This window comes from Sphaerotilus natans (assembly GCF_900156335.1).
Lineage (GTDB): Bacteria > Pseudomonadota > Gammaproteobacteria > Burkholderiales > Burkholderiaceae_C > Sphaerotilus > Sphaerotilus natans.
In genome coordinates this window covers 1-53846 of sequence record NZ_FTMZ01000024.1, presented here as the reverse complement: position 1 = coordinate 53846, position 53846 = coordinate 1, and the positions used below count along the sequence as shown (strand labels likewise).

The 53846-nt window shown below is 70.1% G+C and carries 58 protein-coding genes and 1 pseudogene (1 of these 59 running past the window's edge); 33 read left to right on the top strand and 26 right to left on the bottom strand.

Annotation, left to right across the window (positions count from 1 at the left end; genetic code table 11):
* Positions 1-46: the 5' end (the start) of a response regulator transcription factor gene (locus BW996_RS17940; protein WP_037482835.1), read on the bottom strand. Its footprint begins 767 nt before the window's first position; 46 of the gene's 813 nt are visible here — the first part of the coding sequence; it begins with the start codon at positions 44-46; its stop codon lies beyond the left edge, outside the window.
* A gap of 972 nt (positions 47-1018) precedes the next feature.
* Here BW996_RS17940 and BW996_RS17935 point away from each other — a divergent pair.
* From BW996_RS17935 to BW996_RS17915, 5 genes are all read left to right on the top strand, one after another.
* Positions 1019-3826, top strand: coding sequence for an SdrD B-like domain-containing protein (locus tag BW996_RS17935; protein ID WP_162177983.1), 2808 nt, complete (start codon positions 1019-1021; stop codon positions 3824-3826).
* Positions 3823-7131, top strand: coding sequence for a hypothetical protein (locus tag BW996_RS21815; protein ID WP_051632013.1), 3309 nt, complete (start codon positions 3823-3825; stop codon positions 7129-7131). Before BW996_RS17935 ends, BW996_RS21815 begins: the two co-directional genes overlap by 4 nt.
* A gap of 8 nt (positions 7132-7139) precedes the next feature.
* Entirely contained in the window at positions 7140-8201 is a 1062-nt protein-coding gene (locus tag BW996_RS17925) for an OmpA family protein (RefSeq protein WP_037482839.1), read from the top strand.
* A gap of 106 nt (positions 8202-8307) precedes the next feature.
* Positions 8308-8979, top strand: coding sequence for an NAD(P)H-dependent oxidoreductase (locus tag BW996_RS17920; RefSeq protein ID WP_051632014.1), 672 nt, complete (start codon positions 8308-8310; stop codon positions 8977-8979).
* Positions 8980-8981: 2 nt separating this feature from the next.
* A complete protein-coding gene (locus BW996_RS17915) occupies positions 8982-9209 on the top strand; it encodes a hypothetical protein (RefSeq protein WP_051632015.1) in 228 nt (75 codons plus the stop codon).
* Positions 9210-9217: 8 nt separating this feature from the next.
* Here BW996_RS17915 and BW996_RS17910 read toward each other — a convergent pair whose 3' ends face one another.
* From BW996_RS17910 to BW996_RS17830, 17 genes are all read right to left on the bottom strand, one after another.
* The gene (locus BW996_RS17910; protein ID WP_037482841.1) at positions 9218-9523 is read right to left on the bottom strand and encodes a 2Fe-2S iron-sulfur cluster-binding protein; all 306 of its coding nucleotides are present in this window, start codon (positions 9521-9523) and stop codon (positions 9218-9220) included.
* A gap of 39 nt (positions 9524-9562) precedes the next feature.
* Positions 9563-10411, bottom strand: coding sequence for an SIR2 family NAD-dependent protein deacylase (locus BW996_RS17905; RefSeq protein WP_037482843.1), 849 nt, complete (start codon positions 10409-10411; stop codon positions 9563-9565).
* 33 nt (positions 10412-10444) lie between these two features.
* Positions 10445-11593, bottom strand: a complete 1149-nt coding sequence (locus BW996_RS17900; protein WP_037482894.1) for a DegT/DnrJ/EryC1/StrS family aminotransferase — start codon at positions 11591-11593, stop codon at positions 10445-10447.
* A 41-nt stretch (positions 11594-11634) separates the two neighbouring features.
* On the bottom strand, positions 11635-11916 hold the full coding sequence (locus BW996_RS17895; protein WP_037482845.1) for a hypothetical protein: 282 nt from the start codon (positions 11914-11916) through the stop codon (positions 11635-11637).
* 30 nt (positions 11917-11946) lie between these two features.
* Positions 11947-12159 carry a putative nitrogen fixation protein NifT gene (gene nifT, locus BW996_RS17890; protein ID WP_037482848.1) on the bottom strand — a complete coding sequence of 71 codons (213 nt, stop codon included), beginning with the start codon at positions 12157-12159 and terminating at the stop codon, positions 11947-11949.
* A 42-nt stretch (positions 12160-12201) separates the two neighbouring features.
* Complete coding sequence (locus BW996_RS17885; RefSeq protein ID WP_081838159.1) at positions 12202-13395, bottom strand: cysteine desulfurase family protein; 1194 nt, start codon at positions 13393-13395, stop codon at positions 12202-12204.
* Positions 13392-13784, bottom strand: a complete 393-nt coding sequence (locus BW996_RS17880; RefSeq protein ID WP_037482851.1) for a DUF3024 domain-containing protein — start codon at positions 13782-13784, stop codon at positions 13392-13394. The genes BW996_RS17885 and BW996_RS17880 overlap by 4 nt, the downstream gene beginning before the upstream one ends.
* Complete coding sequence (locus tag BW996_RS17875) at positions 13781-14080, bottom strand: nitrogen fixation protein NifZ (RefSeq protein WP_310732044.1); 300 nt, start codon at positions 14078-14080, stop codon at positions 13781-13783. The genes BW996_RS17880 and BW996_RS17875 overlap by 4 nt, the downstream gene beginning before the upstream one ends.
* Before the next feature lie 45 nt (positions 14081-14125).
* Positions 14126-14461: a nitrogen fixation protein NifZ gene (locus BW996_RS17870; protein ID WP_037482854.1), complete on the bottom strand. Its 336-nt coding sequence runs from the start codon at positions 14459-14461 to the stop codon at positions 14126-14128.
* Entirely contained in the window at positions 14442-15284 is an 843-nt protein-coding gene (locus tag BW996_RS17865; protein ID WP_037482856.1) for a 4Fe4S-binding leucine-rich repeat protein, read from the bottom strand. Before BW996_RS17865 ends, BW996_RS17870 begins: the two co-directional genes overlap by 20 nt.
* A complete protein-coding gene (locus tag BW996_RS17860; RefSeq protein ID WP_241461991.1) occupies positions 15281-15796 on the bottom strand; it encodes a hypothetical protein in 516 nt (171 codons plus the stop codon). The genes BW996_RS17865 and BW996_RS17860 overlap by 4 nt, the downstream gene beginning before the upstream one ends.
* A gap of 22 nt (positions 15797-15818) precedes the next feature.
* Complete coding sequence (locus tag BW996_RS17855) at positions 15819-16211, bottom strand: HesB/IscA family protein (protein ID WP_037482859.1); 393 nt, start codon at positions 16209-16211, stop codon at positions 15819-15821.
* 16 nt (positions 16212-16227) lie between these two features.
* Positions 16228-16422 carry a 4Fe-4S dicluster domain-containing protein gene (locus BW996_RS17850; protein ID WP_037482861.1) on the bottom strand — a complete coding sequence of 65 codons (195 nt, stop codon included), beginning with the start codon at positions 16420-16422 and terminating at the stop codon, positions 16228-16230.
* Between the two features lie 60 nt (positions 16423-16482).
* Complete coding sequence (nifB, locus tag BW996_RS17845) at positions 16483-18069, bottom strand: nitrogenase cofactor biosynthesis protein NifB (protein WP_037482864.1); 1587 nt, start codon at positions 18067-18069, stop codon at positions 16483-16485.
* Between the two features lie 288 nt (positions 18070-18357).
* Entirely contained in the window at positions 18358-20274 is a 1917-nt protein-coding gene (locus BW996_RS17840) for a methyl-accepting chemotaxis protein (RefSeq protein ID WP_241461992.1), read from the bottom strand.
* A gap of 127 nt (positions 20275-20401) precedes the next feature.
* Positions 20402-20635 carry an FmdB family zinc ribbon protein gene (locus BW996_RS17835; RefSeq protein ID WP_037482866.1) on the bottom strand — a complete coding sequence of 78 codons (234 nt, stop codon included), beginning with the start codon at positions 20633-20635 and terminating at the stop codon, positions 20402-20404.
* Between the two features lie 49 nt (positions 20636-20684).
* Complete coding sequence (locus BW996_RS17830; RefSeq protein ID WP_037482868.1) at positions 20685-21281, bottom strand: hypothetical protein; 597 nt, start codon at positions 21279-21281, stop codon at positions 20685-20687.
* 449 nt (positions 21282-21730) lie between these two features.
* Here BW996_RS17830 and nifH point away from each other — a divergent pair, with 449 nt between their 5' ends.
* From nifH to BW996_RS17800, 6 genes are all read left to right on the top strand, one after another.
* Complete coding sequence (gene nifH, locus BW996_RS17825) at positions 21731-22612, top strand: nitrogenase iron protein (RefSeq protein ID WP_037482871.1); 882 nt, start codon at positions 21731-21733, stop codon at positions 22610-22612.
* An 89-nt stretch (positions 22613-22701) separates the two neighbouring features.
* Positions 22702-24165 carry a nitrogenase molybdenum-iron protein alpha chain gene (gene nifD / locus BW996_RS17820; RefSeq protein WP_037482873.1) on the top strand — a complete coding sequence of 488 codons (1464 nt, stop codon included), beginning with the start codon at positions 22702-22704 and terminating at the stop codon, positions 24163-24165.
* A 60-nt stretch (positions 24166-24225) separates the two neighbouring features.
* Positions 24226-25782, top strand: a complete 1557-nt coding sequence (gene nifK, locus BW996_RS17815) for a nitrogenase molybdenum-iron protein subunit beta (protein WP_037482874.1) — start codon at positions 24226-24228, stop codon at positions 25780-25782.
* Positions 25783-25798: 16 nt separating this feature from the next.
* On the top strand, positions 25799-26119 hold the full coding sequence (locus tag BW996_RS17810) for a hypothetical protein (RefSeq protein ID WP_037482875.1): 321 nt from the start codon (positions 25799-25801) through the stop codon (positions 26117-26119).
* A gap of 22 nt (positions 26120-26141) precedes the next feature.
* A complete protein-coding gene (locus BW996_RS17805; RefSeq protein ID WP_037482879.1) occupies positions 26142-26633 on the top strand; it encodes a hypothetical protein in 492 nt (163 codons plus the stop codon).
* A gap of 161 nt (positions 26634-26794) precedes the next feature.
* Complete coding sequence (locus BW996_RS17800) at positions 26795-28336, top strand: methyl-accepting chemotaxis protein (RefSeq protein ID WP_076459034.1); 1542 nt, start codon at positions 26795-26797, stop codon at positions 28334-28336.
* On the opposite strand, the gene BW996_RS17795 is transcribed toward BW996_RS17800, so the two are convergent.
* Both BW996_RS17795 and BW996_RS17790 read right to left on the bottom strand, forming a co-directional pair.
* Positions 28326-29987: an L-lactate permease gene (locus BW996_RS17795; protein ID WP_037484041.1), complete on the bottom strand. Its 1662-nt coding sequence runs from the start codon at positions 29985-29987 to the stop codon at positions 28326-28328. The genes BW996_RS17800 and BW996_RS17795 overlap by 11 nt on opposite strands.
* Before the next feature lie 203 nt (positions 29988-30190).
* Positions 30191-31081, bottom strand: coding sequence for a LysR substrate-binding domain-containing protein (locus BW996_RS17790; RefSeq protein ID WP_037484039.1), 891 nt, complete (start codon positions 31079-31081; stop codon positions 30191-30193).
* Positions 31082-31203: 122 nt separating this feature from the next.
* Here BW996_RS17790 and nifE point away from each other — a divergent pair, with 122 nt between their 5' ends.
* From nifE to BW996_RS17760, 6 genes and pseudogenes are all read left to right on the top strand, one after another.
* Positions 31204-32625, top strand: a complete 1422-nt coding sequence (gene nifE, locus BW996_RS17785) for a nitrogenase iron-molybdenum cofactor biosynthesis protein NifE (RefSeq protein ID WP_037484037.1) — start codon at positions 31204-31206, stop codon at positions 32623-32625.
* A 28-nt stretch (positions 32626-32653) separates the two neighbouring features.
* Positions 32654-33382: a hypothetical protein gene (locus BW996_RS17780; protein ID WP_037484034.1), complete on the top strand. Its 729-nt coding sequence runs from the start codon at positions 32654-32656 to the stop codon at positions 33380-33382.
* A 45-nt stretch (positions 33383-33427) separates the two neighbouring features.
* Positions 33428-35011, top strand: coding sequence for a PD-(D/E)XK nuclease domain-containing ATP-binding protein (locus BW996_RS17775; protein WP_037484031.1), 1584 nt, complete (start codon positions 33428-33430; stop codon positions 35009-35011).
* 92 nt (positions 35012-35103) lie between these two features.
* A pseudogene (gene msrA, locus BW996_RS21945) lies at positions 35104-35613 on the top strand (peptide-methionine (S)-S-oxide reductase MsrA); the annotation flags it as partial.
* Positions 35614-35649: 36 nt separating this feature from the next.
* The gene (gene msrB, locus BW996_RS21940) at positions 35650-36093 is read left to right on the top strand and encodes a peptide-methionine (R)-S-oxide reductase MsrB (RefSeq protein ID WP_245801926.1); all 444 of its coding nucleotides are present in this window, start codon (positions 35650-35652) and stop codon (positions 36091-36093) included.
* Positions 36086-37054 (top strand): phosphotransferase enzyme family protein, encoded by a 969-nt coding sequence (locus BW996_RS17760; protein ID WP_076459033.1) that lies wholly within the window; start codon positions 36086-36088, stop codon positions 37052-37054. Before msrB ends, BW996_RS17760 begins: the two co-directional genes overlap by 8 nt.
* Here the strand turns inward: BW996_RS17760 and BW996_RS17755 are convergent.
* The 3 genes from BW996_RS17755 to BW996_RS17745 form a co-directional block, all read right to left on the bottom strand.
* Positions 37023-37433 carry a DUF4870 family protein gene (locus BW996_RS17755; RefSeq protein WP_037486216.1) on the bottom strand — a complete coding sequence of 137 codons (411 nt, stop codon included), beginning with the start codon at positions 37431-37433 and terminating at the stop codon, positions 37023-37025. The genes BW996_RS17760 and BW996_RS17755 overlap by 32 nt on opposite strands.
* A gap of 66 nt (positions 37434-37499) precedes the next feature.
* Positions 37500-38018 carry a glutathione peroxidase gene (locus BW996_RS17750; RefSeq protein ID WP_051632336.1) on the bottom strand — a complete coding sequence of 173 codons (519 nt, stop codon included), beginning with the start codon at positions 38016-38018 and terminating at the stop codon, positions 37500-37502.
* A 92-nt stretch (positions 38019-38110) separates the two neighbouring features.
* Positions 38111-38770, bottom strand: a complete 660-nt coding sequence (locus BW996_RS17745) for a pyridoxamine 5'-phosphate oxidase family protein (protein ID WP_037486217.1) — start codon at positions 38768-38770, stop codon at positions 38111-38113.
* Between the two features lie 117 nt (positions 38771-38887).
* Between BW996_RS17745 and pdxR the strand changes: the two genes are divergently transcribed.
* The 10 genes from pdxR to modC all read left to right on the top strand — a co-directional run bounded on the left by pdxR (position 38888) and on the right by modC (position 46540).
* On the top strand, positions 38888-40435 hold the full coding sequence (gene pdxR / locus BW996_RS17740) for a MocR-like pyridoxine biosynthesis transcription factor PdxR (RefSeq protein WP_076459032.1): 1548 nt from the start codon (positions 38888-38890) through the stop codon (positions 40433-40435).
* 109 nt (positions 40436-40544) lie between these two features.
* Positions 40545-41999 (top strand): nitrogenase iron-molybdenum cofactor biosynthesis protein NifN, encoded by a 1455-nt coding sequence (gene nifN / locus BW996_RS17735; protein WP_037484762.1) that lies wholly within the window; start codon positions 40545-40547, stop codon positions 41997-41999.
* A gap of 65 nt (positions 42000-42064) precedes the next feature.
* The gene (gene nifX / locus BW996_RS17730; RefSeq protein ID WP_037484760.1) at positions 42065-42481 is read left to right on the top strand and encodes a nitrogen fixation protein NifX; all 417 of its coding nucleotides are present in this window, start codon (positions 42065-42067) and stop codon (positions 42479-42481) included.
* Positions 42478-42996: a NifX-associated nitrogen fixation protein gene (locus BW996_RS17725; protein WP_081838262.1), complete on the top strand. Its 519-nt coding sequence runs from the start codon at positions 42478-42480 to the stop codon at positions 42994-42996. Before nifX ends, BW996_RS17725 begins: the two co-directional genes overlap by 4 nt.
* On the top strand, positions 42989-43204 hold the full coding sequence (locus BW996_RS17720; RefSeq protein WP_037484758.1) for a CCE_0567 family metalloprotein: 216 nt from the start codon (positions 42989-42991) through the stop codon (positions 43202-43204). The genes BW996_RS17725 and BW996_RS17720 overlap by 8 nt, the downstream gene beginning before the upstream one ends.
* A complete protein-coding gene (gene fdxB / locus BW996_RS17715; RefSeq protein ID WP_037484757.1) occupies positions 43201-43506 on the top strand; it encodes a ferredoxin III, nif-specific in 306 nt (101 codons plus the stop codon). The genes BW996_RS17720 and fdxB overlap by 4 nt, the downstream gene beginning before the upstream one ends.
* A 3-nt stretch (positions 43507-43509) precedes the next feature.
* Positions 43510-43911 (top strand): nitrogen fixation protein NifQ, encoded by a 402-nt coding sequence (locus BW996_RS17710; protein ID WP_037484755.1) that lies wholly within the window; start codon positions 43510-43512, stop codon positions 43909-43911.
* Between the two features lie 88 nt (positions 43912-43999).
* On the top strand, positions 44000-44770 hold the full coding sequence (gene modA / locus BW996_RS17705) for a molybdate ABC transporter substrate-binding protein (RefSeq protein WP_081838261.1): 771 nt from the start codon (positions 44000-44002) through the stop codon (positions 44768-44770).
* An 8-nt stretch (positions 44771-44778) separates the two neighbouring features.
* On the top strand, positions 44779-45456 hold the full coding sequence (gene modB, locus BW996_RS17700) for a molybdate ABC transporter permease subunit (protein ID WP_037484753.1): 678 nt from the start codon (positions 44779-44781) through the stop codon (positions 45454-45456).
* Between the two features lies 1 nt (position 45457).
* Positions 45458-46540 carry a molybdenum ABC transporter ATP-binding protein gene (gene modC, locus BW996_RS17695; RefSeq protein ID WP_037484751.1) on the top strand — a complete coding sequence of 361 codons (1083 nt, stop codon included), beginning with the start codon at positions 45458-45460 and terminating at the stop codon, positions 46538-46540.
* Positions 46541-46568: 28 nt separating this feature from the next.
* On the opposite strand, the gene BW996_RS17690 is transcribed toward modC, so the two are convergent.
* Positions 46569-47414: a TOBE domain-containing protein gene (locus tag BW996_RS17690; RefSeq protein WP_051632206.1), complete on the bottom strand. Its 846-nt coding sequence runs from the start codon at positions 47412-47414 to the stop codon at positions 46569-46571.
* A 290-nt stretch (positions 47415-47704) separates the two neighbouring features.
* On the opposite strand from BW996_RS17690, the gene BW996_RS17685 reads away from it, so the two are divergent.
* The 6 genes from BW996_RS17685 to fdx all read left to right on the top strand — a co-directional run bounded on the left by BW996_RS17685 (position 47705) and on the right by fdx (position 52767).
* Entirely contained in the window at positions 47705-48925 is a 1221-nt protein-coding gene (locus BW996_RS17685) for an IscS subfamily cysteine desulfurase (protein WP_037484749.1), read from the top strand.
* 70 nt (positions 48926-48995) lie between these two features.
* Entirely contained in the window at positions 48996-49427 is a 432-nt protein-coding gene (gene iscU, locus BW996_RS17680) for a Fe-S cluster assembly scaffold IscU (protein ID WP_037484748.1), read from the top strand.
* Positions 49428-49555: 128 nt separating this feature from the next.
* Positions 49556-49906 carry an iron-sulfur cluster insertion protein ErpA gene (erpA, locus tag BW996_RS17675; protein ID WP_037484746.1) on the top strand — a complete coding sequence of 117 codons (351 nt, stop codon included), beginning with the start codon at positions 49556-49558 and terminating at the stop codon, positions 49904-49906.
* A 13-nt stretch (positions 49907-49919) separates the two neighbouring features.
* Positions 49920-50243 carry a HesB/IscA family protein gene (locus tag BW996_RS17670; RefSeq protein ID WP_037484744.1) on the top strand — a complete coding sequence of 108 codons (324 nt, stop codon included), beginning with the start codon at positions 49920-49922 and terminating at the stop codon, positions 50241-50243.
* 91 nt (positions 50244-50334) lie between these two features.
* Positions 50335-52236 carry a Fe-S protein assembly chaperone HscA gene (hscA, locus tag BW996_RS17665; protein ID WP_037484742.1) on the top strand — a complete coding sequence of 634 codons (1902 nt, stop codon included), beginning with the start codon at positions 50335-50337 and terminating at the stop codon, positions 52234-52236.
* 174 nt (positions 52237-52410) lie between these two features.
* A complete protein-coding gene (gene fdx / locus BW996_RS17660; protein ID WP_037484739.1) occupies positions 52411-52767 on the top strand; it encodes an ISC system 2Fe-2S type ferredoxin in 357 nt (118 codons plus the stop codon).
* A gap of 41 nt (positions 52768-52808) precedes the next feature.
* Here the strand turns inward: fdx and BW996_RS21105 are convergent, their stop codons facing one another.
* Positions 52809-53600, bottom strand: a complete 792-nt coding sequence (locus BW996_RS21105) for a DUF2971 domain-containing protein (RefSeq protein ID WP_083701067.1) — start codon at positions 53598-53600, stop codon at positions 52809-52811.
* Positions 53601-53642: 42 nt separating this feature from the next.
* Positions 53643-53846, bottom strand: a 204-nt coding sequence (locus BW996_RS17645; RefSeq protein WP_375136226.1) for a transposase, incomplete at its 5' end; no start/stop codon positions are given.

The window sequence follows — 53846 nt, the reverse complement described above, 5'->3', positions numbered from 1 at the left end:
GGGGCGCGATGTCTCGGGCGTGAGAGAGGCTGTCGTGTTCTGACATGGCGCTCCGATTGTGCAACAGGCCTTCCCCCGCAATATGTGGGCGCCCGACACGCACAAATGCACACTGTTTCGTGATGTGTGATCTGAGCTTCCTTTTGTCAAAGGAACTGTCCGTTCTGGCAAAGCCGCCCGATCCGTGCTGGCGGGATAACACGTCCATCACAAGCAAAGCCAGGGAGGTTCCCATGACACAGCCGGTACAGGCTCCGCGATGGACGACGACACCACCACGCCATTTGCCGGTCGTGCGGGTTCGGCGCCGTGAGCCTGATGCCAGGGGCGCGCAGCGTGACCGTCTGCCGGCGGCAGGCGGGAGCTGGTGCCAGGTGCTCGGGCTGTCTGGCCAGGCCGACGGACCCCAGCTGCTGCGCGTCGGCCAGCAGGTGGCACAGGTGCTGCAGCGTCAGCTGAATGTGGCCGCAGCCCGAGATCGCCGCGCAGCGCCCCTGCGCATGATCGGCCGGCGCTCGGGGCAGGGGCCGTGTCTGGACAGGGATGTGCGTTGGGGGGGGGCTTGGCATGCCGCGGGCGCATTGGCGCCCGCGGCCGTCGGCCCGTCATGCCTGTGGGTGGTGGGGTGCCTGCAGGCGGGTTCCCGGCCGCTCCTGAGTCTGTGCTGGCGCCGGCTGAGCCGGGTGACACGCACGCTCGGCTGATACCGCTTCGTTTCCAGCGCAGCACGGGGCCGTCTCGACGGAGCCCCACAGGAGCTCTCGTCTCTTTCTCGTCTCTTGTACGACCTTTGTCGGATCTTTTATCCGCTTATCCGCTTTTATCCGATCATATGAAAAGCCTCTTTCCTCGACCTGATCGAAGGTGGTCGGCCGGTCTGCTGGTGCTGGGCGCCGTCCTCGGCCCGAGCGCGGGGCATGCGGCCGCGGCACCCTTCCAGTTGCTGTCCAGTTCGGCGATCTGCGAAGCGGGTCACGGCTCCACGTGGCCCGGTGCCGGCATTCCGGGGCAGTCCGGCGTGGCCTGCAGGAAATGGCGATACAGCAACGTCTCTCCGCCCACGCATCCGCACCTGAAATACGACATCCTGATCTATCCCGAGGTCGAGAGCGGCACATCGGTCGCGAACTTGCGCGCCAATGCCCAGGGCAACTTCTCGAACAAGATGGTGGGCGAGATCACGACACCTTCCCAGGGCCTGGGCTCCGTCATTTTCCGGGTCGATTTCGTCGAGCCGGGCACCACGACCCTGAAGGTCTTCCCGACCGCGGTGTCCATGCGCAACTACGATACCGATGGCGGGCTCGGCAGTTTCCCGGAAATTCCGTCGACGGCAGGCGGGGGGCTGTACGAGCAGTTCTCGTTCATCGGCGCGGAGCCTGTCCTGCCGCAGGACATCGGTGCCGCCCTGACGAGCACCGGCAGTGGCGCGACGTTCATGCCGAAGACCTGCGGCGTCTCGGGCTATTCGGATGTGGGCTGTTCCGGTGAGGTGGCGCCCGGGGCGGACGGGCTTCGCTACAACGTGGCCGGGCAGTATGCGTTCTTCCCGTACTTCAACGGTGACCGGGCCGAGGCGCAGGTCCTGGCCCGCTATGCGCACGATGCCTCTGTCCTGAGATTCTCGTTCGGAGTCTTCGCGCATTCGCAGTCGAACGGCTGGGAATCCAGTCGCATCTACGGCATCGGGCTGGAGATTCCCGACGGCTGGGTCGACATGATTCCGGAGTTTTCCGGCCTGCCGACGCAGGTGAAGCCGAAAAAGACCTATGTCGGCCTGAAGCTCACCTGCCACAACCGCAATGGCACCAGCGATGCGCAGGGCGCCACCTGCCTCGAGCCCAGCGTCTCGGCGGGCAAGGTCAGCGCCTTCCGCTGCGCCTCGACGCTGCCGACGACGCTGGCGGCGCAGGGCGAGATCCAGTGCACCTTCGACTACACCGCCCCTGACGCGAAGGGACAGACCGACAAGGTCGAGTTCACTGGCAAGACCCGCGCCACGCGGGAGAGCCGGACGGACAACAACACGGTCATCGCCTCCGTGCCGATGGGCGAGGAGGATGCTGCGGCCGTGGGCGCCCTGAGTGGCCGGGTCTGGATCGATCTCGATCATGACCTGCAGCAGGGCAGCGGCGAGCCGAACCTGCCGGGCGTGAAGGTCGAGGTGCTCGACGGCAGCGGCGCGGTGGCCGGTGCTGCGACGACCGACGCCAATGGCGACTATGTCGTGAATGCCCTGCCGGTGGGCAGCTACACGGTGCGCTTCAGCGATGCGGTGAGCGGTGCCTACTATGGCCGCCCGGTGTCGCGCGATCCGGCCGGTGGCAACGATCCGAGCGCGGCCGCTTCCACGGGACAGGTGGCGGCGCGCGTGCTCAGTGGCGTGAGCGTGACGGCTGGAGTCACCCGGATCAACCAGAGCCTGCCGCTGGACCCCTCGGGGCTGGTCTATGACAGCGTCAGCCGCAGCGTGCTGGGCGGGGTCGGCGTCGAGCTGCTCGATGCGAGCGGTCAGGCGGTGGCCGGCTCCTGCCTGGTCGGCGGCTCCAACCGGGTCACCACCGCCGCCAGCGGCGCGCTGGCGGGCTACTACAGCTTCCTGCTGAACAACCCGGTGCCCTCGGGCTGCCCGGGCGCGGGCGTCTATCAGCTGCGCATCACCCCGAGCACGGGCTACACCGCCAGCACGAGCCTCCCAGCGCAGACCACCACGCTGACGCCGCCGACCGGTTGCGCCACGGGCTCGACCTCGGCGCAGTGCCTGGTGCAGGCCCAGTCCACCGCGCCCACTGGCAGCGCGCCGACGACGCATTACCTCTCGATCCGCCTGGACCCGCTGCAGGGCCCGGACGTCCTCAACAACCACATTCCGCTCGATCCGTCGGGCACGTCGGGCCTGCTGATCGTGAAGACGGGCGACCGCACGCAGGCGGAGCTGGGCGACTCGGTGCGCTACACCATCACGGTGCGCCGCACCGACACGGCGGGCGCGACGCTGCCGGCCGTCGAGATCATCGACACGCTGCCGGCGGGCTTTCGCTACATCGCCGGCACCGCGATGGTGGGGGGCGTGACGATCGCCGATCCGAGCGGCGTGCCGGGGCCGGTGCTGCGCTTCCAGGTGGGGGCGCTGGCGGCGGGCGAGTCGCGCACGCTGAGCTACCGGGTGCGCCTGGGCGTGGGCGCGCAGCAGGGCACGGGCATCAACCGGGCGCAGGCCTGCGGCAGCGGCAGCACCGCGCTGTGCTCCAACGTCAGCCAGTTCCGGGTGCGGGTCACCGGGGGCGTGTTCAGCACCGAGGCCTGCGTGGTCGGGCGCATCTTCGTCGATTGCAACGGCGACCATGTGCAGGGCCCGGAGGAGCTGGGCATTCCGGGCGTGCGGCTGGTGATGAGCGACGCCACCACCCTCATCAGCGACGTGGAGGGCAAGTACAGCGCCTGCGGCCTGACGCCGCACACCACCGTGATGACGGTCGACGGCACGACGCTGCCGCGCGGCAGCCGGCTGATGAGCAGCTCCAACCGCAACGCGGGGGATGCCTCCAGCCTGTTCCTGGACCTGAAGAACGGCGAGCTGCACCGTGCCGACTTCATCGAGGGCAGCTGCTCCAACACCGTGCTGGAGCAGGTCAAGGCCCGCCGCGCACGCGGAGACATCCCGTCGGCGGAGACCGAGCGCCCGGGCGGTCGGGTGCTGAAGTTCGACGCCCGACACCCGTCGATGCCGGCGCAGGCCACCGACAGCGCCGACCAGCGCGGCACGACCGACGCACCGACCCCCCGTTCCGAAATCCAGGCGACCCCTGCAGGAGCCGCGCGATGAGCCGCCGTCCTTTCTTCTCTGGCCGTCCGCGGCGCGCGGTGCGTTGGCTGGCCGCGGGCCTGGCACTGGGCGGCGCCGCTGCCCAGGCCCAGGTCGATGTCGATCCGGTGACGCCGCTGGGCGAGGCCCCGCAGCGCTACCGGCCGCTGTTCACCCCGCCGGCGCCGGCGGGCGCGCCCCGCATCGTGCTCGATGGCGCGTATGCGGCCAATGCGCAGGTCGGGCGTCTGGCCGTCGAGGTGCACGGCGACGGCGCGCCGGCCGATGGCGTCACGCCGGTCGAGATCGTCGTGCGGGTGTTCGACCGCGACAACCGGCCGCTGGAGGCGCCGGTGCTGCTGACCATCGAAGTGCGGGGCGGTGCGCGGGTGCGGCTGCCGGGCGCGCGCACCGACGAGGGCGGCGCCGACCGCCGGGACGCCGACCGCGCCGTGCCGGGCACGCAGCTGCGCGTCACCGGTGGCCAGGCGCGCTTCAGCCTGATCGCGCCCAGCCAGCCCGAGGACGTGGCGCTGCGCCTGAGCGCCGGCGAGGTCGAGGTGGCCGGCACCATCGGCTTCGAGCCGGACGTGCGCGAGATGGTGGCCGCCGGCCTGATCGAGGGCGTCATCGGCCGCACCTCGCGGCGCTATGAGGGCGCGATCTCGCCGGCGCGCACCGACGACGGCTTCGAGACCGAGCTGCGCAGCTGGAGCCGGGGCTTCGACCACGGGCGTGGCCAGGTGGCGGCGCGCACCGCGCTGTTCCTCAAGGGCAAGATCCGCGGCGACCGCCTGCTCACGCTGGCCTACGACTCCGACAAGGACACCAGCGCGCGGCTGCTCAAGGACGTTCTCCCTGAGGCCTATTACCCCGTCTACGGCGACGCCAGCGTGCGCACCCACGGCGCGCCGAGCAGCTCGCGGCTGTACGTGCGCGTTGATGAGGGGCGCCATTTCGCGATGTACGGCGACTTCTCCACCGGCGAGGGCACCAGCGCGGCGGCCGGCGGCGGGGTCACCGCTGGCACGCGGCTGCGCCAGCTCGGCAGCTACCAGCGCACGATGACGGGCGCCAAGCTGCACCGCGAGAGCGCCGACGGCTTCCTCAACGTCTTCGCCAGCCGCGACACGCTGCGCCATGTCACCGAGGAGATCGCCGCCAACGGCACCAGCGGCCCCTTCGCCACCCGCAGCACGCAGGTGCTGGAGAACAGCGAGCAGGTGCAGCTGGTGGTGCGCGACCGCAACAATCTCAACACCGTGCTGTCGGTGACGACGCTGGTGCGGCTGGTGGACTACAGCTTCGAGCCCTTCAGCGGGCGCATCCTGCTCACGCGCCCGATGGCCAGCCAGGACGCCAACGGCAACCCGGTGCACCTGCGCATCAGCTACGAGCTGGACCAGGCCGGCGAGGCCTTCTGGCTGGTCGGTGCCGATGGCCAGATCAATCTGGACGGCCGCGCCAGCGTCGGCGGTGCCCTCGTCGAGGACCGCAACCCGCAGGCGCCGTTCCGGCTGGCCAGCGCCCACGCCGGCGTGAAGCTGACCGAGCACACCGAGCTGATCGCCGAGGTGGCGCAGACCGATGCGTCCCTGGCCTCGGTCGGCAGCACGCTCTCGGGCACGCCGGTGCTGCCCGAGAGCGGCACGGCGCGCGGCCGCGCGGCCCGCGTGGTGATCGATCACCACGACGACCGGCTGGGCGTGCAGCTGCGCGCCTCGCGCACCGGCGCGTCCTTCGCCAACACCGCCGCCGGCGCGCAGCCGGGCAGCGAGCAGCTCGGGGCCAGCGCGGCCTGGAAGGCCGATGACGACTGGACGCTCAAGGCCGAGCTCTCGCGCACCCTGGACACCGGCAACGGCGCCAGCGTGCGCGGCGCCAGCCTCGGGGCCGACCATCGGCTGGCGCGCACCCTCACCGTGGGTGGCGGCCTGCGGCGCATCGAGGAGCGCGGGCGGCTCAGCGGCACGCTCTCGAGCCTGTCGGCCAACCCGACGGCCGGCAGCTACTACGCCAGCGACAGCAGCACGCTGCTGAACGCCAACAGCGCCCTGGCCTCCACGGGAGCCGCGCCGGGCAGCGTCGATGACCTCGACACGACCACGGCGTTCGCCGACCTGCGCTGGCAGGCCAGCGAGCGCTGGACCCTCAAGGCCCTGGCCGAGGCCTCGGTCGATGGCGAGGACCGCCACCGCGTCGAGCTGGGGGCGAGCTACCAGCTGGCCGAGCGCGCGCGGCTGTACGCCCGGGCCGAGCACCAGGCGGGGCTGTCGTCGCGGTATGCGCTCGACAGCGGCAGCAGCCGCGGGCAGGCGATCGCGCTGGGCATCGACGGGCGCTACATGGAGGGCGGCGACGCCTTCAGCGAATACCGCCTGCGCGACGCCAGCGACGGGCGCGCCTCGCAGCTGGCCACCGGCCTGCGCAACATCTGGCAGCTGAAGGAAGGCCTGGCGATGACGACCGGGCTGGAGCGGCTGCGCATCCTCGACGGCACCGGCCAGAACGCCACCGCCGCCACCGTGGGCGCCGACTGGACGGCCAGCGAGTGGTGGAAGCTCTCGGGCCGGCTGGAGTGGCGCCGGCTGGAGTCGGTGGCCAGCAGCACGAGCAGCAGCACGACGGCGAGCACGCTGACGGCGCAGGACAGCTGGCTGTCGACGCTGACGGCGGTGCGCCGGCTCGACCGCGACTGGACGGCGCTGGCGCGCAACTACTACCTGGCGACGGACAACCACGGCGCGCGCGCCAACGGCTGGCAGGACCGCTTCCAGGTCGGTCTGGCCTGGCGGCCGGCGGACCACAACCGCATCGACGTGCTGGCCAAGTACGAATACAAGGTCGAGGACAACATCAACGCCACCGACGAGTGGCGCCGGGTGCACGTCGGGGCGGTGCAGGCCAATGTGCATCCCGAGCGGGCCTGGTGGGCGTCGGGGCGGCTGGCGGGCAAGACGGTGGTCGAGCGCTTCCCCTCGACCGAGGGCGGGGTGCAGGACAGCTACCGCGCCTGGCTGGTGGGCGGGCGGCTCATCCGCGACCTGACCGAGCGCTGGGACCTGGGCCTGCAGATGAGCCTGATGCGCGGCCACGCGGCCGGGCAGACGGGCGCGTCCTGGCAGCGCTCGGTGGGCGTGGAGGTGGGCTACCTGGTGCAGTCCAACCTGTGGCTGTCGGCCGGGTACAACGCCAGCGGCTTCACCGACCGCGACCTCTCCAGCGACTACACCGCGCGCGGCGCCTACCTGCGGCTGCGCTTCAAGTTCGACGCTGACCTGTTTGCCGGGGCTGACCCGGTCGTCAACCGCGCGCTGCCGCGCTGACCCCCATCATGAAGAACCTCCGCGTATCCCTCTCCCTGCTGGCGGCGGCGTCGCTGCTGGTGCTCGCGCCCGTGGCGGCGCGCGCCGATGCGGTCACCGACGGCCAGCTCGCCGCCGACCACGCCGCCTACCGCGCGCAGCAGCAGGCCATCGCCGAGCTGAACGCCAGCGGCCGCCACCCGCTGCGCAGCCATGCGATGGCCAAGGCGCAGTGCTGGCTCGACGTGAGCTTCCACGAGTACACCCGCAACGACCGCTCGGCCTTCCCGGCCGAGGCGCTGCGCGAGTCGCGGCGCATCACCGCCTACCTGGCCGAGGGCGGCGTGCCCGGCGCCGAGGCCGACCCGTCGCGGCAGACGCCACTGGTCAACGGCGCGGCGCGGCTGCGCGAGGACCTGTGGACGCAGGCCGGCGCGCTGCTGGCGCAGCCGGGCCGCGCCTGCGCCGAGGCGCTCGTGGCCTGCGCCGAGGTCGAGCTGGTGCATGCCGGCAACGAGCACATGCAGCTCGGCTGGCGCCACGCCAAGCCCTACATCCAGATCGCCGAGGACCAGATGGGTGCCGCGGCCCGCGCAGCCGAGGTGTGTCCGGGGGCGGTCGCGCCCGCAGCGGCGCCGGCAGCGGCGGTGGCTGACGCGCCGATCGGCGCTGCGCCCGAGCCTGCAGCGGCTCCCGCGCCGGTCCTGACCGAGCGCATCTCGATCGACGGCAGCCTGCTGTTCGGCTTCAACGGCCGCACCCTGGGCGACATGCCCGCCGCGGCGCGCGGCTATCTGGACCGCATCGTCCAGCGGCTTGAGCGCGACTATGCCCGCATCGACCAGATCACGCTGACCGGTCACACCGATCGGCTGGGGCGTGAGGCCTACAACGAGCGCCTGTCGCTGGAGCGTGCCGAGGCGGTGCAGCGCGCCCTGAGCGAGCGCGGGCTGAAGGCATCGATGGAGCGTGTCGGCCTGGGCAGCAAGGCGCCGCTGGTGCAGTGCGCGCAGAAGTCGGCCGCCGAGCTGCGGACCTGCCTGGCGCCCAATCGCCGCGTCGAGCTGGAGGTCCGCGGCGTGCCGCGCTGAACGGCTTGCTGGCGCTATCACATCTGCCAAGACCGCAGCGGCGACGCTGTCGTCACGGAACGGCCTAGACTGGGAACCGATTCATTGACATGACAAGGATTTCCCGATGAGCACGACCGTGACCGCTCCGACCCCGTCCTCCGACGCCCTGATCGAGCGCATGAACTGGCGCTACGCCGCCAAGAAGATGGACCCGGCGCAGCCGGTGCCCGAGGACAAGGTGGCGCGCATCGTCGAGGCCGCGCGCCTGGCGCCGACCTCCAGCGGCCTGCAGCCCTTCGAGCTGATCGTGGTGACGAACCCCGAGGTGCGTGCGCGCATCCGCGAGATCGCCTGGAACCAGGCGCAGATCACCGACGGCTCGCACCTGCTGGTCTTCGCCGCCTGGGACACCTACACCGCCGAGCGCATCAACACGATGTTCGATCTGACCAACCAGGTGCGCGGCTTCACCAACGAAGGCTGGGAGAACTACCGCCAGATGCTGCTGTCGAGCTACCCACAGCGCGATGCGGAGGTCAACTTCCAGCACGCCGCGCGCCAGGCCTACATCGCGATGTCGGCCGCGCTGCTGGCCGCGGCCTTCGAGGGCGTGGATGCCACGCCGATGGAGGGCTTCGACCCGGCCCAGCTCGACGAGATCCTGGGCCTGCGCGCGCGCGGCCTGCGCAGCGCCGTCATCGTGCCGCTGGGCTACCGCCAGACCGACGGCGACTGGCTGGTGAATCTGCCCAAGGTGCGCCGCCCGCTCGAGCAGTTCGTCTCCGAGCTGCGCTGAGCATGAGCGCATGCGCCGGGACCGGTCTCGACGCGCTGCAGTGGTCCGACGCGATCGATGCGGTCGACTGGGACGAGCTTTCGGCACTCTATCGTGCCGCGCCCCTGGGCGACAAGCCGCCGCAGGCGCTGCGCACGGTGTTCTCGAACAGCCTGCACTGCTGCCTGGTGCGTGATGCCGCCGGCCGGCTGGTCGGCGCCATCGAGCGCGGCTACTTGGCCGAGGACTGAAGCCGGGCTCAGCCCGACAGCGCGCCCAGCAGCTCGACGGTCACCGGCTCGGTGCCGAGGATCGTCGCCTGGCAGGCCAGGCGCGACTTGCTGCCGATGCCCACCAGCGTGTCGAGCTTGGCGTTCTCGGCCGGGGTCAGCTTCGAGACGCCCTTGCGGCCACCGGTGACGAAGACGTGGCAGGCGCCGCAGCTGGCCTTGCCGCCGCACTTGCTGGCGATCTGGCCGCCGAGCGCGAGAATGGCCTGCAGCAGGTTGGTGCCGTCGGCGACTTCGCCGGACAGGCCGGAGGGCTGGAGGGTGAGCGTGGTCATCGGAGTTCTCCTGGAAGGATGTGGAGGGCGGGGAAGGGCTCAGGCGGCCACCGGCTGCGCGGCGACGAGCTTCGCGGCGACCTCGGCCAGCGGCAGCGCGATGCGGGTGATGCCCAGCTCGTCGAGGAAGCGCGCCTCCATGCGCGTGGGCTCGTCAGCCATCACCGCGTAGTGCGGGCCGCCGCTGCGCTTGAGGATCTGGCGCGCGAAGGCACGCGGCAGCTGGTCGTTGAAGCGGCAGCCCAGGAAGACGAAGCCCAGCGTGGCGCGGCGCTGCTGCACCTGCGCCGGGATCGGCGTCTGGATGTCGATCTCGGTCAGCACCTCGACGAAGTCGGAGTCCGAGACCAGGTAGTTGCTCGCCGGCGCGCGGCCGCCCCAGGGCTTGTAGTACAGCAGCGGCGCCTCGACCGGGTCGGGGCTGGGCGTGCCGCTGGCGTCGTAGCCGCCGGTCCAGGTGCCGAAGTGCTCGCTCTGGCTCAGGCCCTGCACCTCGGTCCAGCCGGTGCGGCCGACCTGCGCCAGCGCCAGGCGCAGCGTGTCGTCGTACCAGCAGTCGACCACCAGCGGGCTGGGCAGCGTCGCCAGCCAGCGGTGCAGCGGCGAGGGCTCGGCCGACAGCGCGAAGGCCTCGTCCATCGCCTTGACCAGGCTCTTGCGGTGCTTGAAGTTCTCGATGAACTGCGCCGCCGCGGTCAGGCGGTTGCGGATCTTGCCCGGCACCGAGACCTTGGTGGTCAGCACGCCGGCCAGCGCCAGCGCGTCGGCCGGCGGCACGACGCCCTCGCACAGCGAGAGCAGGCCCGGGCCGAGGTAGGGCGCCAGCGTGCCGGCGGTCAGGCCCGCGACGACGGCGTCGGGCAGTTCGGTGACGGTGGAGTGGCTCATGTCCGGTCCTTCGGTCTTCGATCTCTTCGGTCTTCAGTAGATGGCCGCGCCGGCGCCGACGTTGACGGTCGAGTCCTTCATCGTCTTGACGATGAAGCGGACGTGGTCGGACGTCAGGTGCGCGTGGAAGGGCAGGGCGATCGCGCGGTCGGCGATGCGCTCGACCAGCGGCAGCTGGCCGCGGCGCCAGCCCTGCCGCTGGTAGTGGAACTGCTGGTGCAGCGGCTGGCAGTACAGCGCCGACTCGATCATTGCCTCGGCGAGGTCCTCGACGATCTGGTCGCAGGCGCTGGCGGTGAAGCGCTTGCCCAGGTGCACGACGTAGAGCATCCAGTGCACCTCGTCGACGCCGGGACGGATGTAGGGCGGCTTGATGCCCTCGAAGGTCTGCACCTGCTCCAGGTACAGCGCCTCGACCGCCTTGCGCTTGTCCAGCAGCTGCGGCAGGCGCGCGAGCTGCGCCAGTCCGAGTGAGGCGGTCAGCTCGCTGACGCCGCACTGCAGCGGCACCCGCGAGCCCACCGACACCGAGCGCCGGTCGGCCAGCGCACGCGATCGCAGGTAGCGCAGCTCGGCGGCGAGCGCGTCGTCGTCGGTGACGACCATGCCGCCCTCGCCGCAGCACAGCGCCGAGGGCTGCGAGAAGTCGAACACCGACAGGTCGCCGAAGCTGCCGACCGGGCGGCCGAGGTAGCGCGAGCCGATCGCCTCGGTCGAGTCCTCGATCAGCTTCAGGCCGTGGCCGTCGGCCACGGCGCGCAGAGCCTCCCAGGCGGCCGGGTGGCCGTTGACGTTGCCCGCCAGGATCGCCTTCGTCGCCGGCGTGACCTGCGCGGCCGCGCGGGTGGCGTCCAGGCAGCCGGTCCAGTAGTCGATGTCGGCGAAGACCAGCCGTGCGCCGGCCAGCGTGACCGCATGCATCACCTGGTGCCAGCCGTAGGGCGAGGCGACGACCTCGTCGCCGGGGCCGATGCCCAGCGCGCGCAGCGCCAGCCAGGTGCCGATCGTGCCGCTGGCCACCGCGACCGCGTGCCGGCGTCCCAGCAGTGCGGCGAAGCGCTGCTCGAAGGCCTCGACCAGCGGGCCGCCCGACAGCCGTGCGCCGTGCAGCGCGCGGGTGACGAGCTCGACCTCGACCTCGGTGACGTCGGGGTCGCTGAGCTGCAGCCAGTCCTCGGGCAGCTCGAAGTCCTCGGCGGTGCCGGACAGTTCGGTGGGGGCGTTCATGCGGCCGCTCCGGGCGCGTCGGCGAGGAACAGGCCGGCGGCCTGCGCCATGTCCTGCGTGACCTGCCAGCAGTGGCCGTCGCTGGCACCGAACCACAGCAGCCGGCGGCTGCCGCGCGCGGCCGGCGTCTCGGCGCGCATGTCGAAGGCGTCGACGACCACCACGCGCAGCGGCGCCAGACGCTGGCGCAGCAGCGCGGCGGCCTCGCGCACCGTGCCGGCCGTGTCGGCCAGCGCGGCGATCTCGCTCAAGGGGGGCAGGGACAGGGGCTGGCTCATGGCGTGCTCCGGGCGAGGGGGGAGTCGGTCTCAGTCGCTGCCGACCTTGCGGGCCTCGACGGTGATCGGCAGCCGGGTGTCGACGGCCATCTCGGGCAGCGACAGCAGCCAGCCGTTGGCCAGCGTGACGGTGCCGCCCCACAGGTCCGGCTTCTCCTGCGCCACCACCGGCTCCTCCAGGTCCTTCTTGGGCACGTAGACCGAGAGCACGCCGGCGGCGTTGCGACGCATCATGACTTTCATGGGAGGTGGCCTTTCTGCTGGGGGGCGGTGTGTGCGGGGAATTCAGGCGGCCTGCGCCAGCGCAGGCGCAGGCTGCTCGGCCTGCATCAGCGGGTGCACGACGCGCGCGGCGGCCTCGACGGTGCGGCGGATCTGCGCCGGCGTGGTGTCGCGGCCGAGCGAGAAGCGCACGCCGGCACGCGCCTGCGCCGCGCTGCAGCCCATGGCCAGCAGCACATGCGAGGGCTGGGTGCCGCTGGCGGTGCAGGCTGCGCCCGACGCGGCGACGATGCCGGCGCGCTCGAGCCGGCCCAGCACCCGTTCGCTGTCGATCTCGTGAAAGCGCACGCACAGCGTGTTGGGCAGGCGCTCCGCGCCTTCGCCCAGCACCGCCAGTCCGGGCGGCAGCACCGCGCGCAGCCCGTCCTCGAGCGCCTCGCGCAGGCGCGCCATGCGTGCCAGGTCCTCGTCGAGCGTGCGCGCGGCGCGGTCGCAGGCGGCGGCGAAGCCGGCGATGCCTGGCAGGTTCTCGGTGCCGCCGCGGCGGTGGCGCTCCTGGCGGCCCGCCAGCAGCGCCGGCAGCGCCAGACCCTTGCGCACCAGCAGCGCGCCGATGCCCTTCGGGCCGTGCAGCTTGTGGGCGGACACGCTCATCAGGTCGGCGCCGCTGCGGCCGAAGTGCAGCCGCGCCTTGCCGGCGAGCTGGGTCGCGTCGACATGCAGCCGCGCGCCCGCCGCACGCACCCGCGCGGCGACCGCCTCGACCGGCATGACGACGCCGGTCTCGTTGTTGGCGCCCATCACGCTGACCAGCGCGACATCGCCCTGCGCGAGCTGGCGATCGAGGTCGGCCAGATCGAGCTGCCCGCGGGCGTCGACCGCGATGCGCTCGACCGGCACGCCCTCGCCGGCGAGCCGCTCGGCCAGCGCGAGCAGGCCCGGGTGCTCGACCGCCGACACCAGCAGCCGCCGGCGCGCGCCGGCGCTCTCCGCACGGGCCAGCGCCAGCGCGCCGAGGATCGCCTGGTGGTTGGCCTCGGTCGCGCCGCTGGTGAAGACCAGCTCGGCGCCCTGGCAGCCGAGAAAGGAGGCGATGCGGGTGCGCGCGTCGGCCAGCAGCCGGCGCGCCATCTGGCCCGGCTCGTGGGTGGACGAGGGGTTGGCCCAGGCGCGCTGCAGCGCATCGAGCATCTCGTCGACGACTTCGGGCGCCGGCGCGGTCGTGGCGTTGTGGTCGAGGTAGACGATGTCGTTCATGTCCAGAACTCCCGCGAGCTGTCCTCGCAGAGCAGGGTCAGGGCCTCGGGCAGCGTCAGGCCCTCGGAGTGCAGCGTCCACAGCGCGCAGCTGTGGTCGCGCCGGTGCAGCCGCCAGCGCCCGCGACCGTCCGGTTCGGGCTCCAGCCAGGCGATGTCGATCTCGCCGCCATCGCGGTCGACGTTGCGCGAGCAGTTCGGGCTGACGATGCGCCAGCCCGCGCCGTCGGGCCCGGGCTCGACGCGGGGCTGCACGTAGCGGTAGCGGCTGCGCCGGGGCAGGGCGCGCTCGATGCGCTGCCGGTCCAGGTCGACGACCGCACCGGAGCCGGCGTGGCCGGCCGGCGGCCCGGAGCGGCCGCCGCGTCCCGCAGCCGCCCGCGCGCTCATCGTGCGCTGTCCTCGCCGACCGGCTCGGGCTCGGGGGCCGGCGCGGGCAGCGGCAGGTCGGACGGCACGATCTCCTCCTCCAGGCAGCCCAGCACGCACAGGCCGAAGTCGACCATGTACAGCGGCAGGTCGGCCTCGGTGTGGTGGCCGATCTGGACGATCTCGCCGGGGCCGCCGGCGGCGATCAGCAGCTGGTCCTCGTCGATGTCGGGCAGGCTGCCGTCGTTGTACAGGTCGATGGCGGCGCGCACCTCCAGGCCCCAGGGGTACTTCGGCTGGCGGGGTTCGATCAGCATGGCGTCGGGTCCTCGTGGCGGGGATGAGGGGATGGATGCGGGCGATCAGCGCAGGTCGTCGAGCGCCTGCGCGCGCTCGCCCAGCCGCTCGAGCACCTCCGGCGGCAGGTGGTCGAGCGTGCACAGCTCCTTGGCGCGCATGCCGACCCGGTGACCGGAGTCGATGAACTCGACCGCGTAGATGTAGAACTGCTGCAGGAAGGTGCCGATCGAGCGCACGTAGCCGATCTCGCCCTTGTGCACCAGCACTTCGCCGATGTCGCGGCCGTTGTAGGTGCCGTCGTTGCGGATCACGCTGCGGCTGAGGACGCGCTCGCCCATCGCGAAGCGCGGGGGCAGGGCGATCTCGACGTTGTCGTCGTCACGGGCGATGTCGACCATCTCGGCCTCCTTCGATCGGGATCAGGGTCAGGGTCGTCGGCGGCAGGGCGCGGGCGGCGCGCAGTTCGGCCAGGCGTTCGGTCGCGCGTTCGCGCACCTCGGATTCGGCGTCGTCCTGGAGCCGCTCCAGCAGCGCGGGCGACTCGGCGCGCGCGGCCGCGCTCCAGCGCACCAGCCAGTCCTCGTCGGTGGCCGGCACGGTCAGCAGGGCGGCGGGCAGCCGCTCGGCGACGCGGCGGCGCACCTCGGGCGCACCGTCCTCGACCATGCGCCACAGCGCCGGCATCGGCACGCGCGAGGCCACCTCCAGGCGCACCTGCAGGTCGCTGTCGTCGATCAGCAGCGGCAGCAGCGCCTCGGGCAGGCGGCGTGCGACGATCCGGCGCACCTCGTAGTCCGGGTCGCGCAGCATCGAGCCGAGCAGGCTCCCGTCCAGGCGCTGCGCCACGCGGATGCGCACCTCGCGGTGCGGGTCCTCGCGCAGCCGCTCGAGCAGGCGCTGGGGCACGCGCAGCGCCACCTGCAGCCGCACCGTCTCGTCCGGGTCGTCGAGCAGCGCCGGCAGCCGGAAGACATCGGTGTGGCGCGCAGCGATCGCGCGCACCTCGAAATAGGGATGGTCCAGGTGCTGCGCGGCGAGCTCGCGGTGCTCGCGGAAGAAGCGGTCGATGCGGCGCGCGTAGGCGTCCTGCATGCACGAGCGGCCCGGCTCGCAGCCGCCGGCCGCGTGCAGCCCGGCATGTGCGCAGGCGGCGCAGTCGAGCGGCCGCCCCTCCCAGTCGCGCACCGGGATGTCGTGCCATCCGGGCGCGGTCGTGGTCATGCCTCGTCCTCCGGGTCGCCGACCAGCGCGCGCACCCGCACCGTCTCGAGCACCCGGCCACCGACGCGGTCGTCCGGGTCGAGCGCCTGCAGCAGTGCCAGCGCGTCGCGCGCCTCGACCGGATCGTCCAGGCGCAGGCTCAGGTATGCATAGCCCTTGAGCGCGAAGAGGTAGAAGCGCGTGCGCGCGTTGGTCATCGCGTCGGGCAGCGGAGCGGGGCGCACTTCGCGCCACACCGTCGGCAGCCCCAGCGCCTCGGCCCCGACCGCCAGCGCCCGGCGCGCGACATCCCGCGCGGCGGCCAGCCGATGGCCGTAGAAATGGTGGCGGTAGAAGGCGATCAGCACCGCCGGATGGCCCGGCGCCAGCGCCTGGGCGGTCATCAGGCGGGCCATCGTCAGCACCGCGTCGCTGCCACGCAGCGTGCCGGCCTCGGCCAGGGCCTTCTCGGCTGCCGGCGGCAGGCCGGCGCCGAGCACCGCGTCGTAGAAGTCGATTCCGGTCGGGTCCATGGCCGGGTTCCGGGGCGGGCCGTCAGCCGCGCACGATGCGCCGGATCGAGTCCAGCGTGACGCCGCTCTCGGCGGGCATCGCGCTGGCGTCACCGGAGCTGGAGCAGGCGCACGGCGCCTGGCCCGGGTGGGTGAAGGTCAGGCCGCTCCTGGTCGGCGAGTCGACGAAGTCGACGACGATGCCGTCGAGCACCAGCCGGCTCTCGGCCGGCAGGAAGACCCGCGTGCCGGCGAGCGAGAGCTCCGCGTCGCCGGCGCGTGGGGCCGGCTCGATGGTGAACTCGCTGCTGTAGCCTGAGCAGCCGCCCGGCGTGACCGTCAGGCGCATGCCCCCGGTCGGGTGGTCCGAGAAGCGCACCATGCGGCGGATGAACTTCTCCGCGGCCGGCAGCACGGTGACGTTGGGCAGGATCATGTCGGGCTCCTGGGGCTCAGGCCTGCACGATGCAGCCATCGACCGGACAGACCGCGACGCACTGCGGCGAGTCGAACTGGCCTTCGCACTCGGTGCACTTCTTCGGGTCGATCTTGAAGGTGCCGCCCTTCTCGCTGATGGCGACGTTCGGGCATTCGGCCTCGCAGGCGGAGCAGCCGGTGCAGGTGGAAGCAATGATCTTCAGGGCCATGGTGATCTCCTGGGCGGGATGGGCTGGGGAGGGTGGGAAAGCGGGAGGCAAGGGTGTCGCTCATGCGACGGCCTGGCCGCCGGTGAAGGCGCCCTGGCGGATGCGCGCGTCGCCGCGCTCGTGGTGCTGGAGGGCGCCGCTGGCCACGCGCTCGCAGTAGTCGGCGAACCACTGCAGCGCGGCCTTCTCGATGAACTCGTGGGCGTACTGGTCGACCGGCTCGATGCCGGCGGCCTTCAGCTCGTCGCGCGGGCAGGCCCCGATCTTCGACACCAGCACCGCGTGGCAGTCGTTGATCGCGCTGACGATCGAGGGCAGCTGCTCGTCCTCGCCATAGCCGCCCTGGCAGTACAGGTCCACGCGGCGGTGGCCGACGAAGAGTGCCTGCCTGCGGTCCACCTCGAAGATCTGGAACTCGGTGGCGTGGCCGAAGTGCTGGTTGACGCGGCCGTGGCCCTCGGTGGCCACCGCGACCAGCACCTTCAGCTCCTCGGTGCCGGCCAGCAGGCTGGCGTCGAAGGCGTTGGACAGGGCGTTGACCTTGGCCTGGTGCTGGGCCTGGCGCTCCTCCTCCACCTTCTCCTGGTAGGCGCGGCGCTTGTCGAGGTCGTAGATGATCTCCATCGCCTCGATCTTGTCGAGCGTGAACTCCTCGGAGCGGTCCTCGCCGAGCAGGCCGACCGCGTCGGCGCGGCACTGGCGGCAGTGGCGCATCAGGTTGGCGCCGCCCATGCAGGCGTCCTGCACCGCCTTGAGCTCCTGCGCGGTGGGGCCGCGCTGGCCGGTCAGGCCGAACACGGTGCCGTGCTCGGGCTCGCTGATCAGCGGCATGATGTTGTGCAGGAAGGCGCCGCGCTTCTTGACCTCGCGGTTCACCTCGATCAGGTGCTCGTCGTTGATGCCCGGGATCAGCACCGAGTTGATCTTGGTGAGCACGCCGCGCGCGGTCAGCATCTCCAGGCCCAGCATCTGGCGCTCGTGCAGGATCCTGGCGGCTTCATAGCCGGTGTAGCGCTTGTGGTTGTAGAAGATCCAGGGATAGATCTTCTCGCCCACCGCCGGGTCCACCATGTTGATGGTGATGGTGACGTGGTCGATGTTGTACTTGCAGATCTCGTCGACCTGGTCGGGCAGCGCCAGGCCATTGGTCGACAGGCACAGCTTGATGTCGGGCGCCTTCTCGGCGAGCTGGCGCATGGTGTCGAAGGTCTTCTTCGGGTTGGCCAGGCTGTCGCCGGGGCCGGCGATGCCCAGCACCGTCATCTGCGGGATCTCGCTGGCCACCGCCAGCACCTTCTTCACCGCCTGGTCGGGCGTGAGCTTCTGGCTGACCACGCCCGGGCGCGACTCGTTGCTGCAGTCGTACTTGCGATTGCAGTAGTTGCACTGGATGTTGCAGGCCGGGGCCACCGCCACGTGCATGCGGGCGAAGTGATGGTGGGCCTCCTCCGAGTAGCAGGGGTGGTTCTTGACCTTGTCCCAGATCTCGGCGGGCATGTCGTCAGGGCCGGCGGAGGAGCCGCAGCTCGACTTGCCGGCGCCGCCGGTGGTGCTGCAACCGCCGCTGGCGGTCTCGATGAGCTCGCTGATGGCCTGGCGGCCCTTGCGGAGGTCGCCGATCGAAACGAACGTCGTGGTGCTGGACATGGGGAGAGCCTCGTGACGACGGTGAATGTTGTCGTCGTCAGTGCGAGAGCCGTGCCAGCCTGCCTGCCGCGTTGCCTACGGATTTTTCCTTTTACGAATCAATGACTTGCGAGAAATGTCGCGGTCTGTCGGCGCCGGGGGCGCTTGTGCGGATGGCGACATTCCCGACAGCCCTGACACCCCGGGTGGCGCGCACGCGGGCTGCTTGCGCTTCTCGTCCTGCCTGAAGGATGGAGTGCGAGCCGGACGCGTTCGAGATCCAGTATGGAGCCTGCGCGGGCGACCGGATCAGGTCGGCAGCTTGAATCGTTCGACCTCCTGCGCCAGCGCGTCGGCCTGCGAGCGCATCGCCGACGAGGCGGCGGCGGTCTGTTCGACCAGGGCCGAGTTCTGCTGGGTCGCGCTGTCGAGCGCATGCACCGACTCGCCGATCTGCTCGATGCCCAGGCTCTGCTCGCGTGCACCGGTGGCGATGTCCTCCAGCAGCTCGTTGACCCGCCGCGAGGCGTCGACGATGTGGCGGATCGAGTCGCCGGCCTGGCGCACGACCGCGGTGCCGGTCTCGACCTGAGAGACGCTGGTGCCGATGATGCGCTTGATCTCCTGCGCCGCCTGCGCGCTGCGCTGGGCCAGCGTGCGCACCTCGCCGGCGACGACCGCGAAGCCGCGGCCCTGCTCGCCGGCGCGTGCCGCTTCCACCGCCGCGTTCAGCGCCAGGATGTTGGTCTGGAAGGCGATGCCGTCGATGGTGCCGATGATGTCGCTGATGCGCGCCGACGAGCTGCGAATGCCCTCCATCGTCTCCACCACCGTGCCCATCACCCGGCCGCCCTCGTTGGCCGCGGCCGCATTGTCCCGGGCCAGCTTCGACACCTCCTCGGTGTGGGCCGAGGTGTTCTTCACCGTCACCGAGATCTGTTCCATCGCCGCAGCCGACTGCTGCAGGCTGTTGGCCGACTGCTCGCTGCGGCTCGACAGGTCATGCATGCCATCGGCGATCTCGGCGCTGGAGTGCACGATGTCCTGGCTGGCCGCACGCACGCTGCTGACCATGTGACGCAGCGCATGCTGCATGTCGCGCAGGTCCAGCATCAGCGCGGCCGCCTCGTCCCGGCCCCAGGGCGAGGGCGCGGTGGTCAAGTCGCCTTCGGTCATCGCCTTCAGGTGCCGGCGCGTCTCGCGCAGGCCGCCGTTCATGACCAGGAAGAAGCAGTGGAACAGGTAGAGCGCGGCGCTCAGGCTGATCAGCATCGCCAGGCCGACCGCGACTTCCGTGCGCAGCTTGTTGTCAGCACGCTGGTCGAGCATGCGCTCGAGCTCGGCCAGCATCAGCGCCTGAGATTTCTGCATTTGCGTGATGGCCTCGCGTGAGGCGGCCAGCGCATTCGCCTCCTGGCCCGGCTGGGTGGCTGAGGCATGGCTGCGCTCCAGCGCGGCCAGCATCTCGTCGATGCGTGCGTCGGCCTTGATCTGGGGCATCAGCGGCATCACCTTCTCGAGGGTCAGGCGAAGGTCTTCCAGATGGTGCTTGGCCAGCAGTGCCGCGTCCCGGGTGGCCAGCGCCGCGATGCCGTCATGCTGGGCACGCAGGCCCAGCCGCTGGATCTGGTCACTCAGGTCGGGCAAGTGAACCAGGGTGGCGTCCATCAGGTAGTAGCTCGCGGCCTGCGGGTCCAGCGCCAGGTTCGAGGTGTCGAGCACATGGCCGATCATCGTGTCGATCTTCTCGACCAGCGCATCGTGCACGGCCATGTCGGTGCGACCGCGCAGCGCATCGAGCTGCTGGCGCAGCGCGTCCAGCGTGGGGGTGTCGACAAAAGGATGGTCAGCCGGCTGTGCGCTCCGGAGTGTCTCGATCGAGGCCCCCAGGCGTTCCAGCAGCAGCGCACCCGGCTGGCCGCTGGCGGCCAGGGCCCGCAGCTCCAGCGCCTGGGCCTGCGCGGCGAGCGCCGTCTTCAGGAAGCGGGTGCCGTCGGCCTCGCGCCGGGTGAACTCGAGGTCGGCCATCTCGTTGCTGAACCAGGAGGCCGAGACCACGGCCAGCGGCACCACGAAGCAGGTGCTGACGATCAGCGCCTTGCTGCGAAAGCCCAGCCGGCGGAACAGGCGCACGCCGGGTGCCCAGGGGCCGTGGTGGGCAAAGAAGCCGGACGACGGGAAGGACGAGGCCGATACTGCCGAGCCTCCGCGGGGAGTGGCTGACATCTGGGAGAGCTCCTTGCGGGACAGGGGGGCGCCGGCCTGACCGCATGTCTCCGGCGCGACAAGGATGATCGGCCGATCTGCCGGATCCAGTCCGCCGATAAGCACGGCCCGTCCTGCATGGCTTGCCCTATCCGACCTTGGCCCGCTCTGCGGCGCTGTAGTGGCTGAAGTGGCCTTCCCTCTTTGCCTGGCGGCGGTTCTCGGCGATCAGGCCGGGAACGCGCGCATGCGGCGCGATGCGCGAGACTGCCTTTTCCAGCGCGGTCGAGCCGCAGCCCGGGCAGCTCGGCACGGTTCTTAAACGTACCAGTCGCTCGAAGTCGGCGCCGCAGGCGGGGCAGTGGTAGTCGTGGATCGGCATGAAGATCTCCTTTCCTGCCTGGTGGGTGTCAGATGCCGGCCTGATCGGCTCAGACCGGACGGTTCTCGTACAGATTGCGCACCGGGCCCATCGTCGCCACGCCGTCCTCGAAGCTGATCTTCGGGAAGCTGGCGCTGAAGCCGGCGGCCTTGTCGGCGATCGCGTCGGTCTTGCCGGCGGTGTCGAGCTTCTTCAGGGCGCCCTTCTCGAGGTAGAGCAGCTCGAGCAGCTCGTTGTAGACCGTCGCCTCGTCGATCGGCAGGATGTGGAAGGTCGCGCCGCCGTACTCGCAGACGTACTTCTTGCTGATGTCGATGTTGTCGACGAAGAAGAAGTATTTGCCGGTCGGCGAGAGCAGGTCGCCGAGCACCTCGGCGACGAGCTTGAGGTAGTCGAAGCTCAGCAGGAAGCCGGCCAGGAACTCGATGGTCGGCTCGCCGGCCTTGGCGGTGGCGATGATCTGGTCGCTGCTGATCTCGGGCGGACGGGCCTCGTCGGCCAGCCTGGCCGGGAACTTCAGCGCGATGTCGCCGCGGAAGCCGTAGCGGTCGGCCTTCTTCGTCGGCGCCTTCAGCACGCTGTTGACGAGCCGGCCCTCGGCGTCGAGGCGGGCGAATGCGGTGTCGGTGATCGAGAGGGGGCTCATCGGAGGCTCCAGGTGGGTGAAGGGGAAGGGGAAGGGGCGGGCGCCGACGGCGAGGTCGGCGCACCGCGTGATGTCCTTGCCGGTGTCAGCGCGGGGGCGTGTGCTGCGTGTGTGGGGTTTGTCGGGCTCGGCTGCATGAGGCCTTCCTCAGCAACCGCCATGCCCGCCGGTCCATGGCTGCGCGCGCCGGCGATTGTCGGATTCCGCACATTCCCCACCGCGGCGAGACGCAAACCTGTCTGGTGAAAAAAGTCTTTCAAAAACAATGACTTGCGACGATTATTGGGCGCTCTTCCGGGCTGGCATGGCGGTTGCGATGAGCTGGGTGCGCTGAACCCCATGGCTGGCCCCGAGGGACCTTCGAAGAAGACCCATACAGGCTCCGAAGGCGGCAAGGAGATCCCGGCGTTCGCACGTCTCTCTCGCAATCTCTCAACCGGAGAACTGAAATGTCCAAGCTTCGTCAGATCGCCTTCTACGGCAAGGGTGGCATCGGCAAGTCCACCACCTCGCAGAACACCCTGGCCGCGCTGGCCGAGATGGGTCAGAAGATCCTGATCGTCGGCTGCGACCCGAAGGCCGACTCGACCCGACTGATCCTGCACGCCAAGGCCCAGGACACCATCCTGTCGCTCGCGGCCGAAGCCGGCTCTGTGGAGGATCTGGAGCTGGAAGACGTCATGAAGATCGGCTACCGCGACATCCGCTGTGTCGAGTCCGGTGGCCCGGAGCCGGGTGTCGGCTGTGCCGGCCGCGGCGTGATCACCTCGATCAACTTCCTGGAAGAGAACGGCGCGTATGACGGCGTCGACTACGTCTCCTACGACGTGCTGGGCGACGTGGTCTGCGGCGGCTTCGCCATGCCGATCCGCGAGAACAAGGCCCAGGAGATCTACATCGTCATGTCGGGCGAGATGATGGCCATGTATGCGGCCAACAACATCTCCAAGGGCATCCTGAAGTACGCCAACTCGGGCGGAGTGCGCCTGGGTGGCCTGGTCTGCAACGAGCGCCAGACCGACAAGGAGCTGGAGCTGGCCGAGTCGCTGGCCAAGATGCTCGGCAGCCGGCTGATCCACTTCGTGCCGCGCGACAACATCGTCCAGCACGCCGAACTGCGCCGCATGACCGTCCTGGAATACGCGCCGGAATCCAAGCAGGCCCAGGAGTACCGCACGCTGGCCCAGAAGGTCCACGCCAACGCCGGCAACGGCACGATCCCGACACCGATCACGATGGACCAGCTCGAAGACCTGCTCATGGAGCACGGGATCATGAAGACGATCGACGAGAGCCAGGTCGGCAAGTCCGCTGCCGAACTCGCGGCCTGATCACGGGCTGATTTCGAACAGACCCCGAACCGTTCAGGGTGGCGCGGCGCGCCACCCGCCCCGCCCACCCTGTCTGGAGCACCCACACCATGACCATGACGGTTGAAGACCGCAAGGCCGCCAACAAGGCCTTGATCGATGAAGTCCTGAAGGCCTATCCGGAAAAGATGGCCAAGCGCCGCGCCAAGCACCTCGGCTCCTTCGAGGAAGGCAAGCCGGACTGCGGCGTCAAGTCCAACATCAAGTCGCTGCCCGGCGTGATGACGATCCGCGGCTGCGCCTACGCCGGCTCGAAGGGCGTGGTGTGGGGCCCGATCAAGGACATGATCCACATCTCGCACGGCCCGGTCGGCTGCGGCCAGTACTCGTGGGCGGCGCGCCGCAACTACTACATCGGCGTCACCGGCATCGACACCTTCGTGACGATGCAGTTCACCTCCGATTTCCAGGAGAAGGACATCGTCTTCGGTGGCGACAAGAAGCTCGACAAGATCATCGACGAGATCCAGGACCTGTTCCCGCTGAACAAGGGCATCTCGATCCAGTCGGAATGCCCGATCGGCCTGATCGGCGACGACATCGAGGCGGTGTCGAAGAAGAAGTCCAAGGAGCATGGCGGCCACACCATCGTGCCGGTGCGCTGCGAGGGCTTCCGCGGCGTGTCGCAGTCGCTGGGCCACCACATCGCCAACGACGCGATCCGCGACTGGGTCTTCGACGGCAAGACCAGGAAGGAACACGAGTTCGAGTCGACCCCGTACGACGTGGCCATCATCGGTGACTACAACATCGGCGGCGATGCCTGGTCGAGCCGCATCCTGCTCGAGGAGATCGGCCTGCGCGTGATCGCCCAGTGGTCGGGCGACGGCACCCTCGCCGAGCTGGAGAACACGCCGAAGGCCAAGCTCAACGTCCTGCACTGCTACCGCTCGATGAACTACATCTCGCGGCACATGGAGGAGAAGTACGGCATTCCCTGGGTCGAGTACAACTTCTTCGGCCCGACCCAGATCGAGAAGAGCCTGCGCGAGATCGCCAGCCATTTCGACGACACCATCAAGGCCAAGGCCGAAGAGGTCATCGCCCGCTACCGTCCGATGGTCGACGCGGTGATCGCTCGCTACAAGCCACGCCTGGAAGGCAAGAAGGTGATGCTGTATGTGGGTGGGCTGCGCCCGCGCCATGTCATCGGCGCCTACGAGGATCTGGGCATGGAGGTGGTCGGCACCGGCTACGAGTTCGGCCACAACGACGACTACCAGCGCACCACCCACTACATCAAGGACTCGACGCTGATCTACGACGACGTGACCGGCCATGAGTTCGAGAAGTTCGTCGAGAAGATCCAGCCCGACCTGATCGGCTCGGGCATCAAGGAAAAGTACGTCTTCCAGAAGATGGGTGTGCCCTTCCGCCAGATGCACTCCTGGGACTACTCGGGCCCGTACCACGGCTACGACGGCTTCGCGATCTTTGCCCGCGACATGGACATGGCGATCAGCTCGCCGATCTGGGGCCTGGCGAAGTCAGCCCCCTGGAAACAGGCTGCCTGAGCGCGCCGTCCTCACTGCCCACCACGCATCGCCACGCCACGCATCGCCCGGAGAGCCACCATGCCTCAAGACGCCGCCAAGGTCCTCGACCACGAACTGCTGTTCCGTGAGCCCGAGTACCAGAAACTGTTCGCCGACAAGACCGCCTTCGAGTTCAACCATGCGGCGGTCCGCATCGACGAGGTCCGCAACTGGACCAAGACGAAGGAGTACCAGGAGAAGAACTTCGCCCGCGAGGCGCTGACGATCAACCCGGCCAAGGCCTGCCAGCCGCTGGGCGCCGTCTATGTCGCCAACGGCTTCGCCAGGACGATGAGCTTCGTGCACGGCTCGCAGGGCTGCGTGGCCTACTACCGCTCGCATTTCAGCCGCCACTTCAAGGAGCCCACCAGCTGCGTGTCCTCGTCGATGACGGAAGACGCGGCGGTGTTCGGCGGCCTGAACAACATGATCGACGGCCTGGCCAACACCTACAGCCTCTACAAGCCGGACATGATCGCGGTCTCGACGACCTGCATGGCCGAGGTGATCGGCGACGACCTGGACGCCTTCATCAAGAACTCGAAGCAGAAGGGCTCGGTGCCGGCCGACTTCGACGTGCCGTTCGCGCACACCCCGGCCTTCGTCGGCAGCCACATCACCGGCTACGACAACGCGCTGCTGGGCGTGCTCAAGCACTTCTGGGACGGCAAGGCCGGCACCGCCGAGCCGCTGACCCGCGTGCCGACCGAATCGATCAACTTCATCGGCGGCTTCGACGGCTTCGTCGTCGGCAACATGAAGGAAGTGCGCCGCATCTTCGACCTGTTCGGCGCGGACGTCACCGTGCTGTGCGACCCGTCGGAGGTCTGGAACACCCCGACCGACGGCGAGTTCCGCATGTACGAGGGTGGCACCACCAAGGCCGACGTCGAGAAGGCGCTCAACGCCAAGGCGACGATCGTCTTCCAGGAGTTCTGCTGCGAGAAGACGATCAAGTACCTGAAGGAGAAGGGTCAGGAGGTCGTCGTGCTGAATGCGCCGGTGGGTGTGGCCGGCACCGACGAGTTCATCATGGCGATCAGCCATTTGACGGCCACGCCGGTGCCGGCGCAGCTCGAGCGCGAACGCGGTCAGCTCGTCGATGCGATGGCCGACAGCCAGTCGCATCTGCATGGCAAGAAGTACGCGCTGTACGGCGATCCGGACCAGATGGTCGGCTACACCCGCTTCCTGCTGGAACTCGGCGCCGAGCCGACACATGTGCTGGCCACCAATGGCAACGACGACTGGGCGGCCAAGGTCCAGGCCGTGCTCGATGCCTCGCCGTTCGGCGCCAGCGGCAAGGTCTACCCGAAGCGCGACCTCTGGCACCTGCGCTCGCTGCTGTTCACCGAGCCGGTCGACTTCCTGATCGGCAACACCTACGGCAAGTACCTTGAGCGCGACACCGGCACGCCGCTGATCCGCCTGGTGTTCCCGATCTTCGACCGCCACCACTACCACCGCTTCCCCACCTGGGGCTACGAGGGCGGCCTGCGCCTGCTGACGATGTTCCTGGACGAGTTCTTCGAGACGCTCGATGCCAACACCATCGTCCCGGGCAAGACCGACTACTCGTACGACATCATCCGCTGACGTCGGGACCGCCAGCATGGATGCCCCCACTTTCGTCAGGATCACCCGCGATGGTCGCCAGGTCGAGGTCATCGACGGCTGGGTCTGTCTGGGCGGTCGGCCAGAGACCGACGAGATCATCGCGCTCGAAGAGCATCCGAATCGCCAGGCGATCCTGCAGCAGGTGCCGCTGGCCTCGCACATGGCTGGGCGGCTGCCGCTGACGCTGGCGGAGGCTTCGGTGGCGCAGGCAGCGCTGCGCCGCCATCACGACCGCTTCGACGGCTCGCCGCTGGCGGTGTCGGAGCGGCTGCGCCGCACCGTCTGGCAGCGTGCGCTGCACGACGGCGTCGAGTGACGTCCGCTTCGGGAGAGACGCGATGATCTTCGTGGTCGAGGTGCCCGAGGCCGGGCTGGCACAGTCCCGCGCCTGGTTCGCCTACGGCGAGCTGGATTTCCTGCGCAAGGTCTGTGCCGGTGACGCGCTGCCGGAATGGGCGGTGTTCGACATGGCCACGCCGCGCGAGCTGCTCGACCTGGTCGACCGGGTGCCGGAGTCGCCCGATGCGCGTCAGGCCTGCCCGGCGGTGTGCGGCCTGGCCGACGCGCACGGCTGGGACACGCCGCTCTACCGCGCCGACCACCTGCTCGGCGCCGGCCATTTCCAGGCGCAGAAGGTGAGTCCGCTGCAGGCCGGGCTGGCGGCGCTGCAGGCGCGCGGCGGCCAGTGGCGTGTCTACGGCAGCGAGGAGGTCGCGATGGCGGCGGTCGACGCGGCCGATCCACTCTTCGATGCGCCCGGCGGCTGGCGTGCCCGCCGCGCGCTGCGCGAGCAGCTCATTGCCACCGAGGCGCTGGCCGACGACATGTGAAGCGTCGGCTCTGAATCTCTGGAAACCGTCAAGCGTCAATGTCGCTTGGCTGACACGGGCTGGCAGTCGTTTTTCTGGCGCTGTTCACGTATTCGCAATACTGGGCAGGACCGACACTCGCTCCGGATCTGGCCAGCTGGCCGCACACGGAGCGAGACACGATGGGATTCCTCGACAACTGGCGCCTTGGCGCCCGGCTGGCGCTGGGCTATGCGGTGATGATCGTGCTGATGGTGGTCGCCTCTGCCGTCACCTGGATCAATCTGCGTGGCGTCGAGCAGGCCAATGCGCAGCTGCAGGGGGAGCAGAGCGAGCGCCTGGCGCTGGCGCGCGAGTGGCGCGAGAACATCGTTGCCAACTCTTCGCGCGCGATGGCGATGGCGCTCGACACCAGCGGGGTGATTTCCGGCTATTTCGCCGCGACCGCCAAGGCGGTCACGGCGCGGACCACGGTCATCCAGAAGCGCTACGAGGAGATCGAGACCACCGAGCAGGGGCGGCAGATCGGTGCGCGTCTGGCCGAGGTGCGCAAGCGCTATCTGTCAGGCCGTGATGCGCTGCTGGAGGCCCGCAGCGACGACACGCTGGTGCGTGAGCGCGCCGATGCCTTCCAGAAGATGGCGTCCGAGTACATCGCCGTCGCCGACGCGATGGTGGCCTGGCAGCTCGAGCGCCAGAAGGCGTTGGGGGCCGAGGTGGAGCGCCGCATCGCGCAGGCGCACCTGATCTTCGTCGGCATCACCGTGTTCAACATCGTGGTGGCGGTGCTGCTGGGCTGGGCGCTGCATCGCAGCATCGTGCAGCCGCTGCGCGCGCTGCGCGAGGTGGCCGGCCGCATCGCCGAGGGCGATCTGGCCTCGCCGGTGCCGGTGAGCGGGCGCTCGGAGGTGGCAGATCTGGCCCAGGCGGTGAAGGCGATGCAGGACGAGCTGCGGGCGCTGGTCGGGCAGGTTCGCCAGGCCAGCGACACGATCCGGATGTCCAGCCAGGAGGTCGCCGCCGGCAACACCGACCTGAGTCACCGCACCGAACAGGCCGCCAGCAGCCTGCAGGCCACCGCCTCGTCGATGGAGCAGATTGCCGGCACGGTGCGCCAGAGCGCCGAGGTCGCCACCCAGGCCGATGCGCTGGCCGGCAGCGCCCGCAGGGTGGCCGAGCGCGGCGGCGAGCTGATGCAGGAGGTCGAGCACACCATGGGCGAGATTCGCCAGGCCTCGGCCAAGATCGCCGACATCATCGGCGTGATCGACGGCATCGCCTTCCAGACCAACATCCTGGCGCTGAATGCGGCGGTGGAAGCTGCGCGGGCGGGAGAGCAGGGCCGCGGTTTCGCGGTGGTGGCCGGCGAGGTGCGCAATCTGGCGCAGCGCTCGGCTGCGGCCGCGCGCGAGGTCAAGTCGCTGATCGGCGCCTCGGTCGACAAGGTCGGCCAGGGCAGCGCCTCGGTGGGCAGCGCCGGTCAGACGATGCGCGAGATCGTCGCCAGCGTCGAGAGCGTCTCGACGCTGATCGGCAGCATCAAGGTCGCCTCCGGCGAGCAGAGCAGCGGCATCGACCAGATCAATCTGTCGGTGTCGCAGCTCGACCAGATGACGCAGCAGAACGCCGCGCTGGTCGAGCAGAGCGCGGCCGCCGCCGAGAGCCTGCAGGACGAGGCGGTGCGGCTGCACGCGCGGGTCGAGCGCTTCCGGGTCAGTGGATGACCATCAGCGTGAAGGGCCAGACATACGCCTGCATCGTCACGAAGATGCCCACCAGGCAGGCCAGCGCGACCGAGTGGAAGAAGACATAGCGCAGGATGTCGCCTTCGTGGTTGAACCAGCGCGTCGCGGTCGAGGCCACGACGATGGACTGCGCGTCGATCATCTTGCCCATCACGCCGCCCGAGGAGTTGGCCGCGCCCATCAGGTTGGGCGACAGGCCCAGCTGCTCGGCCGCGACCTTCTGCATGCCGCCGAACAGCACGTTGGAGGCGGTGTCCGAGCCGGTCAGCGCCACGCCCATCCAGCCCATCAGCGTGCCGAAGAAGGGGTAGAGCACGCCGGTGTTGGCAAACGCCAGGCCCAGCGTCGTGTCGGTGCCCGAGTAGCGGGTGACGTTGCCCAGGCCGAGCATCAGCACGATGGTCAGCAGCGAGTAGCGCACCATCCAGACGGTCTTGAAGAAGGTGCGCACCAGCTCGATCGGACCGAAGCCCATCACCAGGCCGCCGATCAGCGCCGACAGCAGGATGCCGGTGCCGGTCGTCGACAGCAGCGCCAGCGTGTAGACCGCGGTCTCCTTGTGCGGCTCGCGCACCACCGGCGGCATCTTCTCGATCAGGTTGTGCAGACCCTCGATCGGGAAGGCCGGCGCCCAGATGCCGTTCCAGAACTTCTTGACTTCCGGCAGGCCCCAGACGAACACGAAGACCGTCAGGATCGCCCACGGCAGCCAGGCGCGCAGCACGGCGTCGATCGGGTGCTTCTTCGGCGCGACCGGCGCCTTGGTTTCGCCCGCGTCGTGGTCATGGCCCTTCAGCGAGACCGAGGTCCAGATGGTCCTGGGCTTCCACACGCGCAGGAACAGCACCAGGCAGACCATCGAGCTGACCGCGGCGATCACGTCCACCAGCTCCGGGCCGATGTAGTTCGACACCAGGAACTGCGGGATGGCGAAGCTCAGGCCGGTGACCAGCAGTGCCGGCCAGATCTCCCACATCGCCTTGCGGCCGGCGAAGGCCCAGATCAGCCAGAACGGCACCAGCATCGAGAACAGCGGCAGCTGGCGGCCGATCATGCCGGAGACCTCCATCAGGTCGTAGCCGTGCACCTTGGCCAGCGTGATGACCGGCGTGCCCAGCGCGCCGTAGGCGACCGGTGCGGTGTTGGCGATCAGCGACAGGCCCGAGGCGGCCAGCGGCGAGAAGCCCAGGCCGATCAGGATCGAGGCCGTCACCGCCACCGGCGTGCCGAAGCCCGCGGCGCCCTCGAAGAAGGCGCCGAAGCTGAAGGAGATCAGCAGCAGCTGCAGGCGGCGGTCCTGCGTGATGCCGGCGATCGAGTCCTGCAGCACCTTGAACGAGCCGTTCAGCTCCGTCAGGCGGTGCAGGAAGATGATGTTGAGCACGATCCAGCCGATCGGCAGCAGGCCGACCAGGCCGCCGTAGAAGGCGGCGTTGCCGGCCAGGCCTGCCGGCATCCCGAAGCCGAAGATGGCCACGATGATCGAGGCGGCCAGACCGGCGGCGGCGGCGACGTGCGCCTTCAGATGAAGAAAGCCCAGCCCCACGAGCATGACCGCCACCGGAATGATGGCGACCAGCGTGGAGAGAACCATGTTGTGGAAGGGGTCGTAGACCTGTTGCCAGACCATGTCGTTGTGTCCTTGACGCGCGAGCGGTGGGAATGTTGGAAATTCGGGCTGGCGCGGAATCTATCGACGTGGCGACTGGGCGGGGCTGAGGGTTGTTGTCCGGTGGATTGAGGAAATTTCAGCCCGGTGACGGTCACAGGGTTGGCCCCTAAGTGGTGCTGTCTACGTGAAGTTCGGGAGGCGCCGGGGGGGGGGCGCGCCCGTCAGCGCAGCGCCTCGCGCAGCCACTCGACGAAGGCGGCGCATTCCCAGCGCTTGAGCGTGCCGGGCTTCCAGCAGATGAAATGGCTGTTGGGCGAGCGCACCGACAGCCGCGACAGCCGCACCACGCGGCCGCTCTCCAGCCAGGCCGCACCCAGCTTCAGGCGCTGCAGCGACACGCCGAAGCCGCTTGCCGCGGCGTCGAAGATCAGGCCGGCGTCGTTGAACTGCGCGCCCGCGTCCGGCTCCGGCAGCGCGATGCCGCAGTGGCGGAACCAGGTGCCCCAGGGCTCGAGCGGGCTGCGGATCAGGTGCGCGGCCTGCACCTGCTCGAGCGTGTCGAAGCCGTCGAAGGGGCCGTTCTCACGCAGGTAGTCCGGGCTGCACACCGGCGTGATCTCGTCGTCGAGCAGGCGCAGCTCCTCGACATCGGCATAGCCGCCGACGCCGAAGCGGATCTCCAGGTCGGCCTCCTCGGCGGTGACGTCCAGCAGCGGGATGGCCACCTGCATCGACAGCTCCACGTCCGGGAACTGGCTGCGAAACAGCGCCAGCCGCGGCAGCAGCATCTGGCGCGAGAAGGTCGGCGGCACCGCCAGCCGCAGCCGGGTCAGGCGCTTTTCCTGCGCGCTGTGGCCGGGCAGCTGGCGCAGCGCCTGCAGGCCGATGCGCACCTGCGCGAGGTAGTGCGCGCCCTCGGTGGTCAGACCGAAGTCCTGGCGGCTGAACAGCTTCAGCCCGACCAGCGCTTCGAGCTGGCGCAGCCGGTGGCTGACCGCGCTGGGCGTGACGCTGAGCTCGTCGGCCGCCAGCGTGGCGCTGCGCAGGCGCGCCACCGCCTCGAAGGTCAGCAGGCACTGGATCGGTGGAATGCGGGCGGGCGAGGACGACATGGAACCGATTGTGACGCGCCGCGCCGCCGGGCGACATTGGCGCGTTCCCGCCATTCCCGACACGCCGGTGCATGGCCCGGAACCTGCTGCATCTGCCCTGTCATTCGCCACGGAGGTTTGCCATGTCCGCTTCGCTGAAGGCCAAGATCGCCGATGTCTTCGACGAGCCCGGCTGCGACAAGAACCAGACCAAGAGCGAGAAGGAGCGCAAGAAGGGCTGCACCAAGCAGCTCACGCCGGGCGCCGCCGCCGGCGGCTGCGCCTTCGACGGCGCCAAGATCGCGCTGCAGCCCATCGTCGACGTCGCCCACCTGGTCCACGGCCCGATCGCCTGCGAGGGCAACTCCTGGGACAACCGGCATTCGGCCAGCAGCGGTCCGACGACCTACCGCACCGGCTTCACCACCGACATCAACGAGTTCGACGTCATCTACGGCGCCGAGAAGCGCCTGTTCAAGGCCATCCGCGAGATCGTCGACAAGGTCGACCCGCCGGCCATCTTCGTCTACCAGACCTGCGTGACCGGCCTGATCGGCGACGACATCGAGGCGGTGTGCAGGCGCGCCGCCGAGAAGTTCGGCAAGCCGGTCATCCCGGTCAACGCGCCCGGCTTCGCCGGCCCGAAGAACCTGGGCAACAAGCTCGGCGCGGAGGCGCTGCTGGACCACGTCGTCGGCACGATGGAGCCGGAGCGCACCACGCCGTACGACATCAACATCATCGGCGAGTACAACCTGTCGGGCGAGCTGTGGCAGGTCAAGCCGCTGCTCGATGCGCTGGGCGTGCGCATCCTGTCGTGCATCTCGGGCGACGGCCGCTACCGCGAGGTCGCCTCGGCGCACCGCGCGCGCGCCAACATGATGGTGTGCTCGAAGTCGATGATCAACATCGCCACGAAGATGCAGCAGCGCTGGGGCATTCCGTACTTCGAGGGCTCGTTCTACGGCATCAGCGACATGAGCACGACGCTGCGCGAGATCGCGCGGCTGCTGGTCGAGCAGGGGGCGCCGGCCGACCTGAAGGACCGCACCGAGGCGCTGATCGCCGCCGAGGAGGCGCGCGCCTGGGAGCGCATCCGCGCCTACCGCGAGCGCCTGGCCGGCAAGCGCGTGCTGCTGATCACCGGCGGCGTGAAGAGCTGGTCGGTCGTCAGCGCGCTTCAGGAGGCCGGGCTGGAGGTCGTCGGCACCTCGGTGAAGAAGTCGACCCGGGAGGACAAGGAGAAGATCAAGGAGATCATGGGCGACGACGCGCACATGATCGACGACATGACGCCGCGACAGATGTACGCGATGCTGCGCGACGCGAAGGCCGACATCATGCTGTCGGGCGGGCGCAGCCAGTTCGTCGCGCTGAAGGCGCGCATGCCCTGGATGGACATCAACCAGGAGCGCCACCACGCCTTCGCCGGCTACGAGGGCATGATCACGATGATCGCCGAGATCGACAAGGCGCTCTTCAACCCGATGTGGCAGCAGGTGAGGGCGCCGGCGCCGTGGGAGGCGGTCGATCCGCTGCTTCGGGCGGAGGCGGCGCCGGCCTGACACGCGCCAGTGACGGGACAATCCCGTCATGCCGAACCTGCCTCTCCATGCCCTGCTCGACGACGCCGGCCTGAACCGCCAGCATGTCTTCGCCCTGGCCGACCTGCCGGCCGATCTGCTCGCGCCGCTGGATCTGGCGCCTGGCGAGACGCAGCTGCTGCTGTTCGGGCATGCCGGGCGGCGATTGTGGGACTGCGTGCAGGCGCAGCAGGCCGACGGCCAGCTCGGCGCCGAGCACCCCATCGATGAGCACAGCGTGCGCACCGTCGAGCGCTGGCTGCGCCAGGCGCTGCCGGGCACGCGCGCGCGCTTCGTCTATCCGGTCGGGCTGCCGCCGGGCCGGCATGTCGGGCTGCAGCGCCTGGGCAGCCTGGCCGGCTGGCACCATGCGTCGCCGTTCATGGTCGGCATCGATGCGCGGTGGGGCTCGTGGTTCGCCTATCGCGCGGCCATCGTCACCGATTCCAGGCTGCCGCCGTCGCCGGCCGTCGATCTTGGCCACCCCTGTCCGACCTGCCTGCACCGGCGCTGCATCGAGGCCTGCCCCGGCCGGGCGCTCGACAGCGGCCGCATGGAGATCGAGGCCTGCCAGCGCGAGCGGCTGACCGAGGGCTCGCCGTGCGCGTCGGGCTGCGCGGCGCGACTGGCCTGTCCGGTCGGCGCCGAGCACCGCTACGACCTCAGCCAGATCCAGCACGGCGGGCGCGGCTCGCTGGAGGCGATCCGGCGGCATCGGGAGGGGCGGGCGCAGGGGTGAATCATCCCGTGGCATGCGTGCGCCTGCTCACTACACTTGGGCCTCATGAACGCCACCCGCCCCGTCCCGCCCCGGCGCAAGCTGCCGATCGGCATCCAGACCCTGAGCGAGATCCGCTCGGGCGGCTGCTACTACGTGGACAAGACGGCGCAGATCATCGATCTGGTGGACTCTGGCAAGTGCTTCTTCCTGAGCCGGCCGCGCCGCTTCGGCAAGAGCCTGCTGGTGGACACGATGAAGGCGCTGTTCGAGGGCGAGCAGGCGCTGTTCACGGGACTGGCGGCCGAGACGCGCTGGGACTGGTCGCGGCGGCATCCGGTGATCCGCATCAGCTTCGGCGGTGGTGTGGTCAGCAGCGAGGCCGGGCTGGTGCAGCGCATCCAGCACGGCCTGCGCGGCAATTTCCGGGCGCTCGGGCTGGGGCGGGCCGATGACATTCCCGTCGACGACGTGGCCGGCCATCTGGCCGACCTGATCGAGCGTGCCCACGCCGCCAGCGGACAGCAGGCCGTGGTCCTGGTCGACGAGTACGACAAGCCGATCCTCGACAACATCACCGAGCCGGCCACGGCGCGCCTGATGCGCGAGGGCCTGCGCAACCTCTATTCGGTGCTGAAGGAGATGGATGCGCACCTGCGATTCGTGTTCCTGACCGGGGTGAGCAAGTTCAGCAAGGTCAGCCTGTTCTCGGGCCTGAACAATCTGCGCGACATCACGCTCGATCCGCACTACAGCGCGCTGTGCGGCTACACCGAGCACGACGTGGACACCGTCTTCGCACCCGAGTTGCCGGGGCTCGATCGCGAGGAGATTCGCCGCTGGTACAACGGCTACAACTGGGGCGGAACGAGCGTCTACAACCCGTTCGACGTGCTGCTGCTGTTCCAGAACCGTCAGTTCCAGCCGTACTGGTTCGAGACGGGTACGCCGACCTTCCTGGTCCGGTTGCTGACCGAACGGGGCTTCCATACGCCCGACCTGAGCCGGCTGCATGGCAGCCTGACGCTGCTGTCGAGCTTCGACATCGATCGCATCGAGCCCGAGGCGCTGCTGTTCCAGGCCGGCTACCTGACGCTGCACGGCGTGACCGAGCCGCTGCCGGGCCAGCAGGTCTACACGCTCGGCTACCCGAACCGCGAGGTCGAGTCGAGCCTGAACGCCGCGCTGCTGTACGGCCACGGCGTGCCGGAGCGGCCCTCGTTCGACGCGCGCATCCGGCTGGTCGAGGTGCTGCGCCAGGGCGACACGGCGGCGCTGCGCGAGCTGTTCCACGCCTTCTTCGCCAGCATCCCGAACGACTGGTACCGCAACAGCCCGATTGCCCGGTTCGAGGGCTACTGGGCCAGCATCTTCTACAGCCACTTCGCCGCGCTGGGCCTCGACATCGTCGTCGAGGACGCGACGAACAAGGGCCGCATCGACATGACGGTGCTGTTCGCCTGCGCGGTGTGGTTGTTCGAGTTCAAGGTCGTCGAGCTGGTGCCCGAGGGCCGGGCCCTGGCGCAGATTCAATCACGGGGCTACGCCGACAAGTACCGGGCGCGCGGCGAGCCGATCCACCTGATCGGCGTGGAGTTCAGCAAGACCGACCGCAACATCGTCGGATTTGAGGTCGAGACCTTGCTGTAAGCCCGGAAGAACCCTTGTGCCCCGCAGGCGCGGGCGGCCTTGGCTACGCTCGGGGCCTGTCCGTCATGCGCTCACGCGAAGGAATCCCGCCGATGAACACCCCCGCCTCCACTGAAACCGCCATCCTCGCCGGCGGCTGCTTCTGGGGCATGCAGGAGCTGATCCGCCATCTGCCCGGCGTCGTCTCGACCCGCGTGGGCTACAGCGGCGGCGACGTGCCCCACGCCACCTACCGCCGCCACGGCACGCATGCCGAGGCGATCGAGATCGTCTTCGACCCGTCGCGCCTGAGCTACCGCGCGCTGCTGGAGTTCTTTTTCCAGATCCACGATCCGACGACGCCGGATCGCCAGGGCAATGACCGCGGCCCGTCCTACCGCTCCGGCATCTACTGGCTGAGCGAGGCGCAGCGCCAGACCGCCGAGCGTCTCGTCGCCGAGGTGAACGCGTCGGGCCGCTGGCCCGGCCCGGTGGTGACCGAGCTGAAGGCCGCCGGCCCCTTCTGGCAGGCCGAGCCGGAGCATCAGGACTATCTGCAGCATTATCCGGACGGCTACACCTGCCACTGGGTGCGGCCCAACTGGCGCCTGCCGCAGCCGGGCCGGCCCGAGCCGGCGCCGCTGATCGACTGGCGCGAGGTGCTGCGCCGCGCCCGCGAGGGCAATGTCGCGCCGCCGCGCCGCGTCGAGCGCGAGCCGGCCTTCTGGCAGGCGCGGCTGACGCCCGAGCAGTACTTCGTCACCCGCCGCAAGGGCACCGAGCGGCCGTTCAGCTCGTCGATGTGCGGCCTGTTCACGCCCGGGCGCTACCACTGCGCCTGCTGCGGCACGCCGCTGTTCGACGCCGGCGAGAAGTTCGACAGCGGCACCGGCTGGCCGTCCTTCACCCAGCCGGTCGACGGCCGCGCGGTGGCCAGTCATGTCGACGAGTCGCACGGCATGGTGCGCGTCGAGGTCACCTGCGCGGTCTGCGATGCGCACCTCGGCCATGTCTTCCCGGATGGTCCGCCGCCCTCGGGGCTGCGCTACTGCATCAACGCGCTGTCGCTGGAGAAGGACGGGCGGGGCGTGGCCGGTGACTGAGGCGAGCGCCGCCGGGGTCGAGGCCGACGTCTCGGCCGCCTGCCGGGCACTGGCGCGGCGTCTCGGGCTGGGCGAGGTGCGGCCGCGGGTGATCGGGCGCTTCTCGAACCTCGTGCTGGCGCTGGCGCCGACGCCCTGGGTCGCGCGGGTGGCCACCGGCACCGCCGGGCCGCGCGCCGATCCGGCCTGGGCCCGGCGCGAGGTCGCGCTGGCGCGGGCGCTGCAGGCGGGCGGGGCGCCGGTCGGCGCGCCCGCGCCGGGCGAGCTGGCCGGGCCGCACCAGGAGGCCGGCTGGCGCATCACGCTGTGGCGCGGGCTGGACCTGGGGCTGCAGCCGCCTGATCCACATCAGGCCGGGCGTGCGCTGGCGGCCTGCCACACGGTGCTGGCGACCCTGCCGGCTGCGCTGGTGCCGGGGCAGGCCGCGCCTGAACCCTGGGCACCGCTCGACGAGGCCCGGCGCCTGCTGGCCGCCGCGCCGGACGAGGCGCGCGCCGACCTGCTGGCCCGGCTGGACACGCTGGCGCGTGCGCTGCGAGCTCACCCAGCGCCGCTGCAGTGGCTGCACGGCGATGCGCAGGTCAACAATGCGCGTGCGCTGCGGGCTGATCCGGCGGCCAGCGTCTGGCTCGACTGGGAGGACGCCTGCCGCGGCCCGCTCGAGTGGGATCTGGCCGGTCTGGTCGGTGCGGGCCGGATCTTTGGTGGCCCGGAGCAGGCCTGGGCTGAAGCGGCGCTGGCCGGCTGGTGCGAGCAGGGACCGCCGATCGACACGGCGCTGCTGGACGCCTGCATCGAGGCGCGTGCGCTGTTCGTCGTCGCCTGGACCGGGTGGATGGGGGCGGACCGGCCTGGCCGGCGCGAGCGGCTGGCGGCCCGGCTCGCCTGGCTGCAGCAGCGCGGCCAGGCCGGCGTCGCCGCTGCGGCGCTCATTCCTGCGGCATCGCCTCGCCGTCCTTGAGGCGCAGCCAGCCGCGCGCGATGCGGTAGATCGCCCAGACGCCGAGCAGGAACATGCCCAGCGGCAGCGTCGCGAAGCCGACCAGCAGCGGCATCAGCGGCACCGACAGCAGCAGCACCACCAGTGTCCAGGCCAGCGCGATCCAGAAGGTGCGGATCACCCAGTCGACATGCGAGGCCATCCAGGTGCCGCGCACCTTGTCGCGGTGGATGTAGCTCAGCACCACCGCGATGATCGAGGGCCAGCCGAACAGGAAGGAGCCGACCACGCTGGCCGCACCGAAGGCCCCCAGGCCGAGGCCGAAGGCATGCAGCGCGTAGATGATGTGCAGCGTGCGGCGCAGGCCGTCGGGGTCGTCGTCGACGATGATGACACTCATGGGCGGGGCTCCTGAGGCAAATGGGCTGTGACTTCCTGCCCATTCTGCACCCATCCCGGGCGGCCATCAGGCCGGGCGCGGCAGCAGCGGCTCGATGTGGGCCTGCAGCGACTGCGGCGTGTCGGTCGGCGCGAAGCGGCGCACGACCTGGTGCCGGGCGTCGAGCAGGAACTTGGTGAAGTTCCACTTGATCGCCTCGGTGCCGAGCAGGCCGGGCGCAGCCTGCTTCAGATGGCGGTAGAGCGGATGCGTGCCCGGCCCGTTGACCTCGATCTTGGCGAACATCGGAAAGCTCACGTCGTGCGAGAGCCGGCAGAACGAGGCGATCTCGGCGGCGTCGCCCGGCTCCTGCTGGCCGAACTGGTTGCACGGAAAGCCCAGCACCGCGAAGCCGCGCGCCTGCCAGCGCCGGTGCAGCGCCTCCAGCCCGTCGTACTGCGGCGTGAAGCCGCAGCGGCTGGCGACGTTGACGATCAGCAGCGCCTGGCCGGCGAAGTCGCCCAGCGTGGCGGCGCGGCCGTCGAGCCGCTGCAGCGGCACGGCGTCGAGTTCGGAGGGATCGAGGGAGGCGCGGGAGGCGGACATGGTCGGGCAGGGCAGGTGGACGACGAGGCAAGGATCATCGCCCGGTCCGCACCTCCCTGTCGGCAGCGGGGCGGCTGGCCGTGTGGCGAGGGTCAGCCGGCCGACGGCGCCAGGCTGGTCGGCAGCGGCGGGGGCAGGGCGACCGCGCTGTCGGGCTCGGCCTGCGGCGCGCCGGCCTGCAGCGACAGCGGCAGCACGCCGGCCCAGGTCGGCCAGGCGAGGTCCTCGTCGTCGTCCTTGGGGCCGCCGGTGCGCACCTTGGCCGAGGCCTCGGCCAGCGACAGCCGCAGCACCGTGGTGGCGCCCATCTCCTTGTCGGTCATCGGCCGCAGCGTGGCCCAGCGGCCCGGCGAGACGCGATCGGTGAAGGCCGCCAGCGCGGCGGCCTTGTGCGCCGGCTCGGTCACGAGCTCGAAACGGCCGTAGACCACCACCGAGCGGAAGTTCATCGAGTGGTGGAAGGCCGAGCGTGCCAGCACCAGGCCGTCGAGCAGGGCAAGGCTGACGCAGCACTCGGTCTCGGTCAGCGCCTTGAGCATGCGCGAGGCCTTGGCGCCGTGGATGTAGAGGTGATCGCCCTCGCGCCAGACGGCGGTCGGGATGCTGTGCACGCCGCCGTCGAGCGGGAAGGCGACATGGGCGATCCAGGCCGCGTCGACGATCGCCGCGAGGGTCTCGGCGTCGTAGCGGGCGCGCTCGGGCAGGCGGCGCACGCGGGTGCGTTCGGACGGGGCAGCATTCGGGGTGGCCATGGGCGGGAGACTCCAGCAGGATCGGATTTGGGTTCGCAATTCGGTTCGCGATGGCACGATAGGCGCCTGGTGGCTCCATGACGAGATCCACCGGGGCGTGCATTCATGGAGCCACCGATGTCTATCGATCTGTCCGACGTGTCCACCGTGTCCGATCTGCGCTGGCCGCTGGGCCTGCCACGCCAGCAGGCGCTGCACGAGCACCTGCGCGGCCTGATCCTGCGCGGTGTGTTGCGGGCGGGCGCGCGGCTGCCGGCCAGCCGGGCGCTGGCGGCCTCACTCGGCGTGGCGCGCAACACCGTGCTGCATGCCTATGCGCAGCTGCAGGCCGAGGGCTATCTGCAGGCCGACCGCCACGGCACCCGGGTCGCGGCGCTGCCGGTGGCTGGCGTGGCGCTGGAGGCTGCGCCGGCCGGTCCGGGCCTGTCGCGTCGGGCCGAGCAGGCGCTGGCCGAGGCCGGGCGCGGCGCGGCCGACCTGTCGCTGCTGCCGCTGGCGCTGGGCGTGCCGGATCTGGCGTCCTTTCCGCTGCGCGCCTGGCGTGCCAGCCTGGACCGCGCCTGGCGCCAGGCGGGCGCCCGCCAGCTCGGCTACGCGCCGCCGGGTGGCGAGCCGGCGCTGCGCACGGCGCTGGCGGGCTGGCTGTCCGGGCGCAGCGGCATGGCGCTGGCGCCGGAGCAGGTGGTGGTCACCTCCGGCACGCAGGGCGCGCTGGACCTGTGTGCGCGGCTGCTGGCCGACGAGGGCGACACCGCCTGGGTCGAGGACCCCGGCTACGGCGGCGCGCGCACCGCCTTCGCGCTGGCCGGGCTGCGGGTGCATCCGGTGCCGGTCGATGCCGACGGGCTGGCGCCGTCCGAGGCGGACTGGGTCCGGCACCCGCCGCGGCTGATCTTCGTGACGCCCGCGCACCAGTTCCCGACCGGCGCGGTCATGCCGCTGGCGCGCCGGCTGGCGCTGCTTGAGCGCGCCCGCGCCGCCGGCGCCTGGATCGTCGAGGACGACTACGAGAGCGAGTTCCGCCGTGCCGGGGCGCCCGTGCCGGCGCTGGCCGCGCTGCAGCCCGATGCGCCGGTGGTGCATGCGCTGACCTTCTCGAAGACGCTGCTGCCGACGCTGCGCCTGGGGGCGCTGGTGGTGCCGGTGGCGCTGGCGGCCGACTTCGCCCGCGCCGCCGGCCGGCTGACCCGCCCCGGGCAGGGCATCGAGCAGCGCGCGCTGGCCGACTTCATCGAGCGGGGGCGCCACACCGTGCACCTGCGCCGGATGCGCGCGCTCTACGCCGGCCGCCGCGACAGGCTGCGCGAGGCGCTGCAGCGCCATCTGCTGGCGCATGCGCCGCCAGCGCTGCGGCTGACGGTCCGTGGCGGCGACGCCGGCCTGCACCTGCTGCTGGCCTGGACGGGGGCGCCAGACGAGGCCGGCGTGGCGGCGCGCGCGCAGGCGCTGGGCGTGGCCGCGCAGCCGCTGGGGCGCTTCCGGCTGGCGCCGGCCGCCGCCGCAGGGACGCCGGAGCAGGGCCTGGTGCTGGGCTACGGCGCCACGCCGGACGCGCTGATCGACGGCGCGGTCGAGCGGCTGGCGCTGGCCTTCCCGGTCAGCGGCTTCGGCGCTTTTGTGCCAAACCCGCCAATCGGCGCCGCGCGCCGGGACATCCCGCTCTGATCGTCCAAGTCCTTGTCGGGAAAGACATTTCTTCTGTCCGCCGGGGGCGCGGAGGCGCTGGCACCGATCCTGCGTTGACGAGGGGGCAACGCAGCGATCGGAGTCCTTCATGGCCCTCGTCACCGAATCGAAGAAGTCCTGCGCGGTCAATCCGCTGAAGATGAGCCAGCCGCTCGGCGCCAGCTACGCCTTCATGGGGCTGGAGAGCTGCATGCCGGTCATGCACGGCTCGCAGGGCTGCACCTCGTTCGGCCTGGTGCTGCTGGTGCGCCACTTCAAGGAGGCGATCCCGCTGCAGACCACCGCGATGAACGAGGCCACCACCATCATGGGCGGCTTCGACAACGTCGAGAAGGCGGTGCTCAACATCCGCAGCCGCACGAAGCCGCAGGTGATCGCGATCTGCTCGACCGGCCTGACCGAGACCAAGGGCGACGACGTCGAGGGCTACCTGAGGCTGATCCGCCAGAAGCACGCCGAGGCGCTCGGCGACACCGCGCTGGTCTATGTCGGCACGCCCGACTATGTCGGCGCCTTCCAGGACGGCTGGGCCCGCGCGGTCGAGGCGATCGTGCGCACGCTGGCCGAGCCGGGCGTGGCCACCGTGCCGGGGCGTGTCGCGCTGCTTCCAGGCTGCCACCTCTCGCCCGGCGACGTCGAGGAGCTGCGCGAGATCGTCGAGTCCTTCGGGCTGGAGCCCTGGGTCGTGCCCGACGTGGCCGGCTCGCTCGACGGCCACATTCCCGAGGACTGGCTCGGCACCACGCTGGGCGGCACGCCGCTGCGGCAGCTGCGCGCGCTGGGCTCGGCGCAGCACTGCCTGGCCTTCGGCGAGCAGATGCGTCCGGCCGCCGAGCGGCTGCAGACGCAGTGCGGCGTGCCGTTCACGCTGTTCGACCGCCTGACCGGGCTGGCGGCGACCGACGCGCTGATCGTCGAGCTGGCGCGCCTGTCCGGTCGGCCGGTGCCGGCGAAGCTGCGCCGCCAGCGCAGCCAGCTGGTCGACGCGATGCTCGACGGCCATTTCCACTTCGGCAACGTGCGCATCGCGCTCGGCGCCGAGCCGGACCTGCTGTGGTCAGCCGGCAGCTTCCTGGTCGAGATGGGCGCCGAGCTGGTGGCCTGCGTGACGACGACGCATTCGCCGCTGCTGGCGAAGATGCCCGCCGGCGAGGTGCTGATCGGCGACCTGGAGGACCTGGAGCGCCTGGCGCAGGCCGCCGACGCCGACCTGCTGATGACGCACTCGCACGGCCGCCAGGCGGCCGTGCGGCTGGGCCGGCCGCTGTTCCGCCTCGGCATCCCGATGTTCGACCGCATCGGCAATGCGCATGTCGTGCATGTCGGCTACCGCGGCACGCGCAGCTTCGTCTACGCGGTCGGCAACCTGCTGATGGACCAGATCGCCCATCACGGCCCGGGCGATTGGCCGCTGCCGGCGGCCTCGCTGGCGGCGGTGGCGCAGGTCGGCGGCCCGCCGGCCGAGGCGCACCTGCCAGCGCGCATCCCGCGGCGACAGCGCACGTCGCCGGCCGCCGACCCGGTCGCCGAGGCCAGCGCCTGAGAGGGCCTGGAGCCTTTCCGCCGGTTTGTCCGCCTTCCCCTGACCCTGACGCAAGGAGTCCCGCGATGAAGATCGCCTTCGCCACCCAGGACCAGCAGCGCGTCGACGCGCACTTCGGCTGGGCCAAGCACCTCGCGGTCTACGAGATCGGACCCGGGGGCTACCACTTCGTCGAGGACTTCGGCTTCGGCGAGGACCTCGCCGAGGACGGCAACGAGGACAAGCTCGCGCCGAAGCTGGCCGCGATCCACGACTGCGCGATCGTCTACGTCGCCGCGATCGGCGGCTCGGCGGCGGCGCGGGTCGTCGCCTCGAAGATCCACCCGGTCAAGGTCACCCAGCCCGAGCCCATTCTGGACATCCTCGACAAGCTGCAGGACGTCCTCAAGGGCACCCCGCCGCCGTGGCTGCGCAAGGCGCTGATGAAGGGGCAGGCGCGCAGCTTCGATTTCGAGGACGACGAGGAAGTGAACAAGTCATGAGCACGAGCACCACCACCGCCACCACCCTGGTGGCCGACAAGCCCGCCGCCATTGCCGCCGCCATTCCCGACGAGGACTGGCTGCAGGACACCTTCATCCGCGAGCTAGTCAAGCAGCTGCGCGCCCAGGACACCCACGGCACCTGGGAAGGCAAGAGCGACCTGACCATCCTGGCGCCCTACGTCATCACCGCCGAGCAGCGCAAGGCCATGCCGATCATGGGCGACCCGGACCCTGAGACGCTCTGGCGCCTTGACCTGTTCCACAACGCCATCGGCCTGTGCATCGAGCGCGCCACCGGCTGCATGGTCAGCCCGATGATGAAGATGAGCCACGAGGGCTTCGGCCGCTGCGTGCTGACCACCGGCCGGCTCATCGTCGTCAACCGCTACCTGCGCGACGTGCACCGCTTCGGCTACGCGTCGCTGGCCAAGCTGGCCGAGGCGGGCAACAAGCTCGTTGCCGAAGGCGTCGGCATGGTCGAGAAGTACCGCGAGGTGGCCACCTATGGCTGACATCGACACCGTCACCGCGCTGAAGGCCGAGGTGAAGAAGCTCAACGCCAAGGCCACGCAGGCCAAGATGGACCTGCACGATCTGTCCGAGGAGCTGCCCACGAACTGGGAAAGGATCCTCGATGTCGCCCGAACCGCCCACGACGCCCACGCCGCGCTGATCGCGGCGCGCCAGTCGCTGGCCGACGCCCAGGCCGCCACATCATGAGCACCTATTCCGTCACCCTTCCGAGCGGCGCCACCTGGACGCCGCAGTTCGTGCAGTCGCTCGACGAGGCCAAGTGCATCGGCTGCGGGCGCTGCTTCAAGGTCTGTCCGCGCGGCGTGCTCGAGCTTGTCGGCCTGACCGAGGACGGCGAGCGCATCAGCGTCGATCTCGACGACGACGATGACGAGGCGTACGAGAAGAAGGTCATGACCATCGCCAAGGGCGAGCTGTGCATCGGTTGCACCGCCTGCTCGAAGATCTGCCCGAAGAAGTGCTACACGCACGGCGCGGTCGAGGTCTGAGCCATGGGTGACCGACCGCTGCTGCTGTTCGTGCCGACGCCGGAGCTGCTGCGCCGCCAGGCGCTGCGCGCCGACGAGATCGAGGAGGTGAGCCGCCTGCTGCTCGAGCATGCCGATCCCGGTGTCGGCTCGAGCGCCGACCGCGCCGAGGTCGCCGGCATCGTCGCGCTGGCCTGCCTGGGCGACGACCACCTGTGGCAGGACCTGCAGCTGGCCAGCCGCGCTGAGCTTGGTGCGCTGCTGCGGCGCTGGTTCCCGGCGCTTGCAGCGAAGAACACCGGCGACATGAAGTGGAAGAAATTCTTCTACAAGCAGCTGTGCGAGCGCGCCGAGATCCAGGCCTGCCGCGCGCCGAGCTGCGCGGTCTGCAGCGACCATGCGCTCTGTTTCGGTCCTGAAGCGTGAGTGCTTGTCTTCCGTGCCGATGTTCAAGGCGGGCGGTTTTTTTCTTCAATCGCTATAGTGTCGACAACATAACGTGAGAAGGCTTCCGATGATTGCGTCGCGCATCCTGATGGGGCTGGCCGTGCTGGTCGGCCTGTGGACCGCCCAGGCGGCCCAGATCGCCCACGCTGGCGAGGCCACCGTGGCCGTGGCCGCCAACTTCACCGCACCGATGGCGCGCCTCGCGCCGGAGTTCGAGCAGGCCACCGGCCACCGGCTGGTGCTCACCCACGGCGCGGTGGGCAAGTTCTACGCGCAGATCCGCAACGGCGCACCCTTCGACGTGCTGCTGTCCTCCGACGACGAGACGCCGGCCCGGCTGGAACAGGAGGGTCTGGCGCAGCCGCAGACCCGCTTCACCTACGCCATCGGCCGTCTGGTGCTGTGGAGCGCGCAGCCGGGCCGGGTCGACGCCCAGGGCACGGTGCTGCGGCGTGGCGAATTCGCACGCCTGGCCATCGCCAATCCGAAGGTGGCGCCCTACGGCGCAGCGGCGGTCGAGGTGATGGCGCGCCTGGGCGTGCAGGCCACGCTGGCGCCGAAGATCGTGCGCGGCGACAGCATCACGCAAGCCTGGCAGTTCGTGGCCACCGGCAATGCCGAGCTGGGCTTCGTCGCGCTGTCGCAGGTCTGGAAGGATGGCCAGTTCGTGGCCGGCGGCTCGCAGTGGCTGGTGCCGGCCACGCTGCACGCGCCGCTGCGCCAGGATGCGGTGCTGCTGCGCCGTGGCCAGGGCAATGCGGCGGCCGAGGCCGTGATCGCCTATCTGAAGTCGGACGCTGCGCGCCGCGTCATCCGCGCCTACGGCTACGAGTTCTGAGGCCGGGCATGCTGAGCGCTGATGACCTGCAGGCGCTGGGGCTGACGCTGCGCCTGGCCGCGATCGTGACGGCGTTGCTGCTGCTGCTCGGCACGCCGCTGGCCTGGTGGCTGGCGCGCACCCGCTCGGCCTGGAAGGGGCCGGTCGCCGCGCTGGTGGCGCTGCCGCTGGTGCTGCCGCCGACGGTGCTGGGCTTCTACCTGCTGCTGGCGATGGGGCCGGCCGGGCCGGTGGGGCAGTTCGTGCGCGAGCTGGGCCTCGGGCCGCTGCCCTTCACCTTCGAGGGGCTGGTGATCGCGTCGGTGTTCTATTCGCTGCCCTTCATGGTGCAGCCGCTGCAGAGCGCCTTCGAGGCGATCGGCGACCGCCCGCTGGAGGTGGCCGCGACGCTGCGGGCCTCGCCGCTGGATGCCTTCTTCACCGTGGTCGTGCCGCTGGCCGCGCCGGGCTTCCTGACCGCCTCGGTCCTGACCTTCGCGCACACGGTGGGCGAATTCGGCGTGGTGCTGATGATCGGCGGCAACCTGCCGGGCGAGACCCGGGTGGTTTCGGTGCAGATCTACGACCATGTCGAGGCGATGGAATACGCCCAGGCGCACCGCCTGTCGGCGGCGATGGTGGCGTTTTCCTTCCTGGTGCTGCTGGCGATGCAGCTCTGGCGCCCGGGCGCGAAGAGGAGAGGCTGACATGGCGCCCCCGCTGATCGAGGCCCGCTTCCGGGTCGACTGGCCGGGTTTCTCGCTCGATGTCGACCTGCGGCTGCCTGGGCGCGGGTTCACGGTGCTGTCCGGCCCCTCCGGGTCGGGCAAGACCACGCTGCTGCGCTGCGTGGCAGGGCTGGAGCGTGCGCCGCAGGGCCGACTGGTGGTCGACGGCGAGGTCTGGCAAGACGGGGCGCAGGGGCTGCCGGTACACCGTCGGCCGATCGGCTATGTCTTCCAGGAGGCCAGCCTGTTCGATCACCTGAGCGTGCTGGGCAATCTGCGCTATGGCCTGAAGCGGCTGGGCTCAGGCGCCGATCCGGCGCGGCTGGAGCAGGCGGTCGCGCTGCTGGGCATCGGGCATCTGCTCGAGCGCCGTCCGGAGCGGCTGTCGGGCGGCGAGCGCCAGCGCGTCGGCATCGCCCGGGCGCTGGCGCTGGGGCCACGCCTGCTGCTGATGGACGAGCCGCTGTCGGCGCTGGACCTGGCGCGCCGCCAGGAGATCCTGCCCTACCTGGAGCGGCTGCGCGAGGAGCTCGACATCCCGGTGCTCTATGTCACCCATGCGCCGGACGAGGTGGCGCGGCTGGCCGACCACCTGGTGGCGCTCGAGGCGGGGCGCGTGCTGGCGCACGGGCCGCTGCAGGAACTGCTGGTGCGGCTCGATCTGCCGCTGCGCCTGGGCGAGCAGGCCGGCGCGGTGCTCGACGCGACGATCGGTGAGGTCGACACCCGCTGGCATCTGGCGCGCGCCGACTTTGACGGCGGCAGCCTCTGGGCCCGTGATCCGGGCCTGCCCCTCGGCCAGCGGGTGCGGGTGCGGGTGCTGGCGCGCGATGTCAGCCTGGCCGCGCAGCCGGGGGCCAGCAGCATCCAGAACCAGCTGCCCGGCGTGGTCGAGGCGGTCGGCGCGGACGATCATCCGGCGCTGGCGCTGGTGCAGGTGCGGGTGGGCGCGGCGCTGCTGCTGGCGCGGCTGACGCGGCGCTCGGCCGACCAGCTCGGCGTGGTGCCGGGGCAGCGGCTGTGGGTCCAGGTCAAGTCGGTGGCGCTGCTGGAAACGCGCTGAGGCGCCGTTGGCCGGGCCGCCGCGCCCCTCAGCCGAAGGTCAGCAGCACCACCTGATCGCCGTCGAACGCCGCCCAGGCGGCATCGCCAGGCTGCAGCGCCGTGGCGGCGTCCGGCTCCACCGCGGCGTGGAGGGACTCGCCGCCGCCGAGATCCAGCGTGACCGCGGTGCGGGTCGTGCCGGGACGCAGCTGCACGACGCGGCCGGCCAGCTGGTTGCGGCCCGGCGGCGGGCGCCGCGCCGGCTGCGCGACCAGCTTCACCGCCGGCGCCTTGACCAGCGCCCAGACCTCGCGACCCGGCGCCAGGCCGAGCAGCTCGGCCGATTCCGGCGTGATCGTCGCCAGCAGCGTCGGGCCGGTGCTGCCGCCGAGGCCGGCCTCCGGGTCGTCGAGCTGCAGCCGCACGTCGACCAGGCCGCCGCGGTCGCTCAGCGCCGTCACCCGGGTGGCGAACTGGTTGCGCGCGCTGGTGCGCATGCCCAGGCGGCGGATCAGCGCGCGCAGCGTCGGCGCGTCGGCGTCGTCCGGCACCGGGCCGATGCGGTCGAGAATGTCCTGCTGCGAGCTCTCCATCGCGCGGTGCAGCCGGATGAGCTGGCGCGCGTAGCCGGTCAGCCGCGTGCCGCCGCCGCCGCGCCCGCCGGTGAAGCGCTCGACCAGCGGCTCGGGCGCGAGCCGGTTCATCGTGTCCAGCGCCTCCCAGGCGGCCTTGTACGACAGCGGCACCTCGCGCGCGGCGCGGTTGAGCGAGCCGCAGCGGTCGATCGCCTCCAGCAGCCGGATGCGCGATTCGCTCAGCACCGCGCCCAGCGGCGTCTGCAGCGTCAGCCGGCCGGTCAGCGACGGGGCAGGGGGAAGATCCGGTGTGCTCATGGGCACGAGTCTAGTGTCGTGCCACGGCTGACTGGATGGCCTCCTGCCGCAGCGGACAGGCCGCGGGTGCGAAGGGCCATGTCTGCGCGTCGCATTGACGACAAAGCCGACATGCCCCGGCAGCTTCGCGACAGCGCCCGCCCGCCGTGCGGCGGAATCACGCAAGTGATTGATGCGTCGGAAGTTTTTGCGCTGGATCAGACAGGCCGCGCGGCTCCGGCCGGCTGGCACGCTCCATGCAGCGCAGAGGCTGTCAACCGAGAACCCCCGCACCTTCCGGAGCCCCGACGATGGACGCCAGCCTGAGCAAGCCGATCTACCTCGACTACGCCGCGACCACGCCGGTCGATCCCCGGGTCGTGCAGGCGATGGTGCCTTACCTGTACGAGCAGTTCGGCAACCCGGCCTCGCGCAGCCACGCCTTCGGCTGGGCGGCGGAGGAGGCCGTCGAGATCGCCCGGGAGCGGGTGGCCGCGCTGATCGGCGCCGACCCGCGCGAGATCGTCTGGACCTCGGGCGCGACCGAGTCGAACAACCTCGCGATCAAGGGCGCGGCGCAGTTCTACCAGGGCCGCGGCAAGCACCTGATCACCGTGAAGACCGAGCACAAGGCGGTGCTCGACACGATGCGCGAGCTCGAGCGCCACGGCTTCGAGGTCACCTGCATGGACGTCCGCGACGACGGCCTGGTCGACGTGGAGGCCTTCCGCGCGGCGATCCGGCCCGACACCATCCTGGCGTCGGTGATGTTCGTCAACAACGAGATCGGCGTCGTCCAGGACGTGGCGACGCTGGGCCGCATCTGCCGCGAGAAGGGCGTGATCTTCCACGTCGATGCGGCGCAGGCCACCGGCAAGGTCGCCATCGACCTGGCCGAGCTGCCGATCGACCTGATGAGCCTGTCGGCGCACAAGACCTACGGCCCGAAGGGCATCGGGGCCCTCTACGTGCGCCGCAAGCCGCGCATCCGCATCGAGGCGCAGATGCACGGCGGCGGCCACGAGCGCGGCATGCGCTCGGGCACGCTGGCCACGCACCAGATCGTCGGCATGGGCGAGGCCTACCGGCTCGCCGCCGAGCACATGGGCCGCGAGAACGAGCGCATCCGCGCGCTGCGCGACCGGCTGCTCGCCGGCCTGGGCCAGATCCCGGAGATCCGCGTCAACGGCAGCCTCGAGCAGCGCGTGCCGCACAACCTCAACATCAGCTTCACCTTCGTCGAGGGCGAGTCGCTGCTGATGGGCATGAGCGGCATCGCGGTGTCCTCCGGCTCGGCCTGCACCTCGGCCAGCCTGGAGCCGAGCTACGTGCTGCGCGCGCTGGGCCTGCCCGACGAGGTCGCGCACAGCTCGATCCGCTTCTCGGTCGGGCGCTTCACCACCGAGGCCGAGATCGACGCCGCCATCGCCAAGACCCGCCACACCGTCGAGCGGCTGCGTGCGCTGAGTCCGCTGTGGGACATGCACGTCGCCGGTGTCGACCTCTCGACGGTGCAGTGGGCCGAGCACTGAGGCCGCGCCGCGCGCACGCAACCGCACAGACACCGCACAGACAAGACACACCGAGCCACAGGAGTTCGTCATGGCATACAGCGACAAGGTCATCGACCACTACGAGAACCCGCGCAACGTCGGCGGCTTCGAGGCGGCGGACGGCGACGTCGGCACCGGCATGGTCGGCGCGCCGGCCTGCGGCGACGTGATGAAGCTGCAGATCAAGGTCAATCCGGCCACCGGCGTCATCGAGGACGCGCGCTTCAAGACCTACGGCTGCGGCTCGGCGATCGCGTCGAGCTCGCTGGTCACCGAATGGGTCAAGGGCAAGACGCTCGACCAGGCGCTGTCGATCAAGAACACCCAGATCGCCGAGGAGCTGGCGCTGCCGCCGGTCAAGATCCACTGCTCGATCCTCGCCGAGGACGCGATCAAGGCGGCGGTCAGCGACTACCGCCAGCGCGCCACGCCCACGCCCGAGGGCGTCGCCTGCGCGCCGGTCGTGCCGGCCGCGCACTGAGCCGACCCGCCAGCCCGCCCCGTCTCTTTCCCGACTTCTCCCTTCTTTCCCCCAAGGAGCGAACCATGTCCGCATGCCAGTCCCAGGGCTCGTCCTGCAGCACCCCGTCGATGAGCGCCCCGCCGGTCATGCCGGTGCTGCCCGAAGGCGTCGATCCGATCGTCGTGACCGACGCGGTCGTCGGCAAGGTCGCCGAGATGCTGGCCGAGGAGGGTGATCCCTCGCTGCAGCTGCGTGTCTTCGTCACCGGTGGCGGCTGCTCGGGCTTCCAGTACGGCTTCGCCTTCGACGACGAGAAGAAGGCCGACGACGTGCGCGTCGAGAAGGGCCCGGTCACCGTGGTGGTCGACGCGATGAGCCTGCAGTACCTGATGGGCGCCGAGATCGACTTCGAGGACAAGCTCGACGGCGCGCGCTTCGTGATCCGCAACCCCAACGCCGCGAGCACCTGCGGCTGCGGCAGCAGCTTCGCGGTCTGAGGGGAGAAGGCGCATGACGATCACCGTGACCCCGAAGGCCGCCGGCAAGATCCGCCAGGCGCTGGACAAGCGCGGCGGCGGCGTGGGCCTGCGCGTGGCGGTGCGCACCAGCGGCTGCTCGGGCTACGCCTACGCGCTGGAGTTCGCCGACACGGCGCTGCCCGACGACCTGAGCTTCCCCTGCGAGGGCGTGACGCTGCTGGTCGACGCGCAGAGCCTGCCGATGCTCGACGGCACCGAGCTCGACTGGGTCCGCGAGGGCCTGAACGAGGGCTTCAAGTTCCACAACCCGAACGCGACCGCGACCTGCGGCTGCGGCGAGTCCTTCGCCGTCTGAGCGGGCGGGCGCGTCGGCCGCGCCCGCCTGCCGCCCCTCGCTTATTCCCGCCTGTTCGTCCGTCCGACCCCCGCTTCCGAGGAGCCCCGACATGGCCCTGCTGCAGATCGCCGAACCCGGCCTGGCCGCCGCCCCGCACCAGCACCGCCTCGCGGTGGGCATCGATCTCGGCACGACGAATTCGCTGGTCGCGACGATGCGCAGCGGCGTGCCGGTGGTGCTCGGCGACGAGGACGGGCGGCTGCTGCTGCCGTCCGTCGTGCATTTCGCGCAGGACGGCAGCCGTCGGGTCGGCGACGCGGCGCGCGCGATGGCGCTGCAGGATCCCTTCAACACCATTGCCTCGGCCAAGCGCCTGATCGGGCGCTCGCCGGCCGACATCGCGCCGGGCACGGTGCCGTATGCGGTCGAGACGCTGGGCGACAGCGCGGTGGGCGTGCGCACCCGCGCCGGCCTGGTGAGCCCGGTGGAGATCGGCGCCGAGGTGCTGCGCAGCCTGCGCGGCCGCGCCGAGGCGAGCCTGGGCGGCGAGCTGGTCGGCGCGGTCATCACCGTGCCGGCGTATTTCGACGACGCGCAGCGCCAGGCCACCAAGGACGCGGCGCAGGCTGCCGGCCTGAACGTGCTGCGCCTGCTCAACGAGCCGACGGCCGCCGCGGTGGCCTACGGGCTGGAGTCGGCCAGCGAGGGCTGCTATGTCGTCTACGACCTGGGCGGCGGCACCTTCGACGTCAGCATCCTGAAGCTCGCGCGCGGCGTGTTCGAGGTGATCGCCACCGCGGGCGACCCGATCCTGGGCGGCGACGACTTCGACCATGTGCTGGCGAGCTGGTTCGCGCACGAGACCGGCGGCTGGACGCCGGCCGAGCAGACCGCGCTGCTGGCGGCGGCGCGTCGCGCCAAGGAGGCGCTGACCGACGCCGAGGCGGTGGCGATGCACTGCACCCGCGCCGACGGCGTGCACGAGATGCTGCGCGTGACCCGCGAGCTGTTCGATGCGCTGACGCGCACGCTGGTCGAGCGCACGATGATGCCGGTGCGCCGCGCGCTGCGCGACGCGCGGCTCAAGCCCGACGATGTCGACGGCATCGTGCTGGTGGGCGGCGCCACGCGCATGCCGGCGGTGCGCGCGGCGGTGGCGGCGCATTTCGGCCGCGCGCCCTTCACCGGCATCGATCCGGACCAGGCGGTGGCGCTGGGCGCGGCGATCCAGGCCGACCAGCTCGCCGGCAATCGCGGCGCCGACGGCCTGCTGCTGCTCGACGTCAATCCGCTGTCGCTGGGGCTGGAGACGATGGGCGGGCTGGTCGAGAAGATCATCCCGCGCAACTCCACCGTGCCGACGGCGCGCGCGCAGGACTTCACCACCTTCAAGGACGGCCAGACCGCGATGAGCCTGCACATCGTGCAGGGCGAGCGCGAGCTGGTCGACGAGTGCCGCTCGCTGGCGCGCTTCACGCTGCGCGGCATTCCGCCGATGGTGGCCGGTGCGGCGCGCATCCGCGTGACCTTCCAGATCGACGCCGACGGGCTGCTGAGCGTCAGCGCGGTCGAGCAGACCTCGGGCGTGCGTGCGCACATCGAGGTCAAGCCCAGCCACGGCCTGGGCACCGAGCAGGTCGCCGGCATGCTGAAGGCGGCGCTGGGCAATGTCGAGGCCGACGCCGCGGCGCGCCTGCTGCGCGAGGCCGAGATCGACGCGCGCCGGCTGCTCGACGCCACCGAGGTGGCGCTGCGCGAGGACGGCGACACGCTGCTGCTGCCCAAGGAGCAGTTCCTGATCCTGCGCGCGATGCAGGACGTGGCCGACGCGCTGGAGCAGTGCGCCGAGAGCGAGGGCACGACGCCGGCCGAGCAGAAGTCGCTGCGCGAGCTGCTGCGCGACGCCACCGAGGCGCTCAACCAGGTCACCACCCCTTTCGCCGGCCGCCGCATGGACGCCCGCGTCCGCGAAGTCCTCTCCGGCCGCACCATCGAGCAGATGGCCGCCTGACCCCAGGCCGCCTCTCCGTCATGCCCGCGCACGGGGCCCTCGCGCGCCACGCCTCCCCGTCATGCCCGCGCAGGCGGGCACCCACGCACGCCCCATCCCCCCGTGGCTCCTCGCCTTCGCGAGGATGACGCCGTTCGTTTTCTCTTTCCTCCCCCCGCACCCCGGAGCCTGACCATGTCCGCCCAGCCCAAGCCCCCGACCCGGATCACCGTGCTGCCGCACCCCGACCTGTGCCCGGACGGCCTCGTCTTCGACGCCCCGTCCGGCCGCAAGCTCGTCGACGTGATGCTCGAGCACGGCATCGCCATCGAGCACGCCTGCGAGAAGGTCTGCGCCTGCGCGACCTGCCACGTCCACCTGCGCGCCGGCGCCGAATCCGTCGCCCCGCCGGACGACGAGGAAGAAGACCAGCTCGACGACGCCTGGGGCCTGGACGCCCAGTCGCGCCTGTCCTGCTGCGTCAAGGTCAAGGGCCCGGCGCTGACGGTGGAGCTACCGCGGTATACGAAGAATCATGCGAGGGAGAGGTGATGGAGCTCGTGTTGAAAATTTTTCGATGTGCGTAATTCTATTTACGTCGGCATTATATTTAGCAGGAAATGCGAGTCATTTGGTATTGCACGCTTCAATATTGTTGATCTGTATTGTTCGTTGGATTGTAGGATCGATATTATGGATTTTTCAGTCTCATCTGTGGCTCGTGCGCCTAATATGATGCTTGTTATTGCGTCTCTTGGGAATTTAAATAAATGAACCGGGAAAGGTTTGCATGGTATTACTGATTTTGCGTCAGCGAGATCTCGCATTATTCGCCATTCTCGCTCGTAGGACCAGTGCGAACTTTTCGTTAAAACAAGATCAGTCCAATCCATTTCGCTGAGGCGAGCGCTTGGTCGAGCATCCCGATAAAGAACACGCCTGAGATGTCTGAGTTCATCGTCGGGCGATCGTCTTTCGTGGAAATGGGGGTGGTGTGCATTAAAACCAATGACAAATCCTGTGTGGCTGGATCCATAGTGTGACCACATCAATATGCTGTCTGGAACTTCAGACAAACATAGGGTGCCAACATGTTCGTCAAATTTTTTGTGAAACATGTCTTTCATGGCAGGTACGGCTTTTTCTGTTTCTTTGAGGATGTCAATGCCATTCGCCTCCATGAGTTTTTCTGTGAGAAAGACGAAATCTTGGAAGCTCAGATTTTTCTTGTCTTGCTCAGGAATTTGGTCGTAAATTTTTTTTGCTTCTTCAGGGAATACGGTTGATATTATTTCTATTTTTTCCTCTCGTGTGTTTAGATCGGTGATTTCTGGGCGACCTTCAAACGGATCATTGAATCCTCCCAGAGGCGTGTATCGGAGCATGGCTCCGTCAAGGGTCAGGGCGATTGCATGAAGCCCGATCCCCTACTTCGGGCTGATGCCGAGCACGGTCTCCAGATACTTCGGGCTCCAGGCGGCCTTCTGGCGCTTGATGTTGAGACTGGTCTTCCTGGATTTTTCCTGCTTGAGCAGGTTCAGGCTCATGCGTCTGAGGATGGCGAAGTTCTCGGCCCCGTCGCCCACGCGGATGCGACAGTCGTCTTCGGAGAAGGTCATGTCCAGCACCCA

What these genes read in the sequence shown, in the direction of transcription:
- BW996_RS17850 (WP_037482861.1), bottom strand. Translation starts at nt 16,422, where the DNA reads ATGGCCCTGAAGATCATTGCTTCCACCTGCACCGGCTGCTCCGCCTGC.
- nifX (WP_037484760.1), top strand. Translation starts at nt 42,065, where the DNA reads ATGAAGATCGCCTTCGCCACCCAGGACCAGCAGCGCGTCGACGCGCAC.
- modB (WP_037484753.1), top strand. Translation starts at nt 44,779, where the DNA reads ATGCTGAGCGCTGATGACCTGCAGGCGCTGGGGCTGACGCTGCGCCTG.
- BW996_RS17725 (WP_081838262.1), top strand. Translation starts at nt 42,478, where the DNA reads ATGAGCACGAGCACCACCACCGCCACCACCCTGGTGGCCGACAAGCCC.
- BW996_RS17720 (WP_037484758.1), top strand. Translation starts at nt 42,989, where the DNA reads ATGGCTGACATCGACACCGTCACCGCGCTGAAGGCCGAGGTGAAGAAG.
- hscA (WP_037484742.1), top strand. Translation starts at nt 50,335, where the DNA reads ATGGCCCTGCTGCAGATCGCCGAACCCGGCCTGGCCGCCGCCCCGCAC.
- nifH (WP_037482871.1), top strand. Translation starts at nt 21,731, where the DNA reads ATGTCCAAGCTTCGTCAGATCGCCTTCTACGGCAAGGGTGGCATCGGC.
- BW996_RS17790 (WP_037484039.1), bottom strand. Translation starts at nt 31,081, where the DNA reads ATGTCGTCCTCGCCCGCCCGCATTCCACCGATCCAGTGCCTGCTGACC.
- BW996_RS17795 (WP_037484041.1), bottom strand. Translation starts at nt 29,987, where the DNA reads ATGGTCTGGCAACAGGTCTACGACCCCTTCCACAACATGGTTCTCTCC.
- BW996_RS17875 (WP_310732044.1), bottom strand. Translation starts at nt 14,080, where the DNA reads ATGCTGATCGAACCCCGCCAGCCGAAGTACCCCTGGGGCCTGGAGGTG.
- BW996_RS17800 (WP_076459034.1), top strand. Translation starts at nt 26,795, where the DNA reads ATGGGATTCCTCGACAACTGGCGCCTTGGCGCCCGGCTGGCGCTGGGC.
- BW996_RS17840 (WP_241461992.1), bottom strand. Translation starts at nt 20,274, where the DNA reads ATGTCAGCCACTCCCCGCGGAGGCTCGGCAGTATCGGCCTCGTCCTTC.
- nifT (WP_037482848.1), bottom strand. Translation starts at nt 12,159, where the DNA reads ATGAAAGTCATGATGCGTCGCAACGCCGCCGGCGTGCTCTCGGTCTAC.
- BW996_RS17810 (WP_037482875.1), top strand. Translation starts at nt 25,799, where the DNA reads ATGGATGCCCCCACTTTCGTCAGGATCACCCGCGATGGTCGCCAGGTC.
- BW996_RS17860 (WP_241461991.1), bottom strand. Translation starts at nt 15,796, where the DNA reads ATGGACCCGACCGGAATCGACTTCTACGACGCGGTGCTCGGCGCCGGC.
- fdx (WP_037484739.1), top strand. Translation starts at nt 52,411, where the DNA reads ATGTCCGCCCAGCCCAAGCCCCCGACCCGGATCACCGTGCTGCCGCAC.
- nifK (WP_037482874.1), top strand. Translation starts at nt 24,226, where the DNA reads ATGCCTCAAGACGCCGCCAAGGTCCTCGACCACGAACTGCTGTTCCGT.
- iscU (WP_037484748.1), top strand. Translation starts at nt 48,996, where the DNA reads ATGGCATACAGCGACAAGGTCATCGACCACTACGAGAACCCGCGCAAC.
- BW996_RS17805 (WP_037482879.1), top strand. Translation starts at nt 26,142, where the DNA reads ATGATCTTCGTGGTCGAGGTGCCCGAGGCCGGGCTGGCACAGTCCCGC.
- BW996_RS17775 (WP_037484031.1), top strand. Translation starts at nt 33,428, where the DNA reads ATGAACGCCACCCGCCCCGTCCCGCCCCGGCGCAAGCTGCCGATCGGC.
- BW996_RS17780 (WP_037484034.1), top strand. Translation starts at nt 32,654, where the DNA reads ATGCCGAACCTGCCTCTCCATGCCCTGCTCGACGACGCCGGCCTGAAC.
- BW996_RS17870 (WP_037482854.1), bottom strand. Translation starts at nt 14,461, where the DNA reads ATGGTCGACATCGCCCGTGACGACGACAACGTCGAGATCGCCCTGCCC.
- BW996_RS17750 (WP_051632336.1), bottom strand. Translation starts at nt 38,018, where the DNA reads ATGTCCGCCTCCCGCGCCTCCCTCGATCCCTCCGAACTCGACGCCGTG.
- BW996_RS17685 (WP_037484749.1), top strand. Translation starts at nt 47,705, where the DNA reads ATGGACGCCAGCCTGAGCAAGCCGATCTACCTCGACTACGCCGCGACC.
- BW996_RS17755 (WP_037486216.1), bottom strand. Translation starts at nt 37,433, where the DNA reads ATGAGTGTCATCATCGTCGACGACGACCCCGACGGCCTGCGCCGCACG.
- pdxR (WP_076459032.1), top strand. Translation starts at nt 38,888, where the DNA reads ATGTCTATCGATCTGTCCGACGTGTCCACCGTGTCCGATCTGCGCTGG.
- nifE (WP_037484037.1), top strand. Translation starts at nt 31,204, where the DNA reads ATGTCCGCTTCGCTGAAGGCCAAGATCGCCGATGTCTTCGACGAGCCC.
- BW996_RS17830 (WP_037482868.1), bottom strand. Translation starts at nt 21,281, where the DNA reads ATGAGCCCCCTCTCGATCACCGACACCGCATTCGCCCGCCTCGACGCC.
- BW996_RS17690 (WP_051632206.1), bottom strand. Translation starts at nt 47,414, where the DNA reads ATGAGCACACCGGATCTTCCCCCTGCCCCGTCGCTGACCGGCCGGCTG.
- BW996_RS17905 (WP_037482843.1), bottom strand. Translation starts at nt 10,411, where the DNA reads ATGAGCCACTCCACCGTCACCGAACTGCCCGACGCCGTCGTCGCGGGC.
- BW996_RS17880 (WP_037482851.1), bottom strand. Translation starts at nt 13,784, where the DNA reads ATGAGCGCGCGGGCGGCTGCGGGACGCGGCGGCCGCTCCGGGCCGCCG.
- modA (WP_081838261.1), top strand. Translation starts at nt 44,000, where the DNA reads ATGATTGCGTCGCGCATCCTGATGGGGCTGGCCGTGCTGGTCGGCCTG.
- BW996_RS17710 (WP_037484755.1), top strand. Translation starts at nt 43,510, where the DNA reads ATGGGTGACCGACCGCTGCTGCTGTTCGTGCCGACGCCGGAGCTGCTG.
- BW996_RS17865 (WP_037482856.1), bottom strand. Translation starts at nt 15,284, where the DNA reads ATGACCACGACCGCGCCCGGATGGCACGACATCCCGGTGCGCGACTGG.
- BW996_RS17925 (WP_037482839.1), top strand. Translation starts at nt 7,140, where the DNA reads ATGAAGAACCTCCGCGTATCCCTCTCCCTGCTGGCGGCGGCGTCGCTG.
- BW996_RS17915 (WP_051632015.1), top strand. Translation starts at nt 8,982, where the DNA reads ATGAGCGCATGCGCCGGGACCGGTCTCGACGCGCTGCAGTGGTCCGAC.
- modC (WP_037484751.1), top strand. Translation starts at nt 45,458, where the DNA reads ATGGCGCCCCCGCTGATCGAGGCCCGCTTCCGGGTCGACTGGCCGGGT.
- BW996_RS17835 (WP_037482866.1), bottom strand. Translation starts at nt 20,635, where the DNA reads ATGCCGATCCACGACTACCACTGCCCCGCCTGCGGCGCCGACTTCGAG.
- BW996_RS17920 (WP_051632014.1), top strand. Translation starts at nt 8,308, where the DNA reads ATGAGCACGACCGTGACCGCTCCGACCCCGTCCTCCGACGCCCTGATC.
- BW996_RS21105 (WP_083701067.1), bottom strand. Translation starts at nt 53,600, where the DNA reads ATGCTCCGATACACGCCTCTGGGAGGATTCAATGATCCGTTTGAAGGT.
- erpA (WP_037484746.1), top strand. Translation starts at nt 49,556, where the DNA reads ATGCCGGTGCTGCCCGAAGGCGTCGATCCGATCGTCGTGACCGACGCG.
- nifD (WP_037482873.1), top strand. Translation starts at nt 22,702, where the DNA reads ATGACCATGACGGTTGAAGACCGCAAGGCCGCCAACAAGGCCTTGATC.
- BW996_RS17895 (WP_037482845.1), bottom strand. Translation starts at nt 11,916, where the DNA reads ATGAGCCAGCCCCTGTCCCTGCCCCCCTTGAGCGAGATCGCCGCGCTG.
- BW996_RS17855 (WP_037482859.1), bottom strand. Translation starts at nt 16,211, where the DNA reads ATGATCCTGCCCAACGTCACCGTGCTGCCGGCCGCGGAGAAGTTCATC.
- fdxB (WP_037484757.1), top strand. Translation starts at nt 43,201, where the DNA reads ATGAGCACCTATTCCGTCACCCTTCCGAGCGGCGCCACCTGGACGCCG.
- BW996_RS17670 (WP_037484744.1), top strand. Translation starts at nt 49,920, where the DNA reads ATGACGATCACCGTGACCCCGAAGGCCGCCGGCAAGATCCGCCAGGCG.
- BW996_RS17885 (WP_081838159.1), bottom strand. Translation starts at nt 13,395, where the DNA reads ATGAACGACATCGTCTACCTCGACCACAACGCCACGACCGCGCCGGCG.
- BW996_RS17745 (WP_037486217.1), bottom strand. Translation starts at nt 38,770, where the DNA reads ATGGCCACCCCGAATGCTGCCCCGTCCGAACGCACCCGCGTGCGCCGC.
- nifB (WP_037482864.1), bottom strand. Translation starts at nt 18,069, where the DNA reads ATGTCCAGCACCACGACGTTCGTTTCGATCGGCGACCTCCGCAAGGGC.
- BW996_RS17910 (WP_037482841.1), bottom strand. Translation starts at nt 9,523, where the DNA reads ATGACCACGCTCACCCTCCAGCCCTCCGGCCTGTCCGGCGAAGTCGCC.
- BW996_RS21815 (WP_051632013.1), top strand. Translation starts at nt 3,823, where the DNA reads ATGAGCCGCCGTCCTTTCTTCTCTGGCCGTCCGCGGCGCGCGGTGCGT.
- nifN (WP_037484762.1), top strand. Translation starts at nt 40,545, where the DNA reads ATGGCCCTCGTCACCGAATCGAAGAAGTCCTGCGCGGTCAATCCGCTG.